Origin of the sequence: Paenibacillus endophyticus (assembly GCF_014192395.1) — a bacterium.
GTDB classification, from domain to species: Bacteria; Bacillota; Bacilli; order Paenibacillales; family Paenibacillaceae; genus Pristimantibacillus; species Pristimantibacillus endophyticus.
The window spans coordinates 230687-288357 of the sequence record NZ_JACHXW010000002.1 but is presented as its reverse complement, the minus strand read 5'-3'; the positions used below and the strand labels follow the sequence as shown (position 1 = coordinate 288357).

At 47.9% G+C, this 57671-nt stretch carries 61 protein-coding genes and 1 other annotated feature (2 of these 62 running past the window's edge); of the genes, 45 read left to right on the top strand and 16 right to left on the bottom strand.

From position 1 onward, the window contains the following. The 3 genes in view from FHS16_RS03975 to FHS16_RS03965 are tightly spaced (at most 10 nt apart) and all read left to right on the top strand, a layout consistent with a single transcriptional unit that may run on beyond the window. Nucleotides 1-122 carry the 3' portion of an ABC transporter substrate-binding protein gene (locus tag FHS16_RS03975; protein WP_183559097.1) on the top strand. The gene continues 1183 nt to the left of window position 1, outside the view, so the window shows 122 of its 1305 coding nt (coding positions 1184-1305); the start codon falls outside the window, past its left edge; the stop codon is at nt 120-122. Between the two features lie 10 nt (nt 123-132). Beyond that, the gene (locus FHS16_RS03970; RefSeq protein WP_183559095.1) at nt 133-1956 is read left to right on the top strand and encodes a cache domain-containing sensor histidine kinase; all 1824 of its coding nucleotides are present in this window, start codon (nt 133-135) and stop codon (nt 1954-1956) included. Continuing rightward, complete coding sequence (locus tag FHS16_RS03965; protein WP_183559093.1) at nt 1949-3589, top strand: response regulator transcription factor; 1641 nt, start codon at nt 1949-1951, stop codon at nt 3587-3589. The genes FHS16_RS03970 and FHS16_RS03965 overlap by 8 nt, the downstream gene beginning before the upstream one ends. Before the next feature lie 3 nt (nt 3590-3592). Here the strand turns inward: FHS16_RS03965 and FHS16_RS03960 are convergent, their stop codons facing one another. From FHS16_RS03960 to FHS16_RS03950, 3 genes are all read right to left on the bottom strand, one after another. Beyond that, entirely contained in the window at nt 3593-4492 is a 900-nt protein-coding gene (locus FHS16_RS03960; RefSeq protein ID WP_183559091.1) for an ArsR/SmtB family transcription factor, read from the bottom strand. 281 nt (nt 4493-4773) lie between these two features. Further along, the gene (locus tag FHS16_RS03955; protein WP_138754710.1) at nt 4774-5001 is read right to left on the bottom strand and encodes a 3-dehydroquinate dehydratase; all 228 of its coding nucleotides are present in this window, start codon (nt 4999-5001) and stop codon (nt 4774-4776) included. Between the two features lie 141 nt (nt 5002-5142). Then, nucleotides 5143-6054 (bottom strand): AraC family transcriptional regulator, encoded by a 912-nt coding sequence (locus tag FHS16_RS03950; protein WP_183559089.1) that lies wholly within the window; start codon nt 6052-6054, stop codon nt 5143-5145. A 171-nt stretch (nt 6055-6225) separates the two neighbouring features. Between FHS16_RS03950 and yicI the strand changes: the two genes are divergently transcribed. The 9 genes from yicI (at nt 6226) to FHS16_RS03905 (ending at nt 15147) form a co-directional block, all read left to right on the top strand. Then, nucleotides 6226-8547, top strand: a complete 2322-nt coding sequence (gene yicI, locus FHS16_RS03945; RefSeq protein ID WP_183559087.1) for an alpha-xylosidase — start codon at nt 6226-6228, stop codon at nt 8545-8547. A 206-nt stretch (nt 8548-8753) separates the two neighbouring features. Then, on the top strand, nt 8754-9524 hold the full coding sequence (locus tag FHS16_RS03940; RefSeq protein WP_183559085.1) for a sugar phosphate isomerase/epimerase family protein: 771 nt from the start codon (nt 8754-8756) through the stop codon (nt 9522-9524). Nucleotides 9525-9555: 31 nt separating this feature from the next. After that, on the top strand, nt 9556-10578 hold the full coding sequence (locus tag FHS16_RS03935; RefSeq protein ID WP_183559082.1) for a Gfo/Idh/MocA family protein: 1023 nt from the start codon (nt 9556-9558) through the stop codon (nt 10576-10578). A 212-nt stretch (nt 10579-10790) separates the two neighbouring features. After that, the gene (locus tag FHS16_RS03930; RefSeq protein ID WP_183559080.1) at nt 10791-11111 is read left to right on the top strand and encodes a PadR family transcriptional regulator; all 321 of its coding nucleotides are present in this window, start codon (nt 10791-10793) and stop codon (nt 11109-11111) included. After that, entirely contained in the window at nt 11108-11665 is a 558-nt protein-coding gene (locus tag FHS16_RS03925; protein ID WP_183559078.1) for an HAAS signaling domain-containing protein, read from the top strand. Before FHS16_RS03930 ends, FHS16_RS03925 begins: the two co-directional genes overlap by 4 nt. Continuing rightward, entirely contained in the window at nt 11662-12498 is an 837-nt protein-coding gene (locus FHS16_RS03920) for a DUF4097 family beta strand repeat-containing protein (protein ID WP_183559076.1), read from the top strand. The genes FHS16_RS03925 and FHS16_RS03920 overlap by 4 nt, the downstream gene beginning before the upstream one ends. A 130-nt stretch (nt 12499-12628) precedes the next feature. Continuing rightward, nucleotides 12629-13315 (top strand): peptidoglycan recognition protein family protein, encoded by a 687-nt coding sequence (locus FHS16_RS03915; protein ID WP_183559074.1) that lies wholly within the window; start codon nt 12629-12631, stop codon nt 13313-13315. A gap of 246 nt (nt 13316-13561) precedes the next feature. Then, entirely contained in the window at nt 13562-14362 is an 801-nt protein-coding gene (locus tag FHS16_RS03910; protein WP_183559073.1) for a CAP domain-containing protein, read from the top strand. Between the two features lie 128 nt (nt 14363-14490). Next, nucleotides 14491-15147, top strand: a complete 657-nt coding sequence (locus FHS16_RS03905) for a 3D domain-containing protein (RefSeq protein WP_183559071.1) — start codon at nt 14491-14493, stop codon at nt 15145-15147. A gap of 396 nt (nt 15148-15543) precedes the next feature. Here the strand turns inward: FHS16_RS03905 and FHS16_RS03900 are convergent, their stop codons facing one another. Continuing rightward, nucleotides 15544-16380, bottom strand: coding sequence for a polysaccharide deacetylase family protein (locus FHS16_RS03900; RefSeq protein WP_246431582.1), 837 nt, complete (start codon nt 16378-16380; stop codon nt 15544-15546). 132 nt (nt 16381-16512) lie between these two features. Here FHS16_RS03900 and FHS16_RS03895 point away from each other — a divergent pair, with 132 nt between their 5' ends. Then, nucleotides 16513-17397 (top strand): fumarylacetoacetate hydrolase family protein, encoded by an 885-nt coding sequence (locus FHS16_RS03895; RefSeq protein WP_183559069.1) that lies wholly within the window; start codon nt 16513-16515, stop codon nt 17395-17397. 89 nt (nt 17398-17486) lie between these two features. After that, on the top strand, nt 17487-18290 hold the full coding sequence (locus FHS16_RS03890) for a (2Fe-2S)-binding protein (protein WP_183559067.1): 804 nt from the start codon (nt 17487-17489) through the stop codon (nt 18288-18290). 82 nt (nt 18291-18372) lie between these two features. Here the strand turns inward: FHS16_RS03890 and FHS16_RS03885 are convergent, their stop codons facing one another. Beyond that, entirely contained in the window at nt 18373-19635 is a 1263-nt protein-coding gene (locus FHS16_RS03885; RefSeq protein WP_376769652.1) for a methyl-accepting chemotaxis protein, read from the bottom strand. Between the two features lie 506 nt (nt 19636-20141). Between FHS16_RS03885 and FHS16_RS03880 the strand changes: the two genes are divergently transcribed. Then, a complete protein-coding gene (locus FHS16_RS03880; RefSeq protein WP_183559063.1) occupies nt 20142-20561 on the top strand; it encodes an O-methyltransferase in 420 nt (139 codons plus the stop codon). Nucleotides 20562-20600: 39 nt separating this feature from the next. On the opposite strand, the gene FHS16_RS03875 is transcribed toward FHS16_RS03880, so the two are convergent. Both FHS16_RS03875 and FHS16_RS03870 read right to left on the bottom strand, forming a co-directional pair. After that, nucleotides 20601-21542: a TIGR03943 family putative permease subunit gene (locus tag FHS16_RS03875; protein WP_183559061.1), complete on the bottom strand. Its 942-nt coding sequence runs from the start codon at nt 21540-21542 to the stop codon at nt 20601-20603. Next, nucleotides 21539-22558, bottom strand: coding sequence for a permease (locus FHS16_RS03870; protein WP_183559059.1), 1020 nt, complete (start codon nt 22556-22558; stop codon nt 21539-21541). The genes FHS16_RS03875 and FHS16_RS03870 overlap by 4 nt, the downstream gene beginning before the upstream one ends. Nucleotides 22559-22679: 121 nt before the next feature. After that, nucleotides 22680-22940 (top strand) — a binding site (T-box leader). A gap of 63 nt (nt 22941-23003) precedes the next feature. On the opposite strand from FHS16_RS03870, the gene trpS reads away from it, so the two are divergent. Further along, entirely contained in the window at nt 23004-23993 is a 990-nt protein-coding gene (gene trpS, locus FHS16_RS03865; protein WP_183559673.1) for a tryptophan--tRNA ligase, read from the top strand. Nucleotides 23994-24028: 35 nt separating this feature from the next. Here the strand turns inward: trpS and FHS16_RS03860 are convergent, their stop codons facing one another. Continuing rightward, on the bottom strand, nt 24029-24205 hold the full coding sequence (locus FHS16_RS03860; RefSeq protein WP_183559057.1) for a DUF5325 family protein: 177 nt from the start codon (nt 24203-24205) through the stop codon (nt 24029-24031). A 134-nt stretch (nt 24206-24339) separates the two neighbouring features. Between FHS16_RS03860 and FHS16_RS03855 the strand changes: the two genes are divergently transcribed. After that, complete coding sequence (locus tag FHS16_RS03855) at nt 24340-24555, top strand: alpha/beta-type small acid-soluble spore protein (RefSeq protein WP_138754728.1); 216 nt, start codon at nt 24340-24342, stop codon at nt 24553-24555. A 263-nt stretch (nt 24556-24818) separates the two neighbouring features. On the opposite strand, the gene FHS16_RS03850 is transcribed toward FHS16_RS03855, so the two are convergent. Then, a complete protein-coding gene (locus FHS16_RS03850) occupies nt 24819-25805 on the bottom strand; it encodes a metal-dependent hydrolase (protein WP_183559055.1) in 987 nt (328 codons plus the stop codon). A gap of 88 nt (nt 25806-25893) precedes the next feature. Between FHS16_RS03850 and FHS16_RS03845 the strand changes: the two genes are divergently transcribed. Next, nucleotides 25894-26196, top strand: coding sequence for a hypothetical protein (locus FHS16_RS03845; protein ID WP_183559053.1), 303 nt, complete (start codon nt 25894-25896; stop codon nt 26194-26196). Here the strand turns inward: FHS16_RS03845 and gerQ are convergent. After that, nucleotides 26193-26744: a spore coat protein GerQ gene (gene gerQ, locus FHS16_RS03840; RefSeq protein WP_183559051.1), complete on the bottom strand. Its 552-nt coding sequence runs from the start codon at nt 26742-26744 to the stop codon at nt 26193-26195. The genes FHS16_RS03845 and gerQ overlap by 4 nt on opposite strands. A 36-nt stretch (nt 26745-26780) precedes the next feature. Further along, complete coding sequence (locus FHS16_RS03835) at nt 26781-27203, bottom strand: cell wall hydrolase (RefSeq protein WP_183559049.1); 423 nt, start codon at nt 27201-27203, stop codon at nt 26781-26783. 216 nt (nt 27204-27419) lie between these two features. Between FHS16_RS03835 and cyoE the strand changes: the two genes are divergently transcribed. Both cyoE and FHS16_RS03825 read left to right on the top strand, forming a co-directional pair. Beyond that, nucleotides 27420-28313 carry a heme o synthase gene (gene cyoE / locus FHS16_RS03830; protein WP_183559047.1) on the top strand — a complete coding sequence of 298 codons (894 nt, stop codon included), beginning with the start codon at nt 27420-27422 and terminating at the stop codon, nt 28311-28313. Nucleotides 28314-28337: 24 nt separating this feature from the next. Continuing rightward, nucleotides 28338-28946, top strand: coding sequence for an SCO family protein (locus tag FHS16_RS03825; RefSeq protein ID WP_183559045.1), 609 nt, complete (start codon nt 28338-28340; stop codon nt 28944-28946). Here FHS16_RS03825 and FHS16_RS03820 read toward each other — a convergent pair. The 3 genes from FHS16_RS03820 to FHS16_RS03810 form a co-directional block, all read right to left on the bottom strand. Then, nucleotides 28943-29314, bottom strand: a complete 372-nt coding sequence (locus tag FHS16_RS03820) for a toprim domain-containing protein (RefSeq protein ID WP_183559043.1) — start codon at nt 29312-29314, stop codon at nt 28943-28945. The genes FHS16_RS03825 and FHS16_RS03820 overlap by 4 nt on opposite strands. 164 nt (nt 29315-29478) lie before the next feature. Further along, nucleotides 29479-29598, bottom strand: coding sequence for a hypothetical protein (locus FHS16_RS03815; RefSeq protein WP_183559041.1), 120 nt, complete (start codon nt 29596-29598; stop codon nt 29479-29481). 135 nt (nt 29599-29733) lie between these two features. Beyond that, nucleotides 29734-30903 (bottom strand): MFS transporter, encoded by a 1170-nt coding sequence (locus tag FHS16_RS03810; protein ID WP_183559039.1) that lies wholly within the window; start codon nt 30901-30903, stop codon nt 29734-29736. Between the two features lie 163 nt (nt 30904-31066). Here FHS16_RS03810 and FHS16_RS03805 point away from each other — a divergent pair, with 163 nt between their 5' ends. The 24 genes from FHS16_RS03805 (at nt 31067) to FHS16_RS03690 (ending at nt 56420) form a co-directional block, all read left to right on the top strand. Next, complete coding sequence (locus FHS16_RS03805) at nt 31067-31516, top strand: hypothetical protein (RefSeq protein ID WP_183559037.1); 450 nt, start codon at nt 31067-31069, stop codon at nt 31514-31516. Continuing rightward, entirely contained in the window at nt 31516-32682 is a 1167-nt protein-coding gene (locus FHS16_RS03800) for a transglutaminase domain-containing protein (RefSeq protein WP_246431581.1), read from the top strand. Before FHS16_RS03805 ends, FHS16_RS03800 begins: the two co-directional genes overlap by 1 nt. Nucleotides 32683-32731: 49 nt before the next feature. Beyond that, a complete protein-coding gene (locus FHS16_RS03795) occupies nt 32732-34831 on the top strand; it encodes a peptidoglycan D,D-transpeptidase FtsI family protein (protein ID WP_183559035.1) in 2100 nt (699 codons plus the stop codon). 199 nt (nt 34832-35030) lie between these two features. After that, nucleotides 35031-35990 (top strand): metal ABC transporter solute-binding protein, Zn/Mn family, encoded by a 960-nt coding sequence (locus FHS16_RS03790; protein WP_183559033.1) that lies wholly within the window; start codon nt 35031-35033, stop codon nt 35988-35990. Between the two features lie 29 nt (nt 35991-36019). After that, on the top strand, nt 36020-36829 hold the full coding sequence (locus FHS16_RS03785; protein WP_376769651.1) for a metal ABC transporter ATP-binding protein: 810 nt from the start codon (nt 36020-36022) through the stop codon (nt 36827-36829). A 2-nt stretch (nt 36830-36831) separates the two neighbouring features. Continuing rightward, complete coding sequence (locus tag FHS16_RS03780) at nt 36832-37773, top strand: metal ABC transporter permease (RefSeq protein ID WP_183559031.1); 942 nt, start codon at nt 36832-36834, stop codon at nt 37771-37773. After that, entirely contained in the window at nt 37770-38639 is an 870-nt protein-coding gene (locus tag FHS16_RS03775; RefSeq protein ID WP_183559029.1) for a metal ABC transporter permease, read from the top strand. Before FHS16_RS03780 ends, FHS16_RS03775 begins: the two co-directional genes overlap by 4 nt. Nucleotides 38640-38852: 213 nt before the next feature. Then, complete coding sequence (locus FHS16_RS03770) at nt 38853-40313, top strand: ABC transporter substrate-binding protein (protein WP_183559027.1); 1461 nt, start codon at nt 38853-38855, stop codon at nt 40311-40313. A 180-nt stretch (nt 40314-40493) separates the two neighbouring features. Beyond that, the gene (locus FHS16_RS03765) at nt 40494-41246 is read left to right on the top strand and encodes a Cof-type HAD-IIB family hydrolase (protein ID WP_183559025.1); all 753 of its coding nucleotides are present in this window, start codon (nt 40494-40496) and stop codon (nt 41244-41246) included. Nucleotides 41247-41253: 7 nt separating this feature from the next. Continuing rightward, entirely contained in the window at nt 41254-41736 is a 483-nt protein-coding gene (locus tag FHS16_RS03760; protein WP_183559023.1) for a DUF456 domain-containing protein, read from the top strand. Nucleotides 41737-41756: 20 nt separating this feature from the next. Beyond that, nucleotides 41757-42482 carry a ThuA domain-containing protein gene (locus tag FHS16_RS03755; RefSeq protein WP_183559021.1) on the top strand — a complete coding sequence of 242 codons (726 nt, stop codon included), beginning with the start codon at nt 41757-41759 and terminating at the stop codon, nt 42480-42482. Nucleotides 42483-42503: 21 nt separating this feature from the next. After that, nucleotides 42504-44138, top strand: coding sequence for a putative polysaccharide biosynthesis protein (locus tag FHS16_RS03750; RefSeq protein WP_183559019.1), 1635 nt, complete (start codon nt 42504-42506; stop codon nt 44136-44138). A gap of 190 nt (nt 44139-44328) precedes the next feature. Then, nucleotides 44329-44994 (top strand): Crp/Fnr family transcriptional regulator, encoded by a 666-nt coding sequence (locus FHS16_RS03745; protein ID WP_183559017.1) that lies wholly within the window; start codon nt 44329-44331, stop codon nt 44992-44994. Nucleotides 44995-45041: 47 nt separating this feature from the next. Next, complete coding sequence (locus FHS16_RS03740; RefSeq protein WP_246431580.1) at nt 45042-45959, top strand: MBL fold metallo-hydrolase; 918 nt, start codon at nt 45042-45044, stop codon at nt 45957-45959. Between the two features lie 272 nt (nt 45960-46231). Further along, nucleotides 46232-47074, top strand: coding sequence for an ABC transporter ATP-binding protein (locus FHS16_RS03735; RefSeq protein WP_183559013.1), 843 nt, complete (start codon nt 46232-46234; stop codon nt 47072-47074). Next, nucleotides 47004-47774 (top strand): ABC transporter permease, encoded by a 771-nt coding sequence (locus tag FHS16_RS03730; RefSeq protein ID WP_221226250.1) that lies wholly within the window; start codon nt 47004-47006, stop codon nt 47772-47774. The genes FHS16_RS03735 and FHS16_RS03730 overlap by 71 nt, the downstream gene beginning before the upstream one ends. A gap of 90 nt (nt 47775-47864) precedes the next feature. Further along, a complete protein-coding gene (locus FHS16_RS03725; protein WP_183559011.1) occupies nt 47865-48956 on the top strand; it encodes an ABC transporter substrate-binding protein in 1092 nt (363 codons plus the stop codon). A 157-nt stretch (nt 48957-49113) separates the two neighbouring features. Continuing rightward, the gene (locus FHS16_RS03720) at nt 49114-49812 is read left to right on the top strand and encodes a response regulator transcription factor (RefSeq protein ID WP_183559009.1); all 699 of its coding nucleotides are present in this window, start codon (nt 49114-49116) and stop codon (nt 49810-49812) included. A 60-nt stretch (nt 49813-49872) separates the two neighbouring features. Then, nucleotides 49873-51234, top strand: coding sequence for a sensor histidine kinase (locus tag FHS16_RS03715; protein ID WP_246431579.1), 1362 nt, complete (start codon nt 49873-49875; stop codon nt 51232-51234). A 335-nt stretch (nt 51235-51569) separates the two neighbouring features. Beyond that, on the top strand, nt 51570-53183 hold the full coding sequence (locus tag FHS16_RS03710) for a copper amine oxidase N-terminal domain-containing protein (RefSeq protein WP_183559007.1): 1614 nt from the start codon (nt 51570-51572) through the stop codon (nt 53181-53183). A 52-nt stretch (nt 53184-53235) separates the two neighbouring features. Further along, nucleotides 53236-53577: a thioredoxin family protein gene (locus tag FHS16_RS03705; protein ID WP_183559005.1), complete on the top strand. Its 342-nt coding sequence runs from the start codon at nt 53236-53238 to the stop codon at nt 53575-53577. Nucleotides 53578-53744: 167 nt separating this feature from the next. After that, on the top strand, nt 53745-54677 hold the full coding sequence (locus tag FHS16_RS03700; RefSeq protein WP_183559003.1) for a COX15/CtaA family protein: 933 nt from the start codon (nt 53745-53747) through the stop codon (nt 54675-54677). A 227-nt stretch (nt 54678-54904) separates the two neighbouring features. Further along, nucleotides 54905-55618 (top strand): Cthe_2314 family HEPN domain-containing protein, encoded by a 714-nt coding sequence (locus tag FHS16_RS03695; protein WP_183559001.1) that lies wholly within the window; start codon nt 54905-54907, stop codon nt 55616-55618. 25 nt (nt 55619-55643) lie between these two features. Beyond that, the gene (locus tag FHS16_RS03690; protein WP_183559662.1) at nt 55644-56420 is read left to right on the top strand and encodes an SDR family oxidoreductase; all 777 of its coding nucleotides are present in this window, start codon (nt 55644-55646) and stop codon (nt 56418-56420) included. 114 nt (nt 56421-56534) lie between these two features. On the opposite strand, the gene FHS16_RS03685 is transcribed toward FHS16_RS03690, so the two are convergent. Beyond that, entirely contained in the window at nt 56535-56780 is a 246-nt protein-coding gene (locus FHS16_RS03685) for a NifU family protein (RefSeq protein ID WP_183559000.1), read from the bottom strand. A gap of 98 nt (nt 56781-56878) precedes the next feature. Between FHS16_RS03685 and FHS16_RS03680 the strand changes: the two genes are divergently transcribed. Continuing rightward, complete coding sequence (locus tag FHS16_RS03680; protein ID WP_246431578.1) at nt 56879-57139, top strand: YuzB family protein; 261 nt, start codon at nt 56879-56881, stop codon at nt 57137-57139. A gap of 18 nt (nt 57140-57157) precedes the next feature. Here FHS16_RS03680 and FHS16_RS03675 read toward each other — a convergent pair whose 3' ends face one another. Beyond that, nucleotides 57158-57671: the final stretch of an NAD(P)/FAD-dependent oxidoreductase gene (locus tag FHS16_RS03675; protein WP_183558996.1), read on the bottom strand. 554 nt of this gene lie beyond the right edge of the window; 514 of the gene's 1068 nt are visible here — the last part of the coding sequence; its start codon lies off the right edge, out of view; its stop codon occupies nt 57158-57160.

Sequence of the window (57671 nt, the reverse complement as noted above, 5' to 3'; positions counted from 1 at the left end):
GGCAGTGGTCTATCGTTGAAATACTCATCCAAGAATTCGAAAAGATGAATTATTCGCAGCAAACGCCAGAGCAAACGCTGGAGAACGCCGCAAAAAGGGTTAACATCGAGCTGAAGAAATAAGGGGACAGCCATGAAGCGGATCAGCAGCATGATCGGATGGTTCAAAAACCAGGAGCTTGCAAGAAAGCTTATTCTTATCAACTTTATACTTGTCATGCTTCCGCTCAGCATTATGGGCTATTTCGCTTTTAGCAGATTCGCGGCTACGCTGGAGCAGAAGGTCGGCGATTATCAGCAGCAGACGATGAAGCAGCTCACATTGAATCTCGATACGTACATGGCGGAGCTGGACCGCTTGACGCTGATGCCCTATCAATATGAGCCTATCATTGCGTTCCTGGAGAGCAAGCGCGACCAGGGGCAGGCTTTGACGCTTGAGGAGATTAAGCAGCTCAACGGGTTCGTTTCGCAGGTTTTTCTGAACGGCCGGATTGATATTGTCGGCGTTTCTTTGTTTGGCGAGAGTGGCGCTTCCTATGTGGTGCTGCCCGAGAGTCAATATGTAACCACCTACAAGCTTGACGAGAATGCGAAATGGCTCAAAAACGAGCAGATGAGAAACGGCCAATCCACCTTTATTGGAACCCACAATATTCAGTCGACGGGCGGTACGATTTTCCCCGTGTTCTCCATAGCGAGGGAGCTGCGGAGCTTCGACACCGGAAAGAAACTCGGATATATCGTAATTGATGTCGCCCCATCCGTTATCCACCAGATCTTGTCACAGGTAACGCTCGGAAATCGGGATGCCATATATATTACCGACCAAAACGGAGGCGTAGTCGCAGGCAAGGAGCATGCACAGCCGATAGCTGCAATATCGTCGCTCTTGCAGGACGGTGAGCTCGAAGGCGTAACCCATGCAGCTGTGAACGGAGAGCGGCAGCTTGTTTCTTTTGTAACATCGTCCGTAACCGAATGGAAAACGATCGGCATCGTTCCGGTTGCGGAGCTGATGAAGGACAGTTTCCTTATACGCAATTCCATCATGCTGCTCGGTATCATCTGCGTAGGCCTTGCTATGCTCATGTCCGTCTTTCTGGCTTTCCAGATAACGAAGCCGCTGCGCGGGCTAATCAAGCTGATGCGCAAGGTAGAGCATGGCGATTTGCTCGTATCGTTCCCGGTCAAGCAATGGGATGAGGTAGGGCATTTGGGCAAAGCGTTCAATACGATGGTCTCGAAGCTGAGCGAGCTGGGCTATTTGCTGTATGAAACGGAAATCCGGGAGAAGGATGCTCAGATTGCGGCTCTTCAAAGTAAGATCAATCCGCATTTTCTATACAACACGCTGGGCTCAATCAGTATGTATGCAGAGGTCGAAGGCAACCAAGAGGTCGTCAAAATGACGAACAATTTAAGCCGGCTGCTGCGTTACAGCTTGAATGGTCAGAAGGAACGCGTGAGCCTCAAAGATGAGCTGGATCATGTCAGGGGATATATGACGATTCAAAAAATGCGCTATGAGGAACGAATTGATTTTCAGCTAGAAAGTATTGAAGCCGCGTTAACCTGTAAGGTGATTCCGCTAATCATTCAACCAATCGTTGAGAATGCGATCAATCATGGAATTGACCAGGGGATCGGCAACGGGAGAATTTCATTGTCCTGCCGAATCGATGAAAGCCTGCTGCGAATCGTCATTGAGGATGACGGTATTGGCATGACCGAGGAAAAGCTAAGTGCGATTAGGCGCAGATTGCAGTATTCAAAGGATCTTGGCGGAAGCAGCGGCAACGGCCTGTTGAACGTGCATCGAAGAATTGTTCTTCATTACGGCGAGTTATATGGCTTAAGCCTTGAGAGCATGCCTTACCAAGGCATGAAGGTGATATTGACACTGCCCGCTGTTCATGAAGAGCTGTTTAAAGGAAGGGAGGATATCCATGCCTAGAATCGTCATTGTCGATGATGAATCTATTTTTCGAAAAGGACTGCGGAAGATGATTGCCGAGCTAGATCCGCAATGGGAGGTCGTCGGTGAAGCACGGGATGGCTACGAGGCGCTGCAATTGGTAGAAGAGCTGCTGCCGGATGCGGTTCTAACGGATATACGCATGCCTCGCATGAACGGGATACAGCTGCAGCAGCTGCTGCGCGAGAGATTTAGAGACTTGCTGTGCGTTGTCATAAGCGGCTTTGATGATTTTATTTATATCCAACAATCGATGAGGCAAGGCGCAATGGATTATTTAATGAAGCCGATCGAGCGGGAGGAGCTGGGCAAGGTTCTTAGCCAGCTGCGGGAGAAAGTTCATGTGGGGCAGCGTCTGCAAGTAGATCCGGCTATCGCCGTCAAATCACATCGCGAGGAGCACCGGATCAGGCAGCATGTCAGCGAGCATCTGATCACGGCTCTGCTCAGAGGTAGCGTGAACGACGCGGACTTGGAGCTGCTTCGTTCGATTGGCATCGCTTTTCAGCATCCCTACTTTGCTTGCATGGTCATTAAGCTGGACAAAAGCTCGATCGGCAGCGAACGATACAACCGTGCCGACCCCTCGTTATTCCAGTTGTATATCCAGCAACTCGTGCAAGAGGTTTTGAGCAGGCGAGTGAACGGCTACTGCTTCGTCATGTCGGAAACAGAAGTGGCGGCGCTGATCAATATTCCCGACCGCGAGCAGGCGATGGTTGGCATAAGGGAAATAGGCGAGAGCATTCGCAGGCAAATGACCTCATTGTCGAACATTACGGTGACAATCGGCATTGGTCAAGCTGTTGAAGGTTTTAAAGCGATTGCCGAGTCATATAACGAAGCCGAGATTGCGCTGCTCCATCGCCTTATTATTGGCGGGGATAAGGTAATCGCATATGGCGAGATCACCCGAGATGATCGCCTTTACAGCGATTTAAGTTCATCGTCATGGGAGCTGCTGGAGCAAGCCGTCCATAAAGGGAAGCGGGAACTGGTGGCGGAGGCTGTTCAAACGTTTGTAAGCGAGCTGTGCAGCAAGGCCTATTCACCGGAAGTGGTTCACCAGCAGCTTTGCAAGCTTCTGCTTCATTATTACGAAACAGCGGGGAAGCTGGGAATGACAAAGGAATGGCTGGGCAGCAAAGATATGAAAGCCGTGCTGTTTCATATTTGCTCTATTTCCTCGCGCGAGGAGCTTATGGAGGAGTGTTCGCTCCTGCTCGTTCGGTTAGCGGTTTGTATCGCGGAGAACGTCGCGCAGCCCGAGCGTGATCCGATTGAAAAGTCGATTCGATATATTGAGCAGAACTATGCGAACGCATTGACGCTCAAAGAAGTGGCCGATGCCGTATATTTGAATGCGGCTTACTTCAGTACCTTATTCAAGCAGCGCATGGGCAAATCGTTTGTCGAGCGGTTAACGGAAGTGCGGATTCATGAAGCGAAGCGGAGGATGGCTCAAACCGATCAAAAAATAGCGGCTATCGCAGAGCATACCGGCTTCGCCAATATCCGCCACTTTAACCGCGTGTTTAAGAATGAAACCGGGATGTCGCCAAAGCTGTACCGTGATCAGCTGCAAGCGGGGGCTAACCCGAACAGTCAATAAGGATCAATATGCGACATACACTTGAATATCTTGATCATAGTTGCCGAACTGCTTGCCGAACATGCTTAATCCTCCGCTATGGGTAGCGGTTTCAGGCGCGCAGATGCGGAAGCGGATATCCTCGTTAAGGCCAACTGCCAGGTCTTCTACGCTCTTGGCAGACATGCGAATGCCATCGATATAGGAGCCTTCGGCATCGATGGTTATCTGCTTGAGCAAGCCGTGCTGCGTGCCAAGATCCCACCAAGCGGGCGTATATACGCCTTTGACAGCGCCGAAGTCACCAGGGCAGGTCCAGGTGCCGAGACACACGTCATTCAAATAGAAGGAAAGATCCGACGGCCAGTTCTCGTTGTAATGAGGCGCCTCCGAGCAGATCTCCAGCGAGATGGAAATGCTCCGAATCCGCTGCTTCCCGACTAAATAATTAGGGATGCGGTATTCGATATAACCGCTGCCGAACCAAAGATGACAAGCCTTTACATGCTCAGGGTCCGAGAAGTAGCGCGGATCGTCGACCATGCCTATGATTTTGATATCCGAAGAAAGGCCGCAGGTCGGCTTCACCTCGTAGGAGGAATACTGTCCGATGGGAATGGATACCGCGTAGCGGTTCTGATCGGCTTGTTCTTTTACTCGAAATTGCAGCGTTGCCGAATCAAGCGTCAGGTGGCATATTTTTTGACGGCCGCGAGTGCTTGGCACGCTCTCCGTCGTTATAATAGAAGCTTCTTCTAACTTCTGGATATGTTTGGTTACGATTGCGGACGAAATGCCAAGCGCTTCTGCCAGATCTTTAATATTCATGGGCCTGATGTTCAGTAATTCAATAATCTTTATTCGTGTATCCGAAGAAAAGCATTCAAGAAATTTTAAATTGCTGCTATTAACCTCGATGTTCATAACTCGCTCCTCGTATTATGTACTTTCCTTATTGTATAACCCTGAGGTTAATTATACAACTTTATAGTTCATGATTGTTGAGGCCTGCACATTTAAATGTTCTTCCGATCGCCATTGCTCAGGGATTCCTTTGAATCAACGAGAAAATGAAAAAGGGGCGTCCCAAAGTCATTTATGACTTTTGAGACAGCCCCTATTTACAATGAATGGCAACCATATACGGTATACGTCAATCTCTTATATTGGACGGCGAAAGCACGCCGAAGCATGTGCGGCCTGGATTAATAAAGTGAAATGGTCAGCGTATCGCGTTCGAAATAGGAATGAAGCGTCGCCTCGCTGCCTACGATCTCTACGCTTATGAGTGATTTAAGACAGGTTTTCAGCGCGTTTTTCCCCGTAGTCAGCTTGCGATTCAGTACGGTGGAAAGTTTTTCGATGGCTTGTTTATTGGTATCGGTTAAATAGACGGGTATCGTTTTATTTTGAAACATCAGCATGGTTTTCATAGTAAGGACCTCCATCCCGCGAAGGATTTTTTTTTATTAGTGTAACTTACAATTATTAAATAATTCTTAAAATTCGGTGAGTATTTGGTTACAATGCTGTAACTTTTGGGGAAATCACCGAATATTCAGCGTTATTGCCGGTCAAACTCGGCGTTCCGATGCCTCCAGCTGCTTTTTGCGGAACTGAGAAGGTGTACATTTCATCATTTTGCGAAATACTTTAACGAAGTAGCTGATATGGTCGAAGCCAACATCAAGCGCTACCGCCGATACTTTAAGCTCGGGACGAAGCAGCAGGTCGGCCGCTTGTCTGATCCGATAAGCATTTAAGTATTCGATAGGCGTCTGTCTCGTCATTGTTTTGAAGAAGCGGCAGAATTGACCCTCGCTCATCGGAATCTGGTCGGCGATTTCGACGATGCGGATCGGCCTGTGGAAATTTTGCTGCATATAAACAATGGCTTTCTTCAGCCTGTCGATTTTGGTTGTATCGGACGTGTTTGTTTCGCTCCGGTTGCAGAATCGTCCTTCTGCTGCAATTTCATGAAGCATTAAGTAGAAATGGCCTTTGACGGCTGTTTCAAGACCGCTTGATGGTGTCTCGCAAATGTCCATGATGTTCTGCAAATGACGAAGCAGCGCAATTTCCCATTTGGTTTGGGGCTGAATATGTCTAGGAAACGTGCGTTTCTTGTCTTGAAGCGGCGAAATGTATTGCTCTTGTACGGCGTCATAGCTGGCGCTTGACAGCAAATGGGTGTCAAAGACGATGGCGCAGAAGGAGCAGGCCTTGTCACCAAGCGCATGTCCGGCATGTATATCGCCGCCGTCAATAAAAACGGCCTCGCCTGCTCGAACGGGAAAATAATCGGTGTCTACCTGGAACAGCACTTCCCCTTCAAGCACATAAAAAAACTCAGCCTCTGCATGCCAGTGGCAATCCAGAACGGGAACGCCGGGCTCGCTGTGTTCGATCCAGTAAGCGGCAAGCGGGAACATGTTGTCGCCATGCAGACGGTCTTCCTTTAATGAATGGCGTGTCGTATGATCCATTTGGAAATGGCCTCCTGTGTTCGTAAAGGGTGCGATGGCCTTAGTAGAGGCATTTCGTCAAAATAGTGCTATAGATGAGCATTATTTTGTTAGATAAGTTCGATTCATAATCAGTATAATGCAATTATGTAGGAATGCAAATAAAACAAAACAGGAAAGTTGGTTCAGTCCATGAAATTTACAGACGGTAACTGGCTCATTCGTGATGAATACAAAGTATTAGGAGCCGTACAAGTACATGATTTCGAGCAAAATGAAGGAAAGCTTACGGCTTACGCATCACCGCAGCCAATCGTAACACGCTCCAATATGCTGGATACGATGCTGTTAACGGTCCATTTCCATTCACCGCTTCCAGGCATTATCGGTGTAAAGCTTGTGCATCATGCCGGCGTGACAGAGCGCGGACCGGTATTCGAGCTGTCCTCGCAGACGGGCAACCATGTCATTATTGAAGAAACTGATGAAGAAGCTGTGCTAAAAAGCGGCAGCTTGAGCGTTCACATTCGCAAAGGTCCGGTATGGGCAGTCGATTTCTACCGCGACGGCGAGCGCATCACGGGCAGCACGCAGAAATCGATGGCATATATTAAAGAAGACAACGGCAATACCTTTATGCGCGAAGAGCTTGACGTCGGTGTCGGCGAATGGGTATACGGCCTTGGCGAGCGCTTTACGCCATTCGTACGAAATGGCCAAGTCGTTGACCTATGGAACAAAGACGGAGGTACAAGCTCCGAGCAATCATACAAAAACATACCCTTCTACATTACGAACAAAGGCTACGGCGTGTTCGTTAATCACCCGGAGCTTGTATCGTTTGAGATCGCATCGGAAAAAGTAAAGAAAGTGCAGTTCAGCGTGGCTGGCGAGTCGCTTGAATATTTCATTATCGATGGCCCTAGCATGAAGGAAGTTCTGGGCAAATATACGGATTTGACAGGCAAGCCTTCCCTTCCGCCAGCTTGGACATTCGGTCTGTGGCTAACGACTTCATTCACGACTAACTATGATGAAGCGACTGTTAACTCATTCGTAGACGGAATGGCGGAGCGTGATTTGCCGCTGCATGTCTTCCACTTTGACTGCTTCTGGATGCGTGAATTCCACTGGACGGATTTCAAATGGGATGAGCGCGTCTTCCCGGATCCTGTAGGCATGCTGTCACGCTTGAAAGAAAAAGGGCTGAAAATCTGTGTGTGGATCAATCCATATATCGCGCAGCGCTCCCGTTTGTTCGCAGAGGGCAAGGAAAATGGCTATTTAGTGAAGAAACCAAACGGTGATGTTTGGCAATGGGATCTATGGCAGCCGGGCATGGCGCTCGTTGACTTCACGAATCCAGCCGCATGCGAATGGTATGCAAGCTACTTGCGCGAGCTTGTCGACATGGGCGTTGACAGCTTCAAAACAGACTTCGGCGAGCGTATCCCGACGGACGTAGCTTATTTCGACGGATCCGATCCGATGAAAATGCACAACTACTATACTCAGCTTTACAACAAAGTGGTATTTGAAGTGCTTGAAGAAAAGCTTGGTAAAAACGAAGCTGCGTTGTTCGCCCGTTCAGCAACTGCTGGCGGACAAAAGTTTCCCGTTCACTGGGGCGGAGACTGCTATGCGGACTATGAGTCCATGGCGGAGAGCCTGCGCGGCGGATTATCGCTCGGAATTTCAGGCTTCGGCTTCTGGAGCCATGATATTGGCGGATTCGAGAATACAGCTCCTGAGCATGTATTCAAACGTTGGTTAGCGTTTGGCTTATTGTCCAGCCACAGCCGTCTTCATGGAAGTAAATCGTACCGCGTGCCTTGGGCATATGACACGGAAGCAGTGGATGTAACCCGCTTCTTCACGAAACTCAAATGCCGCATTATGCCTTATCTGTTCAACACGGCTGTACAAGCTACGGAGCTCGGCTTGCCATCCATGCGTGCGATGGTGCTGGAATTCCCCGAGGATCCGACTACCGAGGTTCTTGATCGTCAATATATGCTTGGCGATTCCTTGCTGGTAGCTCCGATCTTTAACGAGCAAGGCAATGTTACTTATTATTTGCCAACAGGCAAATGGACGCATTTGCTGTCCGGGGAGATCGTAGATGGCGGTTCATGGCGCAAGGAGAAACATGATTTCTTCAGCCTGCCGTTATTCGTTCGTCCGAACTCGATCATCGCGCTTGGCGCTAACGATGTTCGTCCTGACTATGATTATGCAGACGGCGTATCGCTGGAGCTTCATAATCTGGAGGATGGTAAAACAGCAGCAACGATCGTTCGCGATGTAAAGGGTGCTGCAGAATTAACGGTAACGGCCAGCCGCGAAGGCGGAGCAATTTCCGTTCAAGTCAACGGCAGCGGCAAACCGTTCTCATTCGCGCTGAAAGGTCTTGGTTCAATCGTTTCCGTAGAAGGCGTTACGGGTGAGGTGGATGGCAGCGTTCTGAAGCTTGCTGCCGGACCTAAACAATTGGCGTTTACCATTCATATCTAAGGATACAAGCAGCAGCTCCTTCACAGTCTTGAGCGGACTTGAGGGGGCTGCTCCTCTTTATTCGTGAGAAAGACGAGCATTAACCAAAATCGCATAAGAAAATGTTATTAAAATAGCTGTTTTTCACTTGCCACTGCCGATATAATGAAAGTCGGAAAGCAAAATCAAATACATCAAAATAATAGATACAAGGGAGTGCGGCTCACATGACGCGAATGAATGTTGGTTTGCAGTTGTACACAGTACGGGATGCTACGGCACAGGATTTCGAAGGCACACTTCGCCAGGTTGCGGCTATGGGCTACGAGGGCGTCGAATTCGCAGGCTACGGAGACATTAAAGCTGAAGCTATGCGTGATTTGCTGCAAGAGTTGAACCTGAAAGCAATCGGAAGCCATATTGGCTTGCATCTTCTGGAAGGGAACCTTGACGGAGAAATCGCTTATCTACAAACCATTGGAGCTAAATATGCGATCTGTCCATGGCTTCCAGCTGATTCACGCGATACAGACGCATGGCGCAACCACCTCGTTAAATTCGAGGAGTATGGTAAGCGTTTCCGTGAAGCGGGCATTTCTTTCGCTTACCATAACCATGATTTTGAATTTGAAGTGGAAATTGACGGTCAAATCGTTTTTGACGCGATGTATGAGCGCATCGATGCACAGTACCTGAAAGTTGAAATGGATATTGGCTGGGTGCAATATTCCGGCGTTGATCCGCTTGCTTACATTGCGAAATACGCAGGCCGTTTGCCGCTTCTGCATCTGAAAGATTTCCGCGCAGGCGAAAAGGGCCAGCAGATCGATACCGTCGAGCTTGGCAGAGGCGACTTGCCGCTGCTGGACATTATTGATGCAGCGTCGAAGGCATCGGTAGAATGGCTGATCGTTGAGCAGGACACATGTGCAAACCCGCCGCTTGAAGCGGTTGCGGAAAGCATGGAATGGATGAAAAAAAACTTTCTAAACCAATAATCTAACTTAGAGTGGATAGGGGAAAATATTAATGTCTAAAGTACGCGTAGCAGTTATAGGTTGCGGTTCCATCTCGAAATACCGTCATGTTCCGGAATATGCGGCTCATGATAACGTAGAGCTAGTCGCTTTCGTTGATCCGATCATCGAGCGCGCAGAGCATTTCGCTAACCTTCATGGCGGCAAAGCTTTCGCAGATTATGAAACGATGCTGGCTGAGATCAAACCGGATGCGGTGAGCGTTTGTACGCCGAACGCTTTGCATGCATCGATGTCGATTACAGCGGCAAATGCTGGCGCGCATGTGCTGGTAGAGAAGCCAATGGCCGTAACGGACGAAGAAGCGGAAGCGATGATCGAAGCGGCAAAGAAAAACGGCGTTCATCTGATGGTTGGCCATAACCAACGCTTCATGCCGCCGCATGTGAAAGCTAAGCAAGTTTTGAAATCAGGTATTCTTGGCAAAGTGCTAACATTCCGCACATCATTCGGTCACCCGGGACCGGATGCTTGGAGCATTGATGGCGCAGAGAGCTGGTTCTTCCGCAAGCCTGAAGCGATCATGGGCGCTATGGGCGATCTAGGCGTTCATAAATCCGATCTTATCCGCTGGATGCTCGATGATGAAGTGTCAGAGGTTGCCGGCTTTGTGGCGACGCTGGACAAAAAAGACACTGAGGTTGACGATAACGCAACATGCTTGCTTCGCATGAAGAGCGGCGCAATCGGCACGCTTGTAGCTAGCTGGACTTACTACAAAGGCGAAGACAACAGCACGATTCTTTGGTGCGAGAACGGCGTAATGAAAATCGGTACGCATCACGATGACCAAGTAATCGTTGAACTTCGCAACGGTACGATTGAGAAGCATAAGGTTGGAGCGATCTCGACTAACGACAAGCAAGAAACAAGCGGCGTAGTTAATGCTTTCCTTGAAAGCATCCTAACGAATACGACTCCTGCTGTCAGCGGAGAAGACGGCCGTGCTTCCCTGAAAGTTATTCTTTGCGCATTCGAATCGCAAGCAACGGGTAAATTTATCAGCGTAAACTAATGAGTGGATACCTCCGGTGATTGGGCATTTGCCAATCCGCCGGAGGTATTCTTTTTTGAACACTATCTTGCATTGTAGAATAGTATGTGTTAAATTGGAAAAAAGAGAAAACAACCGCAACCAACTATGCTGTATTGATGAATAGTAAGTGATGCATTATATTAGTTATTTTGAAGCGAATGTTCCGGTAGTTCGCTTACGGAGGACAAGGAATGAACATCCAATTTAAAAAGGGCGTGCTGGAAATATGCGTTCTGGTGCTGGCAACGAGGGGCGACCGTTATGGATATGAGCTTGCTGTCAAAATATCCGAGAAGTTCGAGGTAGCCGTCGGCAGCGTCTATCCGCTGCTCAGCAGATTGACTCAGGACGGATATTTCTCGACCTATTTGAAAGAATCCAATGAAGGACCGCCTCGCAAATATTATCAATTGACGCAAGAAGGCTGGAGCCACATGCGCAGACTGATTGCCGAATGGGAAAGCTTCACTCAGTCCGTAAATGAAATTATAGAGGAAGGTTTGAAGCCATGACGACGAGAGATCGATATATGTTGGAGCTGGAAGGCATGCTTACTATTATCCCGGAGCCGCAGCGCAAGGAATGGCTGTACGATTATTATATTCACTTTCAGCAAGCGGTTGAGAACGGACAGAGCGAGGAGGATGCAGCGCTTGAGCTCGGGGATCCTAAGCTGATCGCAAACGAAATATTACTAGGCTATCGCGTAGACCAGGCAGAGAGCACCAGCAGCTTCGGGAAACTATCCAAAGCGGTGTTCGCCACGGTGAGCCTCGGCTTGTTCAATATTATTTTCATATTGGGTCCTTACCTTGCGTTAGCAGCGGTCCTTCTAGCACTATGGGCGGTTGCGGCATCCATCGGCCTTGCAGGCTTAGCGGTCATTGCTGAGAGCCTATTGAATGAGACATTCAGCATGCCACAAGCCTTAACTGTAAGTATCATTACAACCGCGATTGCTATTCTGCTTTTCATTGGATTAAAGGCGCTGACGGCTTCCTTCTATAAAATGACGCTAAAATATTTGAAATTCAACACAAGAATGGTAAAGGGGCATAACAAATGAAGAAGCTGGCTGCAGTTGCGATCATTATGCTAGGAATCGGTATCATCTGCGCGTTTTTCGTTTTTAATGAAAACGACTTGATTAAGTTTAAAGGGGATACCTATACGGATGAAATCACGGTGGATGCATCCGATATCAGGTCCATCCATACGGAGACAGATACCTTTGATATTACTTTCGTACACAGTGATTCGCAGGACGTAAAGATGAAGCTTGAAGGCAACGTTAGTAAAAAGCTGAAAGATAAAATTATTTTCAAAGCAGATAAAAAGGGAGATGCGCTATATATCGTCGGTGATACGAAAAACGGCTTTAATTTTGGCATCTCGATCGTAAACCTTAAAATGACTATTGAACTGCCTGATAAAATATGGGATACCTTCGATGTGGAGTCGGATACGGGTAAGATTGATATCGACCAAATCCAAGGCAACAAGCTTCTCCTCTCAGCGGATACGGGAAATTTGAACATTTCCAATTACAGCTTCAAGCAGATCGAATTCGATACCGATACAGGAAACGCGACGTTCACGGATGGAGAAGGGCCGATCAAAGGCGAGACAGATACCGGAAATATCCGTTTGGAAGCCGCTCAATTGCAAAGTGACGTGTCCTTCAATACAGATACAGGCAATATAACGGTTAACGTCGACAAACAACCGGAATCAGCATTGATTAAAATTAGAAAAGATACAGGAAGAAGCCAAATCGATTGGTCGGGATTTGAAATTGACAAGGAGTCCGGCAACACGGTAGAACGCTCTATCGGTTCAGGCGATGTCAAAATCAGCATAGAATCGGATACCGGAAATATTAAGCTAGGAAACCGTTAAGAACATAAAACATAAGAGCAGGCTTTGGACAATATTGTTCACAGCCTGCTTTTTGTATGCTCGCCGTCTCGGGTATTCGATTTGCAGCATATGCTATAGCAACGGTTAATCCGAAGGGAAGGGATGCAAGATGGCTGTCGAACGCAAAAACTTCCGTAGGTTTACTTATGCGGAATATGTATCTTATTTGAAGCCTTTTATAACGAAAGTTAAGTTTTCGCAGATTCATGTACATGGCACGTGGAAGCCAACGATTGCAGATTATCGCAGAGCATCGGACAAGGTGGAAATTATTCAAGCGATGTGGCGCTTTCACGCTGTTACGCAGAATTGGGGAGATATTGCCCAGCATGCGACGATCGATCCGGATGGTTATATATGGGAGGGCCGCTCGCTGCTTGAAGCTCCCGCCTCTGCGGTTGGCTATAATGATTCAGACAATGACCGTACACATCCGTTCATGTTCGAGATGATCGGAAACTTTGATGTGGGAGCAGAGAAGCTCGAAGGGGCTCAACTTGCCACAGCCGTTAAGCTGACAAGCCATATTGCAAAGGAATGGAAGCTGCCGGAATCCCAAATTAAATTCCACCGCGAAATGAATCCTGCCAAAACATGCCCAGGCAGCTCGGTTAACAAAGCCTCGTTTCTGGAGCTCGTTCGTGATTGGAGGGATATCGATATGAGCCCTACCGATGCAAACAAAATCATTTCGACATGGTTGTCTCCGGCTTGGTTTGCAGCTTCAACGAAAGCAGAACGAGAAGAGATTCATCGTTTGGCCAACGAGCTCAGAAAAGCAAGCGGACAGCTTTAAATAGGCGCCAAATCAGCGCCAAATCAGCTGATGAGCATATTCTCATAAAGCAGCAGCGGTGCAGTATTGCGGTCTGTTTTCATATGATTACCAGTTTTTGTGTCATGAATCGGCCAAAACCCCATGGTAAGATAAGTGGCGTCGGGAAGAACAACACGCAAACAAAACGAATGCGCTGCTGGGATTCAGCAGGAAGCGCATGTCGCTTTTGTATAAAAACTTATCTTATTCTAGGAGGAATTATTCATGAAGATGCAACCCATTCGCGTAGGTGTCGCAGGTATAATCGCAGCAACGGTAATCGGCGCAGGATTTACAGCTCCATCAGCAAGTGCAGCACCGGTTGTGAAAACATACTCCAACTTTCAAACCATTACGATCAGTCAAGATACGATTAAGCAGATCGCAGATAGATACGGAGTAGACATTAGCAAGTTTTTGAACGGTGGTACAATTAAATGGCCGACTGGCAGCCAAACAGGAACAACAAAACCTGGCACAGGTGCTGGTACGGTAACAAAACCCGGTACAGGTGCTGGCACGGTAACGAAGCCAGGGACAGGCACTGGAAGCGGAACAGGTACGGTAACGAAGCCTGGTACTGGGACAGGCAATACGACTGGAGGCAACTCGGGCAGTGGTTCGACAACTGGAAACACAGGCTCAGGTTCAACGAGCTTGACTGCTATACAATCGCAAGTCATTGCCCTCGTTAACCAAGAACGTGCAAAAGCTGGACTATCCGCTCTGAAAAGCGACGCTTTGCTGACGAAAGTTGCAACGGAGAAAGCAAGAGACATGGATGTTAACAATTACTTCAGCCATACTTCTCCGACATACGGCTCGCCTTTTGATATGATGCGTTCTTACGGCGTAACTTATTCTTATGCTGGCGAGAATATTGCTTCGGGTCAAAAAACGCCACAGGACGTAATGACGGCTTGGATGAATAGTGCTGGTCACAAGGCGAACATTCTGAGCAAAAACTTTACTAAAATCGGTGTTGGATATGTAAATGGTGAATGGGTGCAAATGTTTATCGGCTAGTTCGAGCAAGAAGCAAGATAAAAACAGGTTTCAGCAATTCGTTGAGGGCGGCTGCCGCCCTTGGCCTTCTTTATCAATAACGCTCTCGAAGTTGTGAAACTTCGGGGACGCACAGGAGGATTTACCGCATGTTTAAAAGACGTACTTTAGCAGCAGCCGTAATTGGATTATCCGTTATGATGGCGGCTGGCACTGTGGATGCAGCTTCAAAAACACATACAACGACTGACAATGATACATTCTGGAAGCTTTCCATGAAATATAGCATTTCCGTGGATGCGCTGATGAAAGCTAACCCAAAGGTTAATTCGCAGAATATATATAAGGGATTGAAGCTGAATATACCAGTAGCTGCGAAGCAAGCAGCGGCTGCCGCAGGGGCAGTCCAAAAGACAGTTGCCATGAAAGCAACTGAGGATGCATCTGCTCAGACGATAACGGCGATAAACGGGAAAGAATACGCTTACTCCAAATCGATAAACGTTCAAGCAACAGCATATACTGCTGCAGCTTCAGAGAATGGCAAATGGGGAGCTGTTGATTATTTCGGCGATAAGCTTAAGGTCGGAACAATTGCGGTTGACCCGAAAATGATTCCGCTGGGAACGAAGCTATACGTTACGGGCTATGACTACAACGGGCTGCCACAAGGCGGGATGGTCGCGACCGCTACGGATATCGGAGGTTCGATTAATGGCAATCGGATCGATATTTTCGTACCTGGCGTGACCAGTCAAGCCAAGTCATTTGGCTTCCAAGACGTCAAAGTATTTATCCTTGAATAGAACAGCTCGCACAATCAAATTAAGAGTAAAATCCCATAAAAAGCGGTGCAGGTGGCTATCCCTGTACCGCTTTTTTGATTTTGGTCATTTGCTGCTTTCTTCAGCAAAAGGGTGGTCTTCCAATCTAACAAGGACAGTTTTGTTTGTATATGTAGAACAAGTTAATGGTAAAGGAAGCATTTATATGATTTTGGAGAATCGTCAGCGGTCGTATTTGTGAAGGGATGCCAACCTTTCCTCGTTGATTCACAGGAATCCCTAAGCAGTGGCGATTGGAAGAATATTTAAATGTGCAGTTTATATGCTGTTTGCTGTTTAGCCTAAATAACAAAGGGGATATTCCATCGTTTAATGACTGACTTATGGGACAGCCCCTTTTTTTTATCGTGCAGCAGTTTATCGTGCAGCAGGTTGTCCCAGCAGCTCTGGCAAGGTTACTAGCTCATACCCCTTGCTGCGCAGAAGGAGAATTAGCTTGGGCAATGCGTTCACCGTACCATAAAGGTTCTGATTAATTCCGCCTCCAGCGTGCTGTAGAATGATAGATCCGGGCTGAAGCGTTTTTTTTATGTTCTTCATAATTAAAGCACTGCTGGGGTTGTTCTTCCAATCGACGGAATCTACATCCCAATTAACGATCGAGAAGCCTGCATACTTGCTCCATCTGACCTGCTGCGGCAGCAGCTCGCCGTAAGGCGGACGAATGAAATGAGGCGAGTATCCGATGATATGGTGTATGATGGCATCCGTTCGCCAAATTTGCTTTTGGTAGCTCGCTAGGTTCAGGGTAGATAATACGGCATGATCATAAGAGTGATTGCCAATGATATGCCCCTCCTTATGTATGCGGTTCACGATTGCCGGATATTTGGCAGCGCGGTTACCGACGATGAAGAATGTAGCACAAACATCATATTTGGCTAGCACATCCAATATAAGCGGCGTATATTTAGAGTCTGGTGCATCATCGAATGTGAGGGCTATACGTTTGGATTGACGTGATCCGTTCAGAAGAAAAGAGGTTGGATACTGCTGGTGCAGCTTCACCCAAGACATGGATTCGGCACGCCGTTTCTTTTTTTCTTTCTGCGGCAGCCGCGCTTCTTCTTGCGAAGTATTTTGCAGATTACTTGCGGAATAAGCGTTTGATTCGGTCGTTGCTCCAAGCAGCAGCATCGCAAGCAGAGCAATTCCTGCTGCAGGCAGTCCTTTGATTGTACTTTTTTTATGCATCGTGATACCTTCCCCGCAATCGAGTGTAAGTTAACTGTGCCGCTATTGTACCCTTGTGCGAAACTTTCATGCGCTTTACAGGTAAATAAGAGAAGCTTAAGATGAAAGAAGCTGGATAAGGGAGGTAATACAATGAAATTAATGCAGTTTAAGTATTTTGACGAAATAAGATTAGGTATGAAAACGGAAGCTGGCGTTGTGGATGTAAAAGCAGCATCAGAGGCTCTTGACCTTTCTGTTCCATTCACAATGGAGTCTGCTATTGCAGGCGGGGATTCTGCAAGAGAGCAGCTGGAGACGCTTTGTGCGGCTGCTTTAACACAGAACAGTCCCTCTTATGTTTTGAATGAAGCGATCCTTGCATTTGCTCCCGTAGTTTCTCGGCCGCAAAAGATAATCTGCGTTGGCTTGAATTACCGCAAGCACGCTGAGGAGACGAAAGCTGAGATCCCGACTTCGCCTATACTTTTCAACAAATTCGCGAATGCATTAAGCGCACATGGTGATCATATCGAGCTTCCATTGACTAGCGATGAGGTGGATTATGAGGCGGAGCTGGCTATTATTATCGGAAAAACGGCTAAAAATGTTGAAGAGACAGATGCGCTAAATTATGTATATGGCTACAGCTGTGCGAACGATTTGTCTGCACGCAATTTGCAGCGGAGAACCTCACAGTGGATGCTAGGGAAAAGCTGTGACGGTTTTGCACCAATCGGGCCTTATATCGTTACAGCAGATGAGGTGGATAATCCTGATAACCTTGCGATTTCTTGCAGTGTGAACGGGATACAAAAACAAAATTCGAACACATCGGATATGATTTTCTCGTGCAGTGCTATTATCAGCTATGTATCCAAGCATATGACGCTTGTGCCTGGCGATATCATACTGACAGGTACGCCTGAAGGTGTGGTACTTGGCTATCCGCGTGATCAAAGAGTTTATTTGCAGACAGGCGACTTAGTTGAGGTAGCCATTGAGCAGCTTGGAAAGCTAACGGTTCAAATGACTTAATTGTAATTGATAATCATTATCGAGTCTTGTATAATAAGAATAATGAATAATGCTTGCAATTGGGTTGTTATGAGGGGACGAGCGCATCAATGAATGAAGCCATGCTGGAATTGCTGGAGAGCAACTTTGATTTAACGTTCAGTAAACATGAAAATCCTATTTTTAGCTGCCCTGTATCGGAGCTTCTGGACGAGGAGAAAATGAGATCGTTTTTGAAGCTGTACAATCCGATCTTGAAGGGCAATGACCCATCTGTAGCGGAGGTGTATGCGGCAGGCTGGTTTCGCGGACCGATGTTAGGATTGCTCTACATGCTTTCAGCTTGGGACAAAACATTGAACTTATCCTTGACTAATCTAACTGTTCAAATTTATATGGCTGATTATAACGGACATGAGTATGTAGCATCTAATTTGTATCTAAATGATTCCGCTTTGGAGTCGGCACCTGAGCACACGCAGGATGAATGGGTAAAGGACAAAATTATTGGGTTCTTCGAAAACACAGTACTGCCTGTATTTGAGTCCATTGCTACGGTGGGTACATTGCAGGTCGGTATGTTATGGGGGCAATTGCCTACTTCGCTTGCCTATGGTTACGATCGGTTAATGGTTATGAATGAGACCGAGCAGGTCAAGCAAAAGGCGGAGCGGAATTTTGAGCTTGTGAAGTCGCTTGATCCAGCAGTCTTCGGGCGCAATAAAAACCCGCTAAACGTAAAGTTTCGCATGACCGAATCTTTGGACAGTCCGGACAAACAAATGCGGTTGAAATCATCCTGTTGTTTGTATTATCATGTTGAAGGCGGATATTACTGCTATAGCTGTCCTAGAATCAAGGAAAGCGAGCGCGAAGAGCGCCGCTTGGAATATAGAGCCAAGCAGCAAGCGTAAGCGTGGCTCTATAAGGTAAAAGCCCATCATCTACCCGCATTGCTGCGGATTAGACGATGGGCTTTTTCTAATGTGGAGATGCTTATTTCATTTTGAAAACATTGATAGTTCTTAGAAGCTGGGCAGCCATTGTACGCATGCGCTCCGTTTCCTCAACGACCGCTTGGACGGAAGCGATTTGCTCGTTCATGGAAGCGGATACCTGTTCTGTGCCTGCTGCGGATTGCTGCGTAATGGCTGAGATATTCTGAATTGCTCCAGAAATTTTGCGTGCGCTCTCGAGCATTGCATCACTTTCTTGAGAGAAAACAAATATTTTGTCCGTAATAAATTGAACGCTCTGTACGATTTCGGTAAAAACAACCTCAGATTCTTTAATATGCTCGGTTTGCAGCTTTACAACCTCTTCGTTTGTTTTCATATTGCTGATCGTATGCTTAATACCTTCATCGATGGATTTCACAAGATTGAAAACCTGCTTGGTGGAAGCGCTGGATTCCTCAGCAAGCTTGCGTACCTCTTGAGCAACAACGGCGAATCCGCGGCCGTGCTCACCTGCTCTTGCTGCTTCGATCGAAGCATTCAGGGAAAGCAGATTCGTTTGTTCAGCCAAATCAGATATCGTCGTCGTAATGGCGCTGATTCCCCGCGCTTTGCGAGCGAGGTCCTCGATTGTAGCGGATACTTTCTCGGTAGCTTCGACGTTTCGGCGCATGCCTTCAGCTTGAACATCGAGCGCCTTCATGCCCTTGTCTACGAGCTGCAGCGTTTGCTCTGAGCGGGTATTCATTTCTTTCGTCGAGGTCGCATAATCAGAAACTTTTTCTTCGATCTCCGTGATGGATTCACTCATATCGGAGACGTCCTCTGATATTTCGTTGGCTCCAGTAGCAAGTTCGTTGGCGGAGGCCGCTACCTGCTGCATCGCGATTTGGATATTGTTATTTTTATCGAATATGCTGTGACTCGTATCGGATACATGACGGATAATATTGGATGTTTCCGTCAGTATGTCACGAAGCTTGTCTATCATGCTGTTAAAGGAATGGCCTAGCTCACCTAATGCTGAGGATGAGGTTGTATCAATTTTTTGCGTGAAGTCACCCTTCGAAATACGAAGAGCTGTTCCTTTAATCTCATCGAAGGAGTTGTTAATCGATTTCTCAATAAAGGAAACGAGCGGGAGCGTAGCGATTGCCATAATGATTGTGACGATAATTCCTGCAACAAGCGAGCCGCCTGATACGGATAAAACGATAAGCATAATGAGGGCGAACACCGCTAAATTCAAATAAGAAGTGATTAGCAGCTTATTGCGCACAGAAAGCGAATAGTACCATTGGATCATTATGTAAGCGCTCCTTTTATTAGATTATCCATATTATAGCACCCGATGCGAAATTGGTCTATAATTGTCGATTTGCAAAATATATAAATAATTGAAGCACGCAAGCGGCTTTTCGGAAAATACCAAACGTTTTTTCGGTGTGATAACAATTAGAAAATGATACCATTACAGGTAATCGGAAATTAATTTTATAATTAATGTTAAATCTATCGATGTGGTCCTATTATCCTAAGTTTAAGCATAATTGCTGCAGTAAAACAGCAGTATTATCTTATCGATGAACTGAATAGGTAATTCTATGCACGACGACTTGATATTCACTCGTTGTTTATTTTATTATGTAATAAAATAACATATTAAAATAAAATTAAAGTCGAATAGTATCATTTAATTAAAAATAATGTAAAATAATATATTGTAAATGATAGAAAAGAACTATATAATATGAAGCGAGACCTAAATGGTAACTCATACCTAATAATTCATAAAGGAGGAAAATTTGTATGCATACGGATTCAGCATCGCTCGCACGCCAAGTGGAATTTGTTTTTCGCCAGCTCGAGGGGGAATTGACTAATGCCACTGCAGGAACAGTATTGATACATATCAGAAACAACGCAGTTGGGAAGTTCGGTATTAGGCACCATCCCATTGAAAGCAAGAACGGAAAGTTCGAGGTTGAGGACAAGGGGCTCTCATCCTTGCAAGTACAGGCTTTTAAGCAAATGGCAATTGAATCGCTGAAATTCAGGAAGGAATGGACGCACGGTGAGATTTTATATGATTTCTCTGTTCGCCCAAGTTCAAATTCATGGTCAGCCAGCATTCTTTTCGAATCTAATTACAATATGGCTAATTGGAACTCACGCTTTTATCCGAAACGAAATGATTTATGGGATAACAATAGACAGTCACATGAATAAAAGAAAAAGCTGACGGCAATCGTCAGCTTTTCTTCTTTGCTATAGGCCGAAATCAAGATCGGGGTACACATATGGCGATTCAGGAGCTTTGACTCTCTCCATCTTAATGGCATCCAATGTAATAATTTCGTTGTCCATATATGTTGAGGTGGTTAACGTTCCTTTAACAGTAACCCATTCGTCTTCAACGTAATCAAGCGCTTTGGGCCAGATAATCATCAAACCGTATGGCAGTGCATCTGCCGAGCAGCAGTTCATGGCGAAGCGGCTGATAGCCAGGCGTTCCTTGCCCATATCCTCTTCACGGTAAACAAACCCCGTTATTTCAACTTCTTTCCCAATAAAAGCTTCTCGGTAAAGATCAAGCGTGGTAAGCGTCTCAATAAATTGCTTCTCAGGCACGCTGATCAGCGCCTGCTCGTAAAGTTTCTTACCGTATGCAGCGTGCGTCTCCGTATACTCGTCATATGGAAATAGAGCATCGATGCCGCTTTCTGCTTTAGCATTTTCTTCTTTAGAAGGAGACTGCGCTGCTGCCTTGGTATCGGCATCGGCATTGAGCCCTTGGCTTTCTGAAGGATCAAGCTCTGGCGAGGCAGTGTTGTCAGTGCGTTCGATGCTTGCGCTGCCTGATAGACTCATTCCTTTTTTGGAGGCAAGCGCGCTTCCAAGCGTTCCGGTAGGGATGAGGAAGCCAAGCAGCAGCGGGAAAACAAATAGACCGTAAATGAGCACATTTTTGATTATGGAGGGTGAGGGCTCATGCTCGCAATCGCAATCAGGAGCCTGCTTGCCCATTCGCTTCTGAAGCGCGGCATAGATCTGGTAAATAGCTGCTGCGTAAAGGCCGAGAGCTGAAAGCTTGACGTAAAGCTCCATTCTTGGCGCAATGTACAACATCATTTCGCCGGTCCGGTCCAAGTAGACGATGAACATGGCAAAGCCGGTTAGAATAGCTGCTCGAATTAAATGATGGATCATAATAGCGCCTCCGTAATCACTGCGCCGATAAAGGTCAGCGCAGCAGTTAATGCAATAAGGATAAGTACGAATTTAACACGGAATGTAGTCAGTAACATTAGCGTGTTCTTAAGGTCTATCATGGGTCCGAAGACAAGAAAAGCAAGCAGTGGTCCGAAATCAAACATGCCGCTGAAGGATGACGCGATAAAAGCGTCGGATGTCGAGCAAATCGAGAGAATAAAGGCAAATCCCATCATGAAGATATAGGAGAATACAGGCTGGTCGGCAAAAGCGGCCAACGTATTGCGGTCAATCACGGATTGAATTACTGCGGTCAATAAAGCGCCAAAAATCAAATATTTGCCCATCTCAAAAAATTCGTCTGAAGCATGAGACAGTATCGAGGCAACACGACCCTTAAACCCTTTGTGATGTGCGCCGTGGTCGTGTGAATGGGAGTGGCCATGATGAGCCATATGTAGAGCAGGCGTTGCTTTGAGCGGACTTTTTTTCATGAACTTATAGAGCAGCAGGCCGACGATAACAGCGATCGCGAAGGCTAGTCCCATTCGAGAATAAGCCATTTCAGGCTTCGTCCGGAAAGCAGTGAAGGTCGAGGCATAAACGATAGGATTGACGATAGGCCCTGCGAGTAGATAAACAATACCAATATAAGCCGGCATGCCTTTGCGAATCAAGCGCCTGACAACAGGGATCATTCCGCATTCGCATAACGGAAACAAAATGCCAAGCAATGCACCAAAAAGAACGCCTGCAATCGGATTTTTAGGTGTGAATTTTTGAATGAGTTCATCGGTTACAAATACTTGAAGCAAAGCTGAGAATAAAACGCCAAGCAGGATAAATGGAAATGCTTCTAAAATAATGCTGATAAATAATATTTTAAAGGATTGCAGGTTGGCAGCATTTAGAAGCTCCGTTGGCCATTCACGGTTGGTCACGATTAACGCAAGCATGATCAGGCAGCCTACGCCAAGCAGCGGTGTACCAAAGCGGAATAAAAATTTCAACATGATTCAGTATCCTCTCTTCTTTGTAAGGATTACGATTACCAGTATAGCTTATGCTGGAGAATACGACAATAGGACAACTATTTCATGACTTGACTTTGTAAATATCCTAGGTATAATCGTCTTAAATGCAATGATGGGGATAAGTAAGCTTGAATGACTTGCGCACAGAGAGCCGGTGGTCGCTGCGAACCGGTGCAAGCTTCGATGCAGAATGGACCCCGGAGCCTATGAACGGAAGCCGGCAGAAGATGAAGCCGAAGATGTTTGTACGGACGCTCCCCGTTATGGAGCAAGAAGGCTTATGGGTACCAGACAACGCTTGTTTCTTGATAAAGCGTACCATCAGCGAATTAGGGTGGCACCACGGTCCCTCGTCCCTTGCGGCGGGGGATTTTTTGCGTTTTTTTATAGCCAAAAAATGAATTGGGAAAGAGGTTGGTATATGATGAAAAAGGTCCTTTCAGGCATACAACCGAGCGGCCAGCTTACGCTAGGCAACTACATCGGCGCGATGCAAAACTTCGTGAAATTACAGCATACGGAACAATGTTTTTTTATGGTAGTCGACCTCCATGCAATCTCGGTTCCTCAGGAGCCTGCAGCTCTTAGAGAGCAGACCGAGGCGGTAGCCGCTTTATTTATAGCTGCCGGCATTGATCCGCTCAAAGCGAACGTGTTCGTCCAGTCGCATGTCCGCGCGCATGCAGAGCTAGGATGGTTGTTAACGACGCTAGCCAATATGGGCGAGCTGGAGAGAATGACGCAGTTCAAAGATAAATCGTCTGGCAAGGATTCGGTCGGCGCGGGATTGTTCGTCTATCCGACGCTGATGGCTGCAGACATTTTGATTTACAATGCGGATCTCGTTCCGGTTGGGGATGACCAAAAGCAGCATTTGGAGCTTACACGAGATTTGGCTCATCGATTCAATACGAGGTTTGGTCAATACTTCACTATTCCGGAGCCTTATATTCCAAAGGTTGGCGCGCGCGTTATGTCGCTTGACGATGCAAGCAAGAAGATGAGCAAAAGCAATCCGAATGTCGGAAGCTTTATTGCCCTGCTCGATCCGCCGGATGTCATCCGCAAGAAGATTAGCAGAGCGACGACCGATTCCGGCCGTGAAGTGAAATTCGATCCAGCAAATAAGCCTGAAATCAGCAACTTGATGAGTGTTTACTCGCACTGCGCGAATATGAGCATAGAAGAGGTAGAGGCTCGTTATGAGGGTCAAGGCTATGGACCGTTCAAGAAGGAACTTGCCGAACACGTTGTATCCGTAATAGAGCCGCTGCAAGCCAGATATCATGAAATTCGCAGCTCAGGAGAAATTCATGAGATTCTTAAAAAGGGCGCTGAACGAGCTTCTGTTATAGCAGACCGTACGCTTGCTGACGTGAAAGAGCTGATGGGCTTTCTTTCTCCTCGCGGGTAGTCAGTGAAACGAAAAACCAGGATGGACGCATCGCGTCAACCCTGGTTTTTTCTACGTAAACGGGCTTTTACAATAAAACCTGCCCCAATCGTAAAGAGGCTCAGCAGCCCAAATAACAGCACAAGCCAGCCGCTATAGCTAATGGAGACTGCCATTGCGCTCATAAATAAAATAGCAACCACGGAAAAAAACAAAGAAAGAGGCTTAGACACGGTGAGTTTCTCTCCTTAACAAATCATCAATATATTTTTTTCTGTTTAAGAATAGTTTCCGAAGCAGTGCACATAATAAGCTTGCAAGCTTGCAACACACATCAAAGTGCAGAGGACGAAAGGAGAAATACATTATGGCAGGAAGCAGAAGCAATCAACTTGTTGTTCCACAAGCAAACCAAGCTATACAACAACTGAAACTTGAGGCAGCACAAGAACTCGGCGTGCAAATTCCTCAAGATGGCTACTACGGTAATGTTTCGACGCGTGATGCTGGCTCCCTAGGTGGCTACATTACGAAAAAGCTAGTCCAAATTGCTGAACAACAGCTTTCTGGCGGTTCCCGTTAATCGTTTCTAATACACAATGATGAATTGAAGCCCAAGGCTTGCCTTGGGCTTTTTAACTATATAAGCATTTAAATGGTTTTACATATAAATGTGCTTATATATCTCCGCGAAACGACTGCTTTTGCCACAAGGACGGCGACAGCCGTTTACGCTTGTGCGTTATGCCTTATTTTATCACAGGTGGAATAGAGATGCGCTTCTCTTTTTTTGACAAAAAAAGAAAGCTCCGTGCTTTCTCAGCAGGAGCTTTCGTCCATGATGCGTTAATAGGTGTCCATCCGCAATCGTTTCATCAATCGCTCATCGCTGAGCCAGCCCACATATGAGCCGATCGTTTCGTCATTTTTGTTCATAAGCAGAACTCCGACAAACGGATATTGCTTGCGATGCCGATATCTAACATCACACCATCTTACCTCATAGCCCCATTGATGCTCGCGCACATCGGCGCAAGCAAAGCTTGTGAAATAAAGGAACGATCGTATGGCCGGATCGTTTTTGGATTTGGCAACGGCGGGGTGGCTCGAGCATTTCACGCGGTCCAGCCATGTCAGCTTGCCATTCCGTAAATTGCCTATCACGAAACCGCCGTCTTGCGACTGCTTTACTACGTTCCAGATCGTTAAAGAAATGGTCGGTATGGCGATATATACGTCACCCGTTTCATATTCGGAGTCCAGCTTCTTCATCCGCTGTACAGTGCTTCTTGCCGTTAAAGTCCGCCATACGAAATAAATAGTCAGAAACGCGTACATGAGTGGAAAAACGAAGGCAGGATTTACGAAGCCGCCTGCCCAAAGTAAAATAGCTATGACATGGGCGGTAAAGATGATTGGATCAAAAATATGGATGATATTCCAAGAAATCCACTTATCCGTAAAAGGCCTCATCGCTTGCGTGCCGTAAGTGTTGAACAAATCAGTGAAGACATGTACGCATACGGCGAGCAGTATCCACCCTCCGACATGGAGCCAAGGAAGGCTGCCGCGATAAAAAAGTTGGAGTATGCCGGTAATGAGGAGCGTCCAAATCGCGATTGCGGGCAACGAGTGGGAAATGCCGCGATGGTTGCGGACATAAACGGCGTTCCCTTTCAATCGCAGCAAGCCGTCCAGATCAGGCGCTTGCGATCCGATAACGGTCCCGAGCAATACGGCAGTATGAATCGTCTGATCCCCTGCAACTACGGGGTCAATCGCAGCCAGACCGGCAAGTCCAATGCCCATGACAAGATGTGTTCCAGTATCCATATCGAATCCTCCCATAATGAATGATTAGGTGTAGTATCGACGGTTCAGGGGAACTTTATCAATGTAAGTAAAAGGAGACATGACAAGCATGTACATTTGTTTTGCGGAATACCGTATTGCAGAGGAGAGCCGCCTTCCATTTCTTGAACTGACGAATAAGCTGCTTCAGCATGAAAAGGATATGTATTTATATGAAGGAACGGATCAGCCGAATCTATTTGTAGAAGTATGGCATGCAGCCACATCCGCTGAGGCGGAACAAATCAAAAAAGAACGCTGCAGCGAGCGTTCTTCTTGGTCACAAGTTTCAAGCTATATTGTTGGCGGACAGGCGAAGCTGCATGTGTGGACCTTTAAGTCTGTTTATCCAAAGAAGCCGGATTGCGGTTAACGGCTAGAATTAACGGTACCTAGGGTGGCCATTCCAAGCGGCGTGGATGAGCTTACGACACTGCCTTGGAACGGATATTCATAAGCGATAGGCTCATCGAAAGTCACGTAGTCTAGATTGAGCGTTAAGAGTAAGTAACGCATACCTGTTGTTGGATCGCTGATTACGATATGATCGCGCCCAGCGGCTTCAATTACGCCTTTGAAAATTTTGGCGTTCCATTCCCGGTTGTTCTCGTATGTCATATAGAAGGTTGCCATTTTGCCGCGGTTTAAACGAAGAATGTTCTCAACGTAAGATTCCTCAACGGCTGGAAGGGTAACGATGTTGCCGCCGGCAGGCGTAACGAATGCGCCGCTCGGAACGTTAGGAGGAGCTTGCATTTGTGCGCCTTGCACCTGCATATTTGTCGGAAGCTGGGCAGGGAACGCCATAGGCTGAGCAGCCATTGGATATCCATAGTGGCCATAACCTCCATATCCGTAACCTGGGTAGCTGCCCGTATTTGCTGGACTTACCGGATTTTTGTAGCCGTAACCGTTAGACATGTTGAATTTCCTCACTTTCACACATTAGAAATAGGATTAATAAACTGCTGGACAGTCGCCGCGCGTCGGAATGAAGAAGCAATGCGCTTTATATCTTCCGCTGTTGGACTGGTCCCACCATGTATCTGGGCAGCTGCCTGCCGGGCGGAAAAACCAAAGCGCATTGGACGCCGGGTGCTGTCGTTCTCCATTAATGATTCGTTTGGCTAAGCGGATGTCCTTATCGCGCGCGCTTTGGTAGAAGTAGCCTTTTACCGTAGCTTCGAAGCCGCCTGGCCGTTGATTGACCATTTGCGGAATGGAACGGATGTTTTTGAAATCGAGACAGTTGCCGAGTATGCGGTTTACTCCAACATTGCCGACCATCAGCATGCCAAGCTCGCCTTCGCCTTCTGCCTCTGCTCGCATGAGCCTGGCGAGCATCTTCGTATCCTCGGAGTTCGTTTTAATGACGGCCATAGACTTGACGGTTCACTTCCCTTCGCTAGCTTTGAGAACTTGCTTTGAATGGGCATCTAACTACATAGACAGTGTACTCGGCGCCTACCCAAAAGGTTACTAAATGATTTGTCACAATTTGCGTGGCAAAATGATGAACAAACCCGTCGAACGTTGTCACAGCTCCTTTTTTTCGGTATGATTAAGAACGGTTCATTAATGGATGATAGATGCCGCATGGCGTCTTGTCGCAAAACTCGGGAGGCTCGCTTCGTGCTGAAAGACTTAATTGCATTAACAAAACCGCGGCTACTTCGACTTAACGTGTTCGCTGCGCTGGGTGGTTTCTTGGTTGCTTCCAAATGGGATATTGATTTCCTATTGCTTATATGGGCGCTAATCGGTTCAACGTTGACGATTGCGTCGGCTACTGTCATTAATAATTATTGGGACAGGGAACTTGATTTGAAAATGGAGCGCACGAAGGACCGGGCGCTGCCGACTGGCCGCATGCAGCCGGGAACCGTGCTTGCTTACGGCATCGTGCTCGGAGTTGTTGGTCTAGCCGTGTTGTTCCTGCTCGTGAACTCATTGTCGGGCTGGCTCGGCTTGCTCGGATGGTTTGTATACATCGTCATCTACACCATGTGGTTGAAACGGACGTCTACATGGAGTACTTCGGTCGGTGGGATATCAGGAGCCATGCCTCCTGTAATTGGATACTGCGCAGTTACGAATGAAGTCGATGCCGGCGCCTGGATTTTGTTCGCGTTATTGTTTCTATGGCAGCCTGCACATTTCTGGTCGCTTGCGATTCGAAGAGTGGAGGAATATCGGGAAGCCGGATTTCCGTTATTGCCTGTCGTGAAAGGGATTAAACGGACTAAGCTGCAAATGATTCCTTATATCGTGCTTTTGCTTCCGGCTAGTATTATGTTTTATACGTATGGGTATGTGGGCATCTATTTCTTGATTATTTCGGTTGTGGTTGGTTTGCTGTGGCTCGTCCATACGCTCCGCGGGACAGGCGCCAAGGATACGGAAAAGTGGGCAAAAACGAATTTTCTTATATCGGTCAATTACTTAATGGTTATATTCATTGTTATGATTCTGAATACGACAGGATCATAGTCATTCGTACAGGGAGTGAACAACGTGGCTTTTGTAAAGAAGCATAGCTTCAAAATTGCAGTGCTGGCGCTATGCGCGGCAATGGGTATTTATTTGTTTATAACTTACGGCATGCAGCCGAAACAGACACTGCCTGTGCTGCAGGCTGCCCCGGCTTTCGAAATGAACGATATTGACGGGAAGCCGGTATCGCTGGAGTCGACAAACGGCAAAGCGCGGATCGTTTATTTTTACTTTGCGAATTGTCCGGATGTATGTCCTCCGACTACCTTCCTGCTCTCGCAGGTTCAAGACCAGCTTGAAGCAGAAGGCAAGCTTGGCAAAAGCGCCGACCTGATTTCCATTACGTTTGATCCAGAACGCGATACGCCTGACGCGATACGGGACTTTGCTAAGCGGCATTTCGCCGATACAAGCAGCTGGCATTTCCTGCGCGGAGATGAAGAGGCGAGTACGCTTCAATTGGCGAGGGACTTTGGCGTCGCTGTCATCAAAGAAAAAGACGGCTCTTATACGCATATGAACGTTATCACTATCGTGGATAAGGATGGACAAATTCGCAAATGGATCAACGGAAGCTCAGAGGATTTAACGGCAGAGAGCATCGTTGACGAGCTTAATAAGATTCTCTAAAATTCATCCTTGCTCCATACCGAAGCGGGACTCAGCGCAGCATAATTAATATGCGCATCGAGTCCCGCTTTTTCTAATTGCTCAATTAAATATTCAAGCGGGGTATGCTCTACGCCTGAATAGCCTTTGCGAGTATAGATATGCTCGGCATCCGGGAATACGTCCCGGAGCAGGAACCTGATCCGCTTTCCGGAGGAATCATTGTCCGTAAATATGTAAGCTTGATCATGGCCTACCTGTCTGCGCAGCTTATCAAGCTGATCGGAGCCGGGCGTGCCGAACGTGCAATAAATGCGCACCTCTTCGCCTAGGACGCGTCTTAATCTCGATTTATCGTTTTTTCCTTCTACAATAATGGCTATTTCCATCTGTCATCACCTCGAATGAAAGTTAAAGCGGAGCAGAAGCGTTACGCCTAGTTTACCACCTTATTATCATTTTACCGAGATCATGAGATAAAAGATTTGGTAAGGATAAAAAAGAAAAACAGCTGACCAGGATGGTATCCTGGTCAGCTGTTTTTGATTTCAACCTAGTACATGCATGTGCATGCGATGATCACGAGCAGGATAAAGAGTACGAGAATGATGCCGATATTCGAGTGGCCGTTGTGCCCGCAACCTTGATTCAATCCGCCTACATTTCCAGACATATATGGTGTCACCCCGTTTCATTTGCTTGAGAGCGATGATAGCCATCAGCCTGCTTTGGCTGTGTACCGGCTGGTCATTTGCCATAATGTATGATATGTGGCGGGGAGGAATTAGCCCTGTGCATTCACCCATGCCTATGAAAAATGGGTGCGCGAGGGGATCGAACGTGAAATATGCAGCGGCAAAAGCGTGACGGCGATCATTAAAGCGATGAATGCGATGTAATAAGGGGATAGATGATCACGTACTTGACCTGCAGCCATCGGGCCTATAAAGGCGCCAATTGAGAACGCGATCGATAGAACAGAAAAGGTTCTTCCGTAGCGAGCTCCTCCGCTAAGCTCGATCAATAACGTAGAGAGCGCCGGCAGTATGACGCCTTTAGCCATGCCGACTAAAAGCAGCATAAGCGTAAGCGGAGCCGGTATTTGGGAGGCTATTCCGAAATAGACGATGGCAAGAAATAAAGAACCCCAAAGTGTCCGTTGGTAAGCGGGTACGCGGTTCAGGAAAAGCATGCTCAGCGTAACGAGCGCTCCGATGCTGACTACGGAGAATAAAAGTCCTGTCGTCATCATTGCTTCCTTGGTCTTGGCAAGCAGCGGGAGCTCGAACGATAGAATCCCTTGCGCGCAGCTTATCGCTACCGGCAGCAGAAAGACGAGCCAAGGGATCGATGCCGGCTGCTTCAAAGGAAGCTTTAGTTTCTCCTTTGGCTGCTGCTCTGCATCGGGTACGGCAGTTTGAGCGCTGCCTGCGCGTGCATCGCGAATGAAGAAAACAGCACAGACGGAAGTGACGATAAGAATCCAGCCAAGCAGTGTGAAGGCAGTCGCAAAGCCGATTTTGGCAACCAGATAGGCGCCAGCAGCTGGAGAAACAACGGATGCGAGCGTATGGACGAGTCCGTTCCCGGCCATGAGCTTGCCTTGCTGTGTGCGGTCGGTAGTCATTTTGGCAAGCAAGGATAAGCAGGCGGGCGACAGGAAGGCGAGCACGAAGCCGCTTATGGAGCGGAGCAGCAGCAGCTGCCAAGGATTAGTGACATGTGACTGGAATAAGAGTACGATTCCGGCTGCCATTAGGCTGAACACGATAAAGAATCGACTGCCGTATCGGTCAACGCCGAAGCCCGCTATTAAATTGCCGGGCAGGTGCGTGATAGAGTACATGCCCATCATCAATCCAATAAAGGAAGGCGCAGCGCCAAGCGATATGGCGAATGGCGTCAAGATCGGGTATTGCGCGTGCAGGTCGAAAAAAGCGACGAACAAAAATAAATAAAGCCAAATTGCGGTTTTCACAGGGCTTCCCCTCCTAGCCAATTACTCACTTATATACTTGTACGTTTTAGTTGGACAGGATATGTCTGCTGAAAAAGAGAGCAAGCGTTTACGCCCTATAATCTGTAGGTTATAATATTTTGTAATGAGGTTTTGTACGAGGTATAATGGAGGGGATGGCAACTTGGATTTTTTGAATTTTTCGACGTATGATTGGGACACATGGACGGCTTTCTTCAAAGAGCATTGGCTCGTGCTTGTTATTGCGCTTATTGTGCTGCTACTTATTGTCCGTGTCGTCAAAACCGTTATCAAATGGGCAATTGCTGCGGTCATTATAATCGGAATCATTGTATACAGCGGCTATAGCATGGACGACCTGAAGGAAATCGGCACCAAGGTGGCGGATACGGTCAAGCAGGAAGCCGTGAATGCCATGGTAGGCGAAGCAAAGGATGCAACCTTTGTTACGAATGCGGACGGTACGTTTACGGTAAAGACCAAAAACCTAGAGCTGACCGGCGTGCCGGGCGACAAAGAGGTCGCCGTTTCGTTTCGCGGAACGGAGCTCGGCAAATGGAAGCTTGACAGCACGATTCAAGCCCTCATCGATCAAGCGAAGCAGAACGGATAATGCTTATGGCGAGCTGGGTACAACGATTGAATGAGCTGGAGCCTGTTGGCGTTATTGTGTTTTTGCTGCTGCTTGGCTCTCTAGTGCAAGGGATGAGAAGAGGCGCGTCTGGTTCAGCGAAGCGCCTCTTCTTTTTTGTATGGGAGGGCATCGTGATTGCGGTTTGCCTCGTGCTTTCTGCTCAGCTTACGAATCGATTGTCGCCTGCTGCGGCCAAGTGGCTGACTGGCGCGGTAAAGGTCCCGCAGCAAGAGCTGAGCGGAATAGAGCAAGCTTGGTATACGCTTGTAACGAGCTTGCGAGATTTCGCGTTGCTCCGCTATGCGGTTATGTTTCTGCTCAGCTATTTGCTGCTGCGCGCACTGGCTGCACTAATCGAGCCTTTGGCAGATCGTACAGTAGAGGGCATGCTGCGCAGCAGGAGCAAGGAAGAGCCGCTAGCCGATATACGCGGCCAGAAACAAGCCAGCCGTGCAGTAGGTGCAGTGCTAGGCGCTATTCACGGGGCCGGACGATCCTTTGTATTCGTAGCTTTGCTCTTCGTTTATGTGTCGCTAATGCCTAATGGCTGGTATGTCGAACAAATATCCAATTCGCAGGTCTACAGCAAAGCTGCTGCTTGGTTAAGCCCGGTTGCCGGAGACGTCCTCACTGGACAGGGACCTGTGTTTACCGAGGCAGTCGAAGCGCAGTTCAAGCAAATTTTGCAGCGCAAATACGAAATGATTGATTATGCCATTCCTGCAAAGATCGAGCAGGCAGCGGTCTATGTAACGAAGGATGCGCAGACGGATGAGGCAAAGGCAAGAAGCCTGTATGAATGGCTAGGAAAAAGAATAGCCTATGACTATGACAAAGCCCGCAATTATGAGGAGCAAGGCATTTGGAAGGAACAAAACCCTCCCGAAACATTTGATACGCGTAAAGGCGTCTGTATAGATATAGCTCGCTTGTATGCTGTGATGGCAAGGTCCGTTGGTCTCGAGGTGCGGGTTGTAACGGGAATGGGGGCTGACGGGTCTGGAGGCTTTGGTCCGCATGCTTGGAATGAGGTGCGTATCGGAGCCGGCGATGACAGCTGGATTCCGCTGGATGCTACATGGGCGAATGCGGGGGACTGGTTTAACCCGCCAGGATTCGATGAAACCCATATCAGGGAAGCATAGCCTGCTTAGAGAGCGGCAATTTTAATATGGGAATATGAGGTGATTCAACATGCAGGATGATCCGCAGAAGCGGGAAATTATTAACAGGCGCCATTTTTCATTTCGATTGAACTTATTTTTTTTCGTAACCTTTGCATTGTTTAGCGTATTAATCGTTCGATTAGCCATTCTACAGTTTGTGGAGGGTCCTACACTTAGCGCGGAGGGGATTGACAAATCAACCCGCAGTGTGAAGATACCGCCGATACGCGGCAATATCTATGATTCCAACGGCGTTGAGATTGCTTACTCGACGTCAACGCAGTCGATCTATTTCAGCGTACAGCCGGAGCTTAAGCTCGCGGATGCGAAAGAGAACGCGAAAGAGATGGCCGCGAAGCTGCTGGAGGTTTTTACGGAATACGGCGATCCGGCCAAGGCGATGACGGTTGATGATATTATTCGTCAGATGGATTTGGACTTCAAGCGCAACAATATTTCTACGCCAAGACGGATCAAGTCCGGTTTAACTAATGAAGAAATCGCGTATTTCATGGAGAACCGTACCGAATTCAAGGGAATCGATATTATGGAGGAAAGCGTCAGGAATTATAGCACAGACTCCATTGCGGTTCAATTGGTTGGCTATCTGAAGAAATACAAGGGTGTCCGTGAAACGGTCGATTTCTATAAGGAGAAAACGACAGAGGAAGATGCGACGCTTCAGTACTTGGAAGAAGAGGATGTTGGCATGGATGGTCTAGAGTTCATGTATCAGGACGTATTGCGGGGAACAAACGGCTTAAAGACGTATCCGGTCAACAATGCGGAACGGATCATTGGCCCAATGCAAATTACGAATCCGCAAAAAGGCTCCGACATTTATCTGACCATCGATAAAAATGTGCAGCTAAAGACAGAGCAAGCTATCATGGATCAATTGAAAACAATTACGACATCAACAAATAAGTTTGAACGGGCAAAATACGCCCAAACCGGCTTCGCTGTCGCAATGGAAGTAGACACCGGTAAAATCGTAGCGATGGCGAGCATGCCGGATTATGATCCGAATATATGGTCAGGCGGGCGAATCAGTCCGGAGGATTATGAGAACTTCCAGAACGTTCTGTCGAACGGAACGATTCGAACCGTTTATGGCAAGTATACGGAGGAGGAGCGCAACGAGCATCCATCTTCAATTCTGCCTCCTGGTTCAACGATGAAGCCATTGTCCGTCCTTATCGGCTTGAACGAGAAATTGTTCAAGACCTCATCGATATACCAGGATAAAGGATTATTCTCTTATGGCAAGAAGGGATATGAGACCTATATTCGGAACTCGCAGGGTCATGTATACGGCAACATAGACGGGGCTCAGGCGATTCAGCACTCCTCAAACCCGTTCATGGCGTCGATGGTCGGGGACAGACTCTACATGCGAGGATCGGTTGGCGGGAAAAGCAGCGTGGAGATTTGGGATAGCTACATGAAGCAGTTCGGGCTTGGCGTATTGACAGGCAGCGGCTTGCCTAACGAAACAAAAGGGATTATCGAGTATTTCAAGGAATCTGAAAGCGGCAGTGCGCAGTCGGCATTGATCCAAGCGTCCTTCGGCCAACAGGGACGTTATACGACGCTGCAGCTAGCTCAGTATGCTGCGATGCTGGCGAATCGCGGCAAGCGGATGAAACCGCAATTCGTCAACGAAATTAAGAATACGGACGGAACTGTCATTCAGGGCTATAAGCCTGAGATTCTGAATGAAGTCAAGTTCCCCATTGAATATTGGAACGAAATTGAGACGGGCATGTCCAAAGTAAGCTCGGGAGGCTTTGAAGGCGTTGATTATACCTACCGCCGTAAGACAGGAACCTCCGAGCAATCCGTAAAAGGGCGTACGGCAGAGAACGCGGTATTTATCGCATACGCGCCGGCTGACAAGCCGAAGCTTGCAGTAGCCGTTGTCGTTCCAGACGGGGGCTTCGGCTCATACGGAGCATCGCCAATCGCTCGCAAAATATTCGATGCCTACAATGAGGAAGTCGGACTGTACGGGGTGCCTAAGAATAAAACGGTCAATAACGAAAAGAGTGCAGGGACCACAGGCACAACGGTTAATACGGCTACGACCGATGCCACAAACGTAGCGGTTAATGAGACGAATGAGTAAGTAAGAGATAGTAAAGGCAGGCTGGAGCTAGACTCCAGCCTGCCTTTTTTATTGCGAAACCGCCCATTTTAAAATAAATGTTGCACTAGTGAAACATTTTTGTGTATTATTAAAAAAAAGGCATTAGGCAAACTAATATTCATAAGGGCAACCTTTGCCGCATATAAAAAAAACGACAAGGATTTAGGAGGTCTTATTTATGGGTAAAACATTTAAGACGAATTCAGCTCTTCGCAGATTTATTATGACGATCGTATTTCTAACGGTGACGGCAATTGCAACTTCGGCCTGCGGGCAAAATGCGGATGATGGCCAAAGCGGCAAATTGAACATTACGGCGACAACGGGGATGATCACCGATGTTGCCCAGCAGGTAGGCGGCGAATACGTCGAGGTAAGCGGTTTGATGGGAGCGGGAATCGACCCCCATCTATACAAAGCATCGCAGGGTGATGTAAAGAAGCTGGATGATGCGGATATCATTTTCTACAACGGGCTTCATTTGGAAGGGAAAATGGCTGAAATGTTCGAAGCGCTGGAGAAGCGCAAGCCCACCGTTGCCGTATCTGAATATTTGACGGAAGAGCAATTGCACACTGCGCCTGGCCAAGGGGCAGGGATGCATGACCCGCATATCTGGTTTAACGTCAAGCTGTGGATATCGGCAACGGAAGTCATACGCAATACATTGGTAGAGAAGGATGCTTCCCACGCTGATTATTACAAAGACAATGCGGCTGCCTACATCAAGAAGCTTGAGGAATTGGATGCTTATGCAACGGAGCAGATTGCAACCATTCCTGAAGCCAGTCGAATTCTCGTTACTGCGCATGATGCTTTTGGCTACTTCGGTGAAGCATACGGGCTAACTGTCACGGGTTTGCAGGGAATGAATACGATGTCTGAGTACGGCTCCAAGGATGTCAGCAAGCTTCGGGATTACTTAGTTGAGAAAAAAATCAAAGCGGTGTTTATCGAATCCAGCGTACCGAAGAAATCAATCGAATCGGTCATTGAAGGTGCACGGCAATTAGGCCATGAGGTAGTCATTGGCGGCGAGCTGTTCTCCGATGCCATGGGCGATGCAGGAACGGTGGAAGGCACTTATATTGGCATGGTGAAGCATAATGTGGATACGATCGTAGCTGCATTGAAATAGCATAAACAGAGGAACGAAAGTGAGTGATGATGATGAGTCCATCTCAAACGGCAGCAAACACGACAGCGAAAGCGGCAGCGCCGCTTAGCATTAAAGGTTTAAGCGTCGCATACCAGAAGAAGCCCGTGCTTCGGAACGTATCCTTCGAAGTAAATGAAGGCGAGCTGGTTGGCGTAATCGGCCCGAACGGAGCAGGCAAATCCACGCTCATGAAGGCGGCGCTTGGACTTATTCCGAGCATCGGCGGGGAAGTTCTCGTATACGGGAAGCCCTACAAGCAGCAGCGCAAAATGATCGGCTACGTCCCGCAGCGCGAATCGGTCGATTGGGATTTTCCGACGAATGCGCTTGATGTTGTACTTATGGGCCGATACGGCCATCTTGGCTGGTTCCGTCGTCCAAGCGCGAAGGATAAGGCGCTGGCGCTGGAATGCCTGAACAAGGTCGGCATGGCTGATTATGCGGGCAGGCAGATCAGCCAATTGTCAGGCGGCCAGCAGCAGCGCGTATTTCTGGCACGCGCGCTTGCGCAGGACGCGAAGCTTTACTTTATGGATGAACCGTTCGCCGGCGTAGACGCCGCAACGGAGAAAGCGATCATTACGCTGCTTCAGGAATTGAAGCTGCAAGGAAAAACAGTCATTGTCGTGCATCATGACCTTGCGACGGTACAGGATTATTTTGATTCCGTTCTGCTGCTGAACGTGGAGCTTCAGGCGTTTGGCCCAACCGAGCAAACCTTTACGCAGGAGCAGCTGCAGCGCACTTACGGCGGCAGGCTCGCGTTTCTTGACCGCAGCCTGCAATCCCCGTCGCGATTTGACGGAAAGGGTGAGTAAAGATGGATAAGATTTGGTCAATGCTTTCAGATCCCAATATGCAGTGGATATTTCTTGGCTGCACGCTGCTTGGCTTAAGCAGCGGCGTAATCGGATGTTTCTCCTATTTAAGGAAGCAGAGCTTGATGGGAGATACGCTCGCACATGCAGCGCTGCCGGGAATTTGCATCGCATTTATGCTTACGGGCATTAAATCGATTGGACTTTTTCTTATTGGAGCAGGTATTGCAGGGGTAGTGGCAACCTTCGGCATTGGTTACATCACAAGGAATTCCAAGCTTAAGCAGGATGCGGCGATGGGGATCGTATTGTCGGGATTTTTTGGCTTAGGCATTGTGCTCCTTACCTTGATCCAGCATGGCGAATATGGCAATCAAGCGGGACTTGATAAGTTTCTATTCGGTCAGGCTGCTTCTATGATCGCATCCGACGTGATTTCGATGACGGTAGTCTGCGTATCGCTTATTACGATTTGCACGCTGTTGTTCAAGCAATTCAAAATCATTTCCTTCGATCCAGGCTTCGCAAGAGGCCTTGGTTATCCGGTAGCTTTCCTGGAGCAGCTGCTGATGCTTCTCATTGTGGTAGCTGTCGTGGCCGGCATACAAGCGGTAGGCGTCGTACTCGTTGCTGCGCTTCTGATTACACCGGCGGTATCCGCAAGGTATTGGACGGATCGCCTTGGACTAATGGTAGTCTTATCAGGCGTGTTCGGCGCTGTAAGCGGAGGAATTGGCACATGGATCAGCGCTTCGGTTTCGAATTTGCCGACAGGGCCGGTAACCGTGCTTGCGGCAACGCTCTTATTCTGCATATCGATATTATTCGGACCACAGCGCGGCTTAGTTGCGAAGCGGCTGCTGCGCCAACGGGTGAAACAACGTTATAACCGCGAGAATGAGCGTCTTCTAGATGGCAATGTGAAAAAGGAGGCGGCACTATGAGCGACTTTTGGATTCTGCTTACCGGTGCCCTCGTAGCTAGCTGCTGCGGTGTGCTCGGCGTGTTTCTTGTATTGCGAAAGATGGCTATGATCGGCGATGCGATCAGCCATTCGGTCATGCCAGGTATCGTAATCGCATTTCTGCTAAGCGGTTCTCGTGATTCCTTGCTCATGATGTTCGCCGCATTGATATTCGGGCTTCTGACCACGTTTCTGATTCAAATGTTCCAGCAAAGCGGCATTCAGTCCGATGCTTCTATCGGGGTGGTCTTTACGGCTCTATTTGCTATAGGGGTCGTGCTGGTCAGCTTATACGCCCGTCAAGTGCATCTGGATCAGGATGCGATTCTATACGGTGAGATCGCCTATGTGCACTGGAATATTTGGGAGCTCGGCGGTGTGAATATGGGACCCAAAGCAGTATGGCTGCTCGGAATTACATTGCTTGTTATTACATCTGTCATTGGACTGTTCTACAAGCAATTCAAGCTATGCGCCTTCGATCCTGCCCTTGCCGCGGCGATAGGCATTCCGGTCGCACTGTTTCACTATTTATTAATGGGCTTAGTTTCCATGGCTACGGTCAGCTCCTTCGAGAGCGTGGGAGCGATACTCGTCGTAGGGCTGCTCATCATACCGGCGTCTACAGCGTATCTGCTCACGGATCGTCTTGGCGTTATGATTGGTCTTAGCGTTGGGGCAGGAGTAGCCAGCACGTTTATCGGCTATGGAGCAGCGGTTGTGCTGGATGCTTCCATCGCAGGCTGCATGGTTTGCGCTGCAGCCCTGCTGTTCGTTATTGCTTTCTTGTTCTCGCCGTCTCATGGCATTGTCATCAAGAAGCTTCGCATGCGTAAGCTGGCCTAAAAGGCTAGCCTACAAGGTTAAAAAGGCCCGATATCCTATAAAACTATAGGATAGCGGGTCTTTTTGCGTGGATTGGTACGGGGGGATATTGATAATCATGGTTGGTTTTGTTTTTGGGCAGGTTCATATACACCAACCCAATTTGCAACTTTTACCCAGTAACTCTCGTACTATATTTGGGACATATTAGGAGAATTTAAGGGAGAGTAGCTAATGATGAAGGTTTGGTCGAAATTCGCAATCCCGTTCGCAGCTTTTGCTCTTATTTTATCATCATGCAGCTTTGGCGGAAATGATGAGGGGCAGGGCAAGGATGAGGCAGCAGTGCTTAAGGTGATGTATTACGATGAAGGTGCCTTTTTTCAAGATTACGGCATGGTTTTCTCGGCTTTGTACCCGAATGTAGAAATTGAAGTCGTATCTACGCAATCCATGTACACGAGTGAACAGAAGGACCCTGATGCTGCTTACGATAAGTTTATCGAAGAGAAGCAGCCTGATCTTCTGCTGCTCGATCCAGAGAAATTCAAGAAGCTGGCGCAAGATGGCAAGCTCTATGAGCTGGATGCTGCCATGGAAAAGGAGAAATACGATACGGAAGGATTAATTCCTGGTATGCTCGATTATTTGCGTGAGCTAGGCGGAGGGCAGCTATTCGGCATTTCTCCGAGCTTTTACAGCCAGGTGATGTTCTACAATAAGGACCTGTTCGACCAGTACAAGATTGCGTATCCGACGGATCGCATGAGCTGGAATGAGGTGATACAGCTGGCGCGCCAATTTCCTACTGATGGAGACCGGAAGGAGCGTGTTTATGGCCTCAAAATGGGCTATACCGAAGATCTCTTCGAGCTGGCAAGCACGCTGGCATCAGCCGATGGCATTAGCTTTGTCAATGCTTCGAAGAAAGAGATGACGATCAATACCGATTCATGGAAGAATGCGGCTCAGGCGGCGCTGGATGCAATCGGCTCTAACGCGTTGTATTTCGAGAGCATGGATAACGAGGAGTCAAATACGTCACAGACGTACGAGGATTATTTGCTGCGGGATCCATTCTTATCAGGACGGCTGGCGCTTGCAATAGGAGACAGCCATTATATTAACCAAATCAAGCAGGCAAGCGAGAACGAGCAGGTCAAGGACAAAATCGTGAAAAATTGGGATCTTGTAACGGTACCGGTCGGACAGCAAAATCCGGACCAGTCGAATATGATCTCTTTTCAGAACCTTTTTGCCATTCGCGCGGAATCGCCGAATAAGGAGACGGCGTGGGAGTTTCTCCGCTATATTACAAGCGATGAGTACGCGAGAGTGAAGTCCAAATCGAACAATTACAATGGTTTGCCCGTTCGCACGAAATACATATCGGATACCGAAGGACGCAATTATGCGGCATTTTACAATTTAAAGCCTAGCTCCTTCAACAGCTATCGTGATTTCGAGAAGCTGCCGGAAACCTTTTGGGGCGATTTTAGGGCGGCGACCCAGCAGGAATTTCAGAAGGTGAAGGATGACAAACAGACGGTTAATGAAGCACTCGATATTTTGCAGGTCAAAGGGCAGGAGATGCTGCTGAAGGAAGCGCCTGTAATGAAAGTCGAGCCTGCGACGAAAGAAGCAACGACAGAAGTAACGATTGAGGAGCAAGTAGATTCGATTATTGTTGAATAGCGATCAGCCATGCAAGGAAAAGAACATGCTTTCGCGCTCGCGCGGAAGCTGTTTTTATTTCCGGTTCCCCCTTTGACGATAGGTATGGAATGTCTATCGTTTGGAATCTGCTGCAAATGTGCTAAAATAATTTACTAGCGGGTTACATCAAGGAACGGCATTTACGAGGAGGAACACAACTTGGGAGATTATAAACTGTTAGCGCTCGATATGGATGGTACGCTCCTCAACGAGCAAAGTGAAATAAGCGCTGAAAATGCGGAATGGATTCAGAAAGCGCTGGATGCAGGCGTAATCGTCAGCTTCTCGACCGGCCGCGGCTTTCGGAGCGCGCTCCCTTACGCGGAGCAGTTGAAGCTGGAGACGCCGATGATTACCGTCAATGGCAGCGAAATCTGGCATCGGCCCCATGTTCTGCACAAACGGACGCATTTGAGCCATGTCTATGTACAAAGAATGCATGAGCTTGCACTCTCGCACGGCGAGCCATGGTTCTGGGCCTATACGGCCGATGATATATTCAACAAAGAGAAATGGATTTCGCCCGCTGATGACTATGCAGCCCATCATTGGCTGAAGTTCGGCTATTATACCGAGGATGACAGCATTCGTGAAAAAATTCTAGCCGAGGTCCAGAGCTGGGGAGCGCTCGAAATTACGAATTCTTCACCTTGGAATTTGGAGCTGAATCCGCTTGGCGTGTCCAAAGCGAGTGCTTTGCAGGAGCTTTGCGGCCTGCTTGATATCGAGATGTCGCAGGTTATCGCAGTGGGCGACAGTTTGAACGATATCGCGGCCATTCGCGAGGCCGGCCTTGGCGTAGCGATGGGCAATGCACAGGAAGCAGTGAAGGAAGCTGCGGATTTCATTACTTTTACGAATAATAAGCATGGGGTAGCGGAGGTTATTAAACGATACATTATGAAAGGATGAGTATCGTATGGATATTTTAGGATGGATATTAGTAATCTTATTGTTCGTTGTCGGCATGGCGGGAGCAATCTATCCCATCCTGCCGGGAGCACTTGCTATTTACGGCGCATTTTTTATTTATGGATGGTTCTTCTCCTTCAGTGAATTCGGCGTTTGGTTCTGGCTGATCCAAACCCTTATCGTTGTTGTGCTATTCGTAGCGGATTATGCGGTTAGCGCCTGGGGCGTCAAACGATTCGGAGGCTCGCGCGCCTCGGTAATCGGCAGCACGATCGGTCTCATATTCGGCCCTTTTGTTATTCCGGCGTTTGGACTTGTTATCGGGCCGTTTGCGGGTGCCGTTATTGGCGAAATGATTATTGGAACACGTTTTGATAAATCGCTTAAGGTTGGGCTCGGCTCCGTAGTTGGCCTATTCAGCAGCGTAGTCGTGAAATTTATTTTACAGCTCGCGATGATTGTTTTATTTGTCCTTTGGCTCGTATTCTAACGGATAAGGTGGAACTGACGATGATTAAAGTAACCGTATGGAATGAATTCCTGCACGAGAAAATCCATGAGGAAGTAAAAAGCGTATATCCGGACGGCATCCATGAGGCGCTCGCCAAGGGCATTGCAAACGATGACTTTGAAGTGGCAACTGCAACGCTTGAGGAGCCGGAGCACGGTCTTACGGCAGATCGATTGGCGAATACGGATGTTCTGATCTGGTGGGGACATATGGGCCATGACCAGGTAGACGATGTGATCGTAGAGCGTGTCCAGCAGCGCGTATGGGAGGGCATGGGGTTAATCGTACTCCACTCGGGCCATTTCTCGAAAATTTTCAAGAAGCTGATGGGTACGAGCTGCGATCTGAAATGGCGTGAAGCAGGCGAGAAGGAGCGGTTATGGGTCGTCAACCCGGCGCATCCAATAGCGTCCGGCTTGCCAGAGCATATTACGCTGGAGCATGAGGAAATGTACGGCGAGCACTTTGATATCCCTGCGCCGGATGAGCTTGTATTCGTGAGCTGGTTCGAGGGTGGCGAAGTGTTCCGAAGCGGCTGTACCTTTAACAGGGGACAAGGCAAAATCTTTTATTTCCGCCCGGGCCATGAGACGTACCCGACTTACTATAACCCGCAAATATTGCAGGTCATTCAGAATGGCGTGCGCTGGGCGGCACCTTCGCACGCAGCAGTGCCGGTTCGCGGCAACCATCAGCCGCTAGAGCCTATTGGCAATAAAGGATAGGGGAGACTTCGGAACACCATCATGTTAAAAAAAGACTCATTACTAAAAGGCACCATTATACTAGCTGCAGCTGCGCTGGTTGTCCGTTTTCTAGGCCTGTTCCAGCGCATACCGCTCGATTATATGCTAGGTTCGATCGGACAAGCAGCGTTCAACTCCGCGAATACGATTTATTTGTTGCTATTGACGATCGCCACTGGCGGCATACCATTATCGATTAGCAAGATGATCTCAACGCGTTACGCGCTCGGCAGGCCTGACGAAGCGAAACGGATCTACCAGGCCGCTTTAATGTTCGGCGCTGTGACCGGCTTGCTGCTCGCAACCGCCATGTTCGTGCTTGCGCCTGTTTATGAACGGCTGTCGCGTGTACCGGATTCCGCCGTATCGCTTCAAGCGATAGCGCCTGCGCTGCTTCTGTTTCCGATTATCGCGATGATGCGCGGTTATTTTCAAGGCAGGCAGATTATGGCCGCCGGCGGCATCTCGCAAATTATGGAGCAAATATTGCGGCTCATCGGCGGTATAGGACTAGCCTTTATCGTACTCGGCTTAGGCTGGGGAGATAAGTACGGCGCCGCGGCAGTGGCGTTTGGTTCCGTTCTCGGAAGCATCGGCGCGTTTTCCGTTATGATGTGGTTTGCGAGAAAGCTGAAGAAGCAGGATCGAGATGAAGAGAGCGCGATAGCAACGGACAAGGCGGCGAAACCAAGCTCCAAGCTGCCGTTCCGTACGATATACCGGGAAATATTCAGAACCTCTATCGCAGCTGTCGTAACGGCAATGACCGTTCAGTTTGTCTATTTCTTCGACCAGTCGTTTTTCATGAGGCTGACATCGGTATTCTACAACCATGATACGGCCATAAAAGTACTGGCAGAGTATACGAATAGAGCGATGGGTATCGCAGGCATTCCGCCTATTCTGGCTATCGCGCTTGGCGCTTCGATCATTCCAGTCATTTCTTCGGCCTATGCCTTGAAGAACATGGAGGAAGTACAGCGGCAATCCTCGCTTGTAATGCGCATCGTATTTTTCACCGGTGTTCCGGTTGCCTTGCTGCTCACCGTTGCTTCCTATTCGGTAACGGGACTATTATTCAAGAGCCCAAGCGGTTACGATACGGTTGCTCTTCTGACAGCTGGCGCGATTTTTCAAATTACGATGATGATATCGAACTCGATTCTCTACGGCTTGAACAAGCCGAAGCAGCCCATGTACCATACCTTTATCGGGCTTGGCCTGAAGGTTGTCTGCAGCTTGGCACTTGCGCCGTTCCTTGGGGTTTACGGACTCATAATCGGATCATCGATTTGTTTCATAGTCATCACGCTTCTTAACGTAAGAACGATTAACAAAGAAATTAACCTGAACATTCTAGGCAACAAATGGTTTGCATACCTTGCCGCAATCGCGGTGCCGGCGCTTGCAGGCTGGGGGACTGAATACCTCGTGCTGAATTTAACGGATGCGTGGGCGAATAAAGTGTCATACTTCATCGCAGCGGCGGTTACTTCTGTAATTGTGGGCGGTCTTTACCTCATAATGCTGGCAGCGCTTCGGGTGATTACGCCGGAGGATGTGCGCTCATTCCCGGGTCCGCTTCGGAAGGTGCTGACGCTTGTGTTGAAGCCCTTCTACAAACGTGCAGCATAAGCTGCAGATGCTGAAAGACAGGACATGTCCCTCAACGAGGAACATGTCCTGTTTTTTATAGGATAACGGGCATGAAAATACGATTTTGTCAGCTATCCGACATTTTTAAACAAAAGGATATGTTATTCTTTTAATAACACATCAGATTAGTCGGAATAATGCGGCTTGCGAAACGAGAGGTGTTGGAGAATTGGATGAGATAAGCGCACAAAACGGATTTCCTGAGCCAGACCAGCACAATGAAACCATTTTGCGTGCCTTTTATCAATACGGAACGAAACGGTTGTTTAAAAAAAATGAGTTTATCTTTCAGGAAAACGATCCTCCGGCAGCTGCCTTCTACGTGGAAAAGGGCTTAATCAAAATTTCGCAATCCTCGCAGGAAGGGCAAGGCATCACGCTTTTTTTGCGCTACCCGGGCGAAGTATTCGGCAATGCGGAGCTGCTTGCCAATGTATCGCGCAAACGGTATGCCAAATGTTTAACGGACAGCGAAATTCTTACGTTTGAATCGCGGCAGTTTCTGGCTTTGGCCAAAGAGGACCCTGCCTTTTCGTATTCCTTGGCGACCATTACGGCAAGAAGGCTGCTGCAAACTCAGAATATGGTTGAAACGCTGATCAGCCGGCCAGTTGCTTGGCGGCTCGGTTGGTTTCTTATTCAGATGGGGAAACGGGAAGAGGGGGTTGCCGAGGTACAGCTGCAGCTTAGCCATGAGGAAATATCCTATGTCATCGGATGCAGCCGCCAAACGGTGACGGAGCTGCTGAACAAATGGCGCGAGCAGGCATTAATCGCGTATGACAAGAAAAAAATTGTTATTTTGGATCCCAGCCGCTTCCTCTTTAACTTATAGAAATGTCCAGTATTCTACTTGCCATTATTGAATTGGAGGTTTTTGCATTGTTTATTCAACAGCAAGAAAAGCTATTGCCGGATTACCATGAGCATTTAAAGGTCATTTTACTTGGAACGGGCACGCCGCGGGCATTTAGCGGAAGAGCCAAATCGGGCGTTGCCGTATTGGCGGGAAGCAAGGTTTTTTTGATCGATTGCGGAGGCGCTACAGTTGACCAGCTCATAAAAGCAGGCGTCATGCCGCAGCGAATCGAGAACGTGCTGTTCACGCATCATCACAGCGACCACAACTCCGGTTTCTTTGATGTGTTTATTTCGAGCTGGCGCACGCATGTGCTCCCTGACCGCGTATTCGAGGGACGCTCGGTGCCCATGAATGTGTATGGGCCAACGACGACGAAAGAGATCATCGGGAAAATGAGAGAATCTTTTGATTTTGATGCCAATCTTCGCGTTCATTATAATTTGTCAGCCGATCAAGGCGCGAATATTCATTATTTCGAAAGCAATGAAGGCGTCGTTTACGATGCGGAAGGCATTCGAATTACCGCATTCGAGGTTGATCATCGCCCTGTTTATCCAGCGCTTGCCTATAAAATCGAGTATAACGGAAAGTCTGTCGTCATTTCGGGGGATACGATTCCTGTTGCCAATATGGTTAAGTACAGTCGCGGCGCTGATTTGCTGATCCACGAGTCCTATAATAAAGCGTGGCTGGATGAATTGATTGAGAAGTTCCCAGAACAGGCGCAATCCTTGTCCAATCCCGCTAAATACCACTCAACGACGCATCAGGTCGCAGAAATCGCAAGGCAAGCGGATGTTCCGCATCTTGTATTGACTCACCATATTCCGGCGCCGACGCCTACGGAGGAAGCGGAAGCGGAATATACAAAAGGGATGAGCGACATTTTTTCGAACCGTATAACGATGGGCCGCGATTTAATGGTATTTGAGCTTTAACTATCTTTGTAACAGGGGATTCACAGCGGTTTATCCGTATTGCTAGCATGCAAAGAGCTGCCGAGGGGCGGCTCTTTGCCCCTTTAAGGGATGAATAAAAGGTGTTTGAAAGTGTTGCGTTATGCAAATGATTTTTTTTTCGTTTAATCTGGGTTGACAATTCATATCATTCCAATAAGAATGGACTATATATTTGTATATGCAGAAGTTGATTGGCAGCATGAGATTTCATGTATGCGCTGTACTTGCAAGAAAAAATAGGGGGATGCTTAATGATTGACATTGACAGGGTCAGCAAGGAGTTCAACCAACGGGACGGAAGCAGCTTCCTAGCTTTGGAAAGCATAAGCCTATCGATTAAGGAAGGCGAATTTGTCTCGCTGCTCGGACCGTCAGGCTGCGGGAAATCGACGGTGCTGAATTTGGTGGCGGGCTTCGATCGTAGTTATCAAGGTGCAATAAAAATAAATGGCGGGGATATCAAGGCACCTGGACCGGATAGGGTCGTTGTGTTCCAGGAGCATGGGTTGTTCCCGTGGTTGACCGTGCTTGAGAATGTAGCGTTTGGCTTAAAGCAGAAGGGTGTGGGGAAGAAAGAACGTTCAGAGCTTGCATTGGAGCAAATAAGGGCCGTGCATTTGAGCAAATTTGCAGACCGTTACCCGCATGAATTGTCCGGCGGCATGAAGCAGCGTGCGGCAATTGCTCGCGCGCTTATTATGAATCCGCAAATCCTGCTGATGGATGAACCTTTTGCCGCGCTTGACGAACAGACGAGGCTAGTCCTGCATCAGGAGTTGGAAGATATTTGGCTGCGCACGGGGAAAACTATTTTATTCATTACTCATAATATAAGGGAAGCTGTCATGCTGTCGGACAGAGTCCTAGTGATGTCGACACGCCCGGGCAAGATCAAGAAAGAATTTGTCGTGCAGGCTGCAAGGCCGCGCGACAGCTCAGACCCGCTGCTTCACCATGTAGAGAAATCCATTATGGAATGCCTGGCTGATGAGCTGGAGAAAGTAGTGAAGGAGGAAATGGGCGATGACACCTACAGTCTTAAGAAGAACACTGTTTCTGATCGCAATTTTGGTGGCATGGGAGGCGGCATATAGAATCATCGGCTGGGAGGAATGGAAGTTTCCATCCTTGTTCCAGACCGTAGAGGCTTTCTACAACGGCTTCGCGCACGGCCAATTGCTGGATGCCATTCTGAACTCGCTGCGCAGGCTCCTCATCGCGTTTGCCATTTCCATTTCTGTAGGCTTATTGCTGGGGTTCATGTTTGCGAGATCCAAAGTGATAGACGACACGCTTGGTTTTGTCGTAATCGCCTTGCAGACCGTGCCGAGTATCGCCTGGCTTCCGTTTGCAATTATTTGGTTCGGTTTTAATGATAAATCAGTCATTTTCATTACCGCGCTTGGGGCAACCTGGACGATGGCGATCGCAACGCGAACGGGGATCAAAAATATTTCGCCCATATACATTCGAGCAGCTCAGACGCTAGGCACAGGCACGGGCTGGCGGATGTTCACGCAAATTTTAATACCGGGCGCATTTCCGCATCTGATGACCGGCATTCGCGTCGCATGGGCTTTCGCGTGGCGGGCGCTTGTTGCCGGCGAGCTGATCGCAAACGGAGCGGGCCTTGGCCAGTTGCTGCAGGACGGCAGGGGCCTAGGCGATACAGCGTTAATGCTTACCGTGGTTATCATTATTGCGGTGCTCGGGACGTTGTCGGATCATTTCTGCTTCAAAAAGCTGGAGGACAAGCTGCTCATCCGCTACGGACTGGAAAATCAATCTAAATAAAAAAAACATTGACAATTTCAACTATTCCGATAGAATTGGTTGGAGAAAGAAAGAGAACACATTGTCAATGATGAAAGGTAGGAGAAAGAAGTGAAAAAACAGATTAGCCTTATACTAACGCTTGTATTTGTATTGTTATTGAGTGCCTGCGGGGGCAACAACAATGCTGCGGACAATAATCCACCGGCAGCGAGCAATGGAGCGGAAGCGACGCAAGCGCCTGCGGATGCTCCAGTGAAGCAAGAACCGGTAACGGTTAAGCTAGGCATCTTCAAAAATGTAACACATGCTGCAGGATATATCGCGTTGGAGAAGGAATTTTTCCAGAAGCAGCTTGGCGAGCACGTCACGATTGAAGTTCAGGCTTTCGATAACGGTTCGGATTTCTCGACGGCTATCGCAACGGGACAAATTGATTTAGGTTATGTTGGGCCAGGTCCTTCCACGAACCAATTTCTTAAAAGCAGCAATTTCCGCGTAATTTCCGGTGCGGACAACGGCGGTGCCGTTCTAGTTGCCGGCAAGGATTCGGGCGTTAGCTCCGTTAAGGATTTGGTAGGCAAGACAATTGCCATTCCAACTAAAGGCAGCACGAATGAGATTTCGCTTCGCCTGCTGTTGGAGCAAGAAGGCGTGAAAATTACAACGGATAAAACAGGCGCGCAGATTGTTGCCCGCGCACCGGCAGATACGCTTGTCGCGCTTCGTCAGAACGAGGTAGCCGCTACGCTTATTCCTGAGCCGTGGGGCACACAAATCGAGCAAGAGGGAATCGGCAAAGTAATCGTACCGTGGGATCAAGTTCCGCCAAACAACGGCGACTACCCGCTCGTAATTCTGGTAGCGAGCGACAAGTTTTTGAGCGAGCATCGTGATTTGGCGAAAGCAGCCGTTAAAGCTAATCTTGAAGCGATTGATTTCATCACGGCAAATCCTGACGAGTCTTACGAGCTTATCAACAAGCGCTTAAGCGAGCTGAGCGGAAAAGGTCTTGATATTGAGCTGATCAAAGCGGCGTTGTCGCATATGCGTTTGACGACCGATGTGAGCCAAGAGGCTATTGAGGAAATGGCTAAGGTCTCGATCGACGCCGGCTATATCAAGGATATTACAGCGGATGCGCTTGATCTAAGCAAATTTCTGGATTTATCCTTATTGGAGGAAGTGAAAAGCGGCAAATAGACGTACAAGTTCTAATTCCGAATGAGATTACAGGTTGCACCAGAAGCAGCATAAGCTGCGTTTGGTTGCAGCCTTTTTCTTTTTATGCAGTTTTTTCCTTCCATAAGCTCCAGATCATGCTATATTTATTTTAGCTTTGGATAGAGGGGGCATTGAGATGGAAAGAGAGACCATTCTCATGGTGGACGACGAGAAGGAAATATTAAGTCTGATGGATATCTATTTCAGAAATGACGGTTTCACGATGCTGAAAGCTTCCAACGGATCAGAGGCGCTTGACATGCTGAACAGCCATAAGGTTGATCTGATTATTTTGGATGTGATGATGCCTGTGATGGATGGGCTTGAGGCTTGCATGAAAATACGCGAGCAGAACCATATCCCCATTATTATGCTGTCGGCGAAAACGCAGGATATAGATAAAATATCCGGGCTCAGCCTAGGTGCGGACGAATACGTCACAAAACCGTTTAGTCCGTTAGTGCTGCTAGCGAGCGTCAAATCACATATTCGGAGAGCGAAGCAGTTTCGTTCGGGGACGGTTCCGAATGAGGATGAACTCATTATCGATGAGCTGGTTATTAACACGGCTACCTATACGGTTACTGTCGATAGCCAAGAGGTTAAGCTTACACCGCGCGAATTCGCCATTCTAAGCCTGCTCGCCGTCAATCGCGGCATTGTGCTGAGCATGGACAAAATATATGAGAAAGCATGGAATGAACCGTTCATGGATTCGAAAAACACGGTTATGGTCCATATCCGCAAACTAAGAGAAAAAATCGAAAAGGACACCCAAAACCCGAAATACATAAAAACAGTATGGGGAATCGGCTATAAAATGGAGGCGCTATAAGCTTTCAACTGTCCTCGGCAGGTGGAAGCTTGCCAAAACCTCTAACATACAGGTGATGAAATGAAAAAGAACCCTATTTATACTTGGGCAGCAGCAAGCTTGGCTATTGCCCTGCTAACAGCGCTGCTTGCCAGAATGCTGCTGGCGTTCATGCTTCAGGTTCCGCCTTATAACAAGCCGCTCAAATGGCTAATCGAGCATGTTGGCTCCTTGCCAATCATACTGGCTGTCGCTGTGCTGATCTTTGGCGTTTGCTATATCAAGCTATTTCAACAAAAGCTGGCATGGTTCCGGAGCGGAGCGGGCAAATCAGCTTTAAAACCACCAACGAGCCATCCGTTGTTCCGCACGATACGCTGGACCTTTATGGCGGCCTTCCTGCAAAGCCTCGTGCTGATGATTTTTTTCGTCATAGCTGGACATCTGCTCGCATATGCTTTGATGCAATATACTTCCTATAACCGTGTCTTGGTCTGGATTGTCAATCATATTGGTTCGACTCCGATCGTTGCCATGTTCGGCTGTTTATTATTTCTTGCGTTTTTTTTCTGGACGAGCCGCAAGATGATAGCGGATTTGAAGGAAATTAAAAATGGCTTGCAGCATATGGCGGCAGGAAAGCTGGATCATGCGATACCTGTTAAAGGATCAGATGAACTGGGTGAGATTGCAAGGAGCATCAATGCGTTAGGCCAGCAATTCAATCTGCTGCTTCAAGAAGAGAGGAATGCGGAGCGATCAAAAAATGACCTGATTACAGGCGTATCCCATGATCTGCGAACGCCTCTGACATCCATTCTCGGCTATTTGGAGCTTATCGAGCAGGACCGGTATCAAGATGAGGTCGAGCTTCGTTATTTTGTTAATATCGCCTATGAGAAATCCAAGCACTTGAAAGGTTTGATTGATGATTTATTCGAATACACGAAACTGAACAATGATATGCCGCTCGCTTTGACAGAGCTTGATATCGCAAACTTTGCGGCACAGCTAGCCGAAGAGTTCGTACCTAGCCTGGAAAAAGCGGATATGAGCTGTCGAATCCAAGCTTCAGCGCAGCGTTTATTGATTATGGCAGACGGAGATTTGCTCGCAAGAGCCTTCGATAACCTGATGGCAAACGCCATCCAGTATGGCCACAAAGGTAAATTTATTGATATTCTGATTACGAGAACGGATGAGGAGGCTATCGTAAGGTTTATTAATTACGGAGATCCGATCCCCGTTAAGGATATTGCCTATATTTTTGACCGTTTTTACCGGGCTGATCGCTCTCGAACGGCTGAGACGGGCGGAACAGGGCTTGGTTTGGCTATAACTCGAAGTATTGTCGAAGCGCATAGCGGGCTGATTTCCGTTAGCAGCACGGCTGTCGAAACATGCTTTGAAACGAGGTTTCCAATTGCGAAGCTTGTATCTTAAGCATTTCTTAAGCATTTGATAAGCTTATATGAAAGCAGTCGGTAAGATCCTTGCCTTACACTATCCATTAGCTTCAGGATGGAGGAGATGCGGGATGGATCGGATGAAGCAGACTGGAATCGTATTGGCAGTGGCAATCGCAATGCTGGTCGGATGGGTGCTAAAGGAATGTACGCAGTAATAAGTGCAATTTAATGCATAAACCTGTGATCCTATCAAATTCGACAAAACTAGACCTTTCCATACATTTACATTAGATAGAGTCTCCTGTACAATAAATGGAGTTTATCAGTAAAAAAGGCCTGCTACTATGCAATCATAAAGGAGACGAAAGAATGAAAAAAAGCTTTGCAAGACCTAGTAAGTTTATTGCTCTCATATTAGCATTTACACTTGTTTTTGTTGCGGGCTGTGAAGCCATTTCCAACTTGGATTTCAATACCGTGCTGAAAAATTCCTTGAAAGTAACTTCAAGCGAGAGCAAACAGTCGGTTGAACTTAAGTTGGAGCTTGATGATACGGCTTATGAAGGTGCTACCGAAGAGGATATTGCGATTATGAAGCTAGTATCAAACATTAAGCTGCAGTTTGAGAATGTGAAGATGCAGGACAGCTCGAACGCATCTTTTAACGGGAGCCTGATATTTGGGGATACAGCTAGCGTGAAGTTTTCACTTAAAATGTCCGATAAGTTGGCGATTATGGAGATTGAAGGCGCGAAGCAGCCTTTTGCGATTGATCTGACAAGCGAGGGCCTGCTCGGTTTGACTGGACTGTCTGGCTTGCCTGAAGATGCAGCAACCGAGGCGGCAGCACCTGAGCTCGACGAAGCAACTGCTACGGCGCTGGGCCATGAGATTCTCGATACGGTGGGTTCCTATGTCATACATAATCTTCCGAACCCAGAACGCATTGACGTCAAACCGGTGTTTGAGAATATTAACGGCGTTTCTACCTCCCTCATGAAAGTCCATGTTGACTTTGACGGTAACGAGATATTGCCTTGGGTGAAAAAATATGTGGATGCGCTGATCGCGGATCGTGCTGGCCTAGACAAAATGGTAGCAGGCGTATTTGAGGTGCTGAACAGCAATCCGCAAATTCTGGGAGCAGCAGAAGAAGTGATTCCATTCGATCAAGGCGGGCTCGATAGCGAAGATCCTGCTGAGCTGATTGCGGAAGCTACTGAAGGTATCGCAGAGCTTCTAACGGAGCTGCAAGGCGAGCTGAAGCTGCTTGAAGAAGAGGAGCAGGAAGAATTCGACGAAATTTTCAACAAGAATCTTTCGATCAAAGCGGATATGTACGTAGACAACAAGCTTGATATCCGCAAGCAGGCTTACGAGCTCTCATACGCTCCGAGCTTGGATCCGGAATTCGGTGTGCTCCCAATCAAGGGTATTACCCTTAAGTTCGAGAGCGAGTCATGGAATGTGAATGGCGTGGTCAAAGCTGACGCTCCAGTTGCTTCCAAATCAGATTTTGCCATTGAACAGCTTGTTGATATGCAAGGCTATCAAGCATTGAAAATGTTCGATGACAAATCAGTCGTCTACGACCTATTGAAAAACAAGCTGCACGTGAATAAACAAAACATTACGTGGTATTCCGATGAATATTATAATCCGGTAATCATTACGGCAAGCCATGTAACGATTATTCCGCTTCGCTCCACAGTTGAACAGCTTGGCGGCGTACTGACTTTTGACAAGAAAACAAAAAGCCTCAAAGTGTTTGACGAAGCGACGAATACGACGATTGTATTGAAGAATGGCAGTGATTCCGCTGTGGTCAACGGGAAAACCGTGAAGTGGGCATTCCCCGTTACCGTTATTGACGGAGTAACCTATGTGCCGGCCCGCAATTTGACCCATGCAATAAAAGCAAAGATTGGCTGGACGGATCTTGGCGACGACATGAAAGTATTCTCACTTGATCGGGAAGTATAAGCGATGACGTAACGAGCGAGTGAAGTTTATTCAGAACGTTAAGGGGTGCAACATGAGAAAATTAACGACAGATGCCGCTTTCCGCGAAGCAGTCGCAAGCGAAGGCCTTACCATTGCCGTATTCAAAACGACCTGGTGCGCGGATTGCCATTTTATCGATCCCTTCATGCCGGATTTGGAACGTCAATATGAAGGCAAAGTGAGCTTCGTTGAGCTGGATCGCGACGATCTTCCCGATCTTTGCTCCGAGCTGAACATTCTAGGTATCCCTAGCTTTATCGCCTTTCGCAGCAGTTCGGAAATCATCAGGTTTGTCAGCAAGCTTCGGAAGACGAGGGAAGAAATTGAGTCGTTCGTTGATCGTGCCATACAAGTAAGCGAAGCGCTCAATTAAAAGGAAATGCCAGTCCGCGTATTGGGGGAATGTACCATCCCTGAAACGCGGGCTTTCCTTTTTGTTGAGGTATGTGCGCTGAAGTGTCACATTTTCAACATGGCTTTTGCTTTTTTTTATAGCTATAATTGAACTGTTATTAAAACAAGAAATAAGGTGATTTCATAATGGTAACCGGGCGTTTTCGCACGCTGGCAATCGCTGCGTGCATCGGAATGCTTCTTGTACTGCTCGGAGGGGCGCTTGTCACGAATACGGATTCTGGACGCGGCTGCGGTGATGACTGGCCTTTGTGCCACGGCAAATTCGTTCCAGCTTATACGATCGAGTCTCTAATCGAATATTCGCATCGGCTAATCACAGGATTCGAAGGTCTGCTTGTTCTCGCTTCTGTCATTGCCCTCATACTCAAATTCAGGAAAGACAAGGCTAGTTATAAAGAACCGTTATTTTACGCTGGCGGAGCCCTTTTGTTTACAATTATCCAAGCGCTTATGGGTGCTGCTGCCGTTATGTGGCCGCAATCGCCGCCAATTATGGCCATTCATTTTGGCATCTCATTAATCGCTTTTGCAGCGACCCTGCTGCTCGTGATCTGGACGTTCCGCGTAAAAAGCGGCCCTGCCAAAGTGTTTACAGTACCGCGTTCGATATTCCCGCGCGTGCTTGCGACAGCGATATACAGCTATGTCGTCATTTATTTGGGGGCATTCATCCGGCACACCGAATCAGGCGGCGGATGCCTAGGCTGGCCGTTATGCAACGGAGAGATCGTCCCAGAAATCAATGGAGCTACAGGGGCCGTATTCATTCACCGCGTAGCTGCTTTGGTGCTAGCAATCAGCCTAGCAGGCTTATACCTTCATATCCGAAAGGTCAGCGAAGGCGGAGCAGGCTTAACGAAGCACGCTGGATGGACACTTGGACTTGTCATTACCCAAATTTTCAGCGGTGCATTGCTGACGATTACGATAACCAATACAGATTGGTTTTTGTTCACGAACCTGCTCCATAATTTAATTGTGACCGGCTTGTTCGGTTTATTAATGGATATATTAGTTCGTTCTTGGCGGTTGCGCGAAGGGAAAACGGAAATGTAGCGTTGATAAGCGACTGCTCGGAACAGTGCGGACAGGACGAGTTGGAGAGAGAAAACTAAATATGGGACATGCTGAAGGTAGGCAAATGCTGCTTCAGTCCGTGATGCCCATTCAGCAAGCCTGCAGATGCGTATCCTTCGCTTGCAGGTTTGCCTGTTATTTAGCGCTTTACGGATTGCTGTTCAGAGCAGGCGGCAGTCAAATTCACGTGGAGGGACTGTACAATCATGCTGCGTTTCATGTTTGATGAACCGATGAGAGAAGCGGATGGCATGCTGGCGGAAACGTTTCGCCATATGGATCAGTTCAATGCCATTCTTTCCAAAAAAATAAAAGCAGGGGCTGCTGATGCCCAGCAGCTCCGCAAATATGAAATTTGGACGCTCGGTCTGCGATCTTCTTTGGATGAGCTGGAGCAAAGCCACTATGTCGCGCTGAAATTCCAACATAAAGTAAAGGCAACCTCGCTTAAGCAAATGACAGATGAGGAAAGAATCTATTATAATCGTTATATCTACTTCGATAAAAATGCCTTTATCCGCGTCTTTTCTCTGCTCGACAAGCTGGGTACATTACTTAATGAACTGCTGGATATGAGAACGGAGCGGATCAAAGCACATTTCTCTTATTTCACCGTATTGCGCAATATGCGGGAGAAGAAAGCGCATCCTGAGCTAACCTGGAAGCTGAACGATGTGAAAGAGAAGTACAAGGAGTCGATGACTAGGCTGCGCAAACGCAGGAATACGGAGATTCATTACATGAACTCGGAGATGCAGGATGATTTGATCCAAAGCAACCGCATGTACGGGGAAGAAATTAAGCTTGAAAACGTGGCAGAGCAATCCGCTGAGCTGACACAGGGTTTGTATCTGGCCATGGAGTCATTGCTGCTTACGTTTCAGTATGCTTGTGGTTTAATGAGGAAGAAGAACACATAATCCCGAGGGGGGAAAACTCGTGGGACTGGAAGGCAAAACAGCATTAGTCACAGGGAGCGCGAAAGGACTCGGCAAGCGAACGGCGATCCAGCTGGCTGAGCAAGGCTGTAATATGGTCATTAACTACTACGAGAGCGAACTCGAAGCTCTGCAGGTAAAAGCGCAGATTGAGCAGCTTGGCGTCAAAGCTATAACGGTACAGGCAGATGTTGCAACCATTGAAGGGACAGAAAAGCTGGCTGAAGCTGCTGAGCGCTGGGCAGGCGGTGTGGACATTCTTGTCAATAACGCAGGGCCTTTCGTTCGCAAGCGGCGGCTCTTCAGCGAATACGATGAGGCGACGATTATTAGGCTGCTCCACGGCAATCTGTTAGGCGTGATGCTGCTTGATCATCGACTGCTGCCGGGCATGCGTGAACGGAAATGGGGCAGGGTCATCCACTTTGGCTTCGGTCACGCCGGAGAGGCAAGAGCTTGGCCGCATCGTGCCGTGTATGCTGCTGCGAAGACAGGGCTTGTGTCGTTTACGAAATCGTTGGCGGTAGAGGAAGCTCCTCACGGCATCACCGTTAATTTGATTGGACCTGGTGATATTCGAGGCGTTAACAAGGAAAGATCGATTGCCGAAGTGGAAGAGGAATATGACAATGAATCGCCGATTGGAAGGCCTGGCGCCGGCGAGGATGTTGCGCGCGTCGTGCTGTTTCTTTGCGACAGACAGTCTAATTTCCTAACGGGAAATGTCATTGATGTTACCGGAGGCTTTGATCCTATCGTTGCCAATATTAAAGGAATGTTCTAATTATACGCTCAAAAAAAGAGTCTTCTCGGTAAGGAAGGGAGCATAAGCTCCTTTCCGCCGACAAGACTCTTCAGCATTTGCCATGCAAAGGCGGTATAGACGCGTTCTTATATTTTAGAATACTTGAACGACTTCGATGACACCGTCAACTTCTTCAAGAAGAGCGCGTTCGATTCCCGCTTTAAGCGTGATCGTCGAGCTTGGGCAGCTGCCGCATGCTCCCATAAGGCGAAGCTTGATGATGCCGCCTTCGACATCGACGAGTTCAACGTCGCCGCCATCGCGCTGCAAAAACGGACGAAGCTTATCGAGTACGTCGAGCACTTCGTCATACATCGTATCTTGTACTTGTTCACTCATTGCAATCATCTCCTTTCTCCCCTATTATAGTACAAAGTGAAGCAATTGAAAATGGATAGTAACTAAGTAAAGTTAGGTGAAGCATGGTGTTTAAGCCAATGATCGAGTTTTGTGCCAGTAATATGCATCATGGCACGGACCGTATAATGAAAATATTTGAAGATAATGATGCATTCGAGGTTACGGAATACGGCTGTCTCGGCAATTGCGGCGAATGCTACTTGAATCCATTCGCATTAGTAGACGGCGCAATTGTATCTGCAGAGTCGGCAGATGAGCTTTATGAGCATATACTGAAGGCGATTGATCAGCAGCAGGCCGATAAGGAAGCACTGGACAAGCTGCTGGATGATCTGTAACGCTTCATGCTCTCCGTACTAACCTAGGTGACGCTTGGAGCGCCACAATACACCGCTTTTGACCAGACGCGGCACTCGGCCCATGATGGCTGTTCCACCCATCAGGCCGAAGCCGCTTTTTTTACCCAGCGAACCAAGAACGCCTTTGAGCTTCAGCTTGCCGAGACGAGGCGTCTTATCATGCCAGATGGCTTGCAGCACCTCCGCGATCTGCTTGCCTTGGGCGCCAGCCGCTTGGCCGCTAGGCGAGAGCGGGAGGGCAGCGCAGTCGCCAACGATGAATACGTCATTGTAATCAGGCAGCTGATGATATTCGTTGATGATGAGTCTGCCTTGATTGTCCTTCGGCAGATTCATCCGCTGCACGAGGGGTACAGGCTGGATGCCAGCCGTCCATACGGTAACGTCGGTATAGATCGGAGTCGTTGAATTGCAGTCATGTAGAATGCCGCCTTCAACCCGAGTAAGGCCGACATGACCGCGCATCTCCACGTTATGCTCCTGAAACCACTCCGCCACAAATGATTGCAGC

Excerpts from the sequence above, each read along its gene's own strand:
- FHS16_RS03850 (WP_183559055.1), bottom strand. The coding sequence starts at position 25,805 with ATGGATACTGGAACACATCTTGTCATGGGCATTGGACTTGCCGGTCTG.
- gerQ (WP_183559051.1), bottom strand. The coding sequence starts at position 26,744 with ATGTCTAACGGTTACGGCTACAAAAATCCGGTAAGTCCAGCAAATACG.
- FHS16_RS03930 (WP_183559080.1), top strand. The coding sequence starts at position 10,791 with ATGAACATCCAATTTAAAAAGGGCGTGCTGGAAATATGCGTTCTGGTG.
- cyoE (WP_183559047.1), top strand. The coding sequence starts at position 27,420 with ATGGCGTCTTGTCGCAAAACTCGGGAGGCTCGCTTCGTGCTGAAAGAC.
- FHS16_RS03965 (WP_183559093.1), top strand. The coding sequence starts at position 1,949 with ATGCCTAGAATCGTCATTGTCGATGATGAATCTATTTTTCGAAAAGGA.
- FHS16_RS03895 (WP_183559069.1), top strand. The coding sequence starts at position 16,513 with ATGAAATTAATGCAGTTTAAGTATTTTGACGAAATAAGATTAGGTATG.
- FHS16_RS03685 (WP_183559000.1), bottom strand. The coding sequence starts at position 56,780 with ATGAGTGAACAAGTACAAGATACGATGTATGACGAAGTGCTCGACGTA.
- FHS16_RS03815 (WP_183559041.1), bottom strand. The coding sequence starts at position 29,598 with ATGTCTGGAAATGTAGGCGGATTGAATCAAGGTTGCGGGCACAACGGC.
- FHS16_RS03870 (WP_183559059.1), bottom strand. The coding sequence starts at position 22,558 with ATGTTGAAATTTTTATTCCGCTTTGGTACACCGCTGCTTGGCGTAGGC.
- FHS16_RS03925 (WP_183559078.1), top strand. The coding sequence starts at position 11,108 with ATGACGACGAGAGATCGATATATGTTGGAGCTGGAAGGCATGCTTACT.
- FHS16_RS03875 (WP_183559061.1), bottom strand. The coding sequence starts at position 21,542 with ATGATCCATCATTTAATTCGAGCAGCTATTCTAACCGGCTTTGCCATG.
- FHS16_RS03935 (WP_183559082.1), top strand. The coding sequence starts at position 9,556 with ATGTCTAAAGTACGCGTAGCAGTTATAGGTTGCGGTTCCATCTCGAAA.
- FHS16_RS03900 (WP_246431582.1), bottom strand. The coding sequence starts at position 16,380 with ATGCATAAAAAAAGTACAATCAAAGGACTGCCTGCAGCAGGAATTGCT.
- FHS16_RS03715 (WP_246431579.1), top strand. The coding sequence starts at position 49,873 with ATGAAAAAGAACCCTATTTATACTTGGGCAGCAGCAAGCTTGGCTATT.
- FHS16_RS03915 (WP_183559074.1), top strand. The coding sequence starts at position 12,629 with ATGGCTGTCGAACGCAAAAACTTCCGTAGGTTTACTTATGCGGAATAT.
- FHS16_RS03835 (WP_183559049.1), bottom strand. The coding sequence starts at position 27,203 with ATGGCCGTCATTAAAACGAACTCCGAGGATACGAAGATGCTCGCCAGG.
- FHS16_RS03695 (WP_183559001.1), top strand. The coding sequence starts at position 54,905 with ATGCTGCGTTTCATGTTTGATGAACCGATGAGAGAAGCGGATGGCATG.
- FHS16_RS03855 (WP_138754728.1), top strand. The coding sequence starts at position 24,340 with ATGGCAGGAAGCAGAAGCAATCAACTTGTTGTTCCACAAGCAAACCAA.
- FHS16_RS03755 (WP_183559021.1), top strand. The coding sequence starts at position 41,757 with ATGATTAAAGTAACCGTATGGAATGAATTCCTGCACGAGAAAATCCAT.
- FHS16_RS03700 (WP_183559003.1), top strand. The coding sequence starts at position 53,745 with ATGGTAACCGGGCGTTTTCGCACGCTGGCAATCGCTGCGTGCATCGGA.
- FHS16_RS03770 (WP_183559027.1), top strand. The coding sequence starts at position 38,853 with ATGATGAAGGTTTGGTCGAAATTCGCAATCCCGTTCGCAGCTTTTGCT.
- FHS16_RS03800 (WP_246431581.1), top strand. The coding sequence starts at position 31,516 with ATGCTTATGGCGAGCTGGGTACAACGATTGAATGAGCTGGAGCCTGTT.
- FHS16_RS03705 (WP_183559005.1), top strand. The coding sequence starts at position 53,236 with ATGAGAAAATTAACGACAGATGCCGCTTTCCGCGAAGCAGTCGCAAGC.
- FHS16_RS03790 (WP_183559033.1), top strand. The coding sequence starts at position 35,031 with ATGGGTAAAACATTTAAGACGAATTCAGCTCTTCGCAGATTTATTATG.
- FHS16_RS03845 (WP_183559053.1), top strand. The coding sequence starts at position 25,894 with ATGTACATTTGTTTTGCGGAATACCGTATTGCAGAGGAGAGCCGCCTT.
- FHS16_RS03910 (WP_183559073.1), top strand. The coding sequence starts at position 13,562 with ATGAAGATGCAACCCATTCGCGTAGGTGTCGCAGGTATAATCGCAGCA.
- FHS16_RS03960 (WP_183559091.1), bottom strand. The coding sequence starts at position 4,492 with ATGAACATCGAGGTTAATAGCAGCAATTTAAAATTTCTTGAATGCTTT.
- FHS16_RS03760 (WP_183559023.1), top strand. The coding sequence starts at position 41,254 with ATGGATATTTTAGGATGGATATTAGTAATCTTATTGTTCGTTGTCGGC.
- FHS16_RS03950 (WP_183559089.1), bottom strand. The coding sequence starts at position 6,054 with ATGGATCATACGACACGCCATTCATTAAAGGAAGACCGTCTGCATGGC.
- yicI (WP_183559087.1), top strand. The coding sequence starts at position 6,226 with ATGAAATTTACAGACGGTAACTGGCTCATTCGTGATGAATACAAAGTA.
- FHS16_RS03955 (WP_138754710.1), bottom strand. The coding sequence starts at position 5,001 with ATGAAAACCATGCTGATGTTTCAAAATAAAACGATACCCGTCTATTTA.
- FHS16_RS03890 (WP_183559067.1), top strand. The coding sequence starts at position 17,487 with ATGAATGAAGCCATGCTGGAATTGCTGGAGAGCAACTTTGATTTAACG.
- FHS16_RS03730 (WP_221226250.1), top strand. The coding sequence starts at position 47,004 with ATGACACCTACAGTCTTAAGAAGAACACTGTTTCTGATCGCAATTTTG.
- FHS16_RS03785 (WP_376769651.1), top strand. The coding sequence starts at position 36,020 with ATGATGAGTCCATCTCAAACGGCAGCAAACACGACAGCGAAAGCGGCA.
- FHS16_RS03750 (WP_183559019.1), top strand. The coding sequence starts at position 42,504 with ATGTTAAAAAAAGACTCATTACTAAAAGGCACCATTATACTAGCTGCA.
- FHS16_RS03735 (WP_183559013.1), top strand. The coding sequence starts at position 46,232 with ATGATTGACATTGACAGGGTCAGCAAGGAGTTCAACCAACGGGACGGA.
- FHS16_RS03775 (WP_183559029.1), top strand. The coding sequence starts at position 37,770 with ATGAGCGACTTTTGGATTCTGCTTACCGGTGCCCTCGTAGCTAGCTGC.
- FHS16_RS03940 (WP_183559085.1), top strand. The coding sequence starts at position 8,754 with ATGACGCGAATGAATGTTGGTTTGCAGTTGTACACAGTACGGGATGCT.
- FHS16_RS03970 (WP_183559095.1), top strand. The coding sequence starts at position 133 with ATGAAGCGGATCAGCAGCATGATCGGATGGTTCAAAAACCAGGAGCTT.
- FHS16_RS03710 (WP_183559007.1), top strand. The coding sequence starts at position 51,570 with ATGAAAAAAAGCTTTGCAAGACCTAGTAAGTTTATTGCTCTCATATTA.
- FHS16_RS03820 (WP_183559043.1), bottom strand. The coding sequence starts at position 29,314 with ATGGAAATAGCCATTATTGTAGAAGGAAAAAACGATAAATCGAGATTA.
- trpS (WP_183559673.1), top strand. The coding sequence starts at position 23,004 with ATGAAAAAGGTCCTTTCAGGCATACAACCGAGCGGCCAGCTTACGCTA.
- FHS16_RS03905 (WP_183559071.1), top strand. The coding sequence starts at position 14,491 with ATGTTTAAAAGACGTACTTTAGCAGCAGCCGTAATTGGATTATCCGTT.
- FHS16_RS03920 (WP_183559076.1), top strand. The coding sequence starts at position 11,662 with ATGAAGAAGCTGGCTGCAGTTGCGATCATTATGCTAGGAATCGGTATC.
- FHS16_RS03680 (WP_246431578.1), top strand. The coding sequence starts at position 56,879 with ATGATCGAGTTTTGTGCCAGTAATATGCATCATGGCACGGACCGTATA.
- FHS16_RS03780 (WP_183559031.1), top strand. The coding sequence starts at position 36,832 with ATGGATAAGATTTGGTCAATGCTTTCAGATCCCAATATGCAGTGGATA.
- FHS16_RS03880 (WP_183559063.1), top strand. The coding sequence starts at position 20,142 with ATGCATACGGATTCAGCATCGCTCGCACGCCAAGTGGAATTTGTTTTT.
- FHS16_RS03795 (WP_183559035.1), top strand. The coding sequence starts at position 32,732 with ATGCAGGATGATCCGCAGAAGCGGGAAATTATTAACAGGCGCCATTTT.
- FHS16_RS03720 (WP_183559009.1), top strand. The coding sequence starts at position 49,114 with ATGGAAAGAGAGACCATTCTCATGGTGGACGACGAGAAGGAAATATTA.